Annotated in this window: 46 protein-coding genes; 12 read left to right on the top strand and 34 right to left on the bottom strand. The window is 38.6% G+C overall.

Features of this window, described 5'->3' with window-relative positions:
- Nucleotides 1-22: 22 nt before the first annotated feature.
- The 5 genes from gpsB to B3D98_RS14150 form a co-directional block, all read right to left on the bottom strand.
- A complete protein-coding gene (gpsB, locus tag B3D98_RS14170; protein WP_004269307.1) occupies nucleotides 23-319 on the bottom strand; it encodes a cell division regulator GpsB in 297 nt (98 codons plus the stop codon).
- 121 nt (nucleotides 320-440) lie between these two features.
- Complete coding sequence (locus B3D98_RS14165; RefSeq protein WP_048389987.1) at nucleotides 441-1,688, bottom strand: ribonuclease H-like domain-containing protein; 1,248 nt, start codon at nucleotides 1,686-1,688, stop codon at nucleotides 441-443.
- A 158-nt stretch (nucleotides 1,689-1,846) separates the two neighbouring features.
- Nucleotides 1,847-4,114, bottom strand: a complete 2,268-nt coding sequence (locus B3D98_RS14160; protein WP_257961385.1) for a DEAD/DEAH box helicase — start codon at nucleotides 4,112-4,114, stop codon at nucleotides 1,847-1,849.
- Nucleotides 4,089-4,472 carry a YppE family protein gene (locus B3D98_RS14155; protein ID WP_288583726.1) on the bottom strand — a complete coding sequence of 128 codons (384 nt, stop codon included), beginning with the start codon at nucleotides 4,470-4,472 and terminating at the stop codon, nucleotides 4,089-4,091. The genes B3D98_RS14160 and B3D98_RS14155 overlap by 26 nt, the downstream gene beginning before the upstream one ends.
- Nucleotides 4,473-4,679: 207 nt before the next feature.
- On the bottom strand, nucleotides 4,680-4,877 hold the full coding sequence (locus B3D98_RS14150) for a hypothetical protein (protein WP_004225568.1): 198 nt from the start codon (nucleotides 4,875-4,877) through the stop codon (nucleotides 4,680-4,682).
- Between the two features lie 380 nt (nucleotides 4,878-5,257).
- Here B3D98_RS14150 and recU point away from each other — a divergent pair, with 380 nt between their 5' ends.
- Both recU and B3D98_RS14140 read left to right on the top strand, forming a co-directional pair.
- Nucleotides 5,258-5,902, top strand: coding sequence for a Holliday junction resolvase RecU (gene recU / locus B3D98_RS14145; RefSeq protein WP_048389981.1), 645 nt, complete (start codon nucleotides 5,258-5,260; stop codon nucleotides 5,900-5,902).
- 2 nt (nucleotides 5,903-5,904) lie between these two features.
- Entirely contained in the window at nucleotides 5,905-8,583 is a 2,679-nt protein-coding gene (locus B3D98_RS14140; RefSeq protein ID WP_288583722.1) for a penicillin-binding protein 1A, read from the top strand.
- 184 nt (nucleotides 8,584-8,767) lie between these two features.
- Here the strand turns inward: B3D98_RS14140 and B3D98_RS14135 are convergent, their stop codons facing one another.
- The 7 genes from B3D98_RS14135 to B3D98_RS14105 all read right to left on the bottom strand — a co-directional run bounded on the left by B3D98_RS14135 (nucleotide 8,768) and on the right by B3D98_RS14105 (nucleotide 15,196).
- A complete protein-coding gene (locus tag B3D98_RS14135) occupies nucleotides 8,768-9,082 on the bottom strand; it encodes a YpoC family protein (protein WP_066037666.1) in 315 nt (104 codons plus the stop codon).
- Complete coding sequence (nth, locus tag B3D98_RS14130; protein WP_048389975.1) at nucleotides 9,079-9,741, bottom strand: endonuclease III; 663 nt, start codon at nucleotides 9,739-9,741, stop codon at nucleotides 9,079-9,081. The genes B3D98_RS14135 and nth overlap by 4 nt, the downstream gene beginning before the upstream one ends.
- A gap of 12 nt (nucleotides 9,742-9,753) precedes the next feature.
- The gene (locus B3D98_RS14125; protein ID WP_016994290.1) at nucleotides 9,754-10,482 is read right to left on the bottom strand and encodes a DnaD domain-containing protein; all 729 of its coding nucleotides are present in this window, start codon (nucleotides 10,480-10,482) and stop codon (nucleotides 9,754-9,756) included.
- 77 nt (nucleotides 10,483-10,559) lie between these two features.
- Nucleotides 10,560-11,855 carry an asparagine--tRNA ligase gene (gene asnS / locus B3D98_RS14120; protein WP_004232833.1) on the bottom strand — a complete coding sequence of 432 codons (1,296 nt, stop codon included), beginning with the start codon at nucleotides 11,853-11,855 and terminating at the stop codon, nucleotides 10,560-10,562.
- Nucleotides 11,856-11,883: 28 nt separating this feature from the next.
- Nucleotides 11,884-13,077 carry a pyridoxal phosphate-dependent aminotransferase gene (locus B3D98_RS14115; RefSeq protein WP_048389971.1) on the bottom strand — a complete coding sequence of 398 codons (1,194 nt, stop codon included), beginning with the start codon at nucleotides 13,075-13,077 and terminating at the stop codon, nucleotides 11,884-11,886.
- Nucleotides 13,078-13,093: 16 nt separating this feature from the next.
- The gene (locus B3D98_RS14110) at nucleotides 13,094-13,453 is read right to left on the bottom strand and encodes a hypothetical protein (protein ID WP_288583719.1); all 360 of its coding nucleotides are present in this window, start codon (nucleotides 13,451-13,453) and stop codon (nucleotides 13,094-13,096) included.
- 318 nt (nucleotides 13,454-13,771) lie between these two features.
- A complete protein-coding gene (locus B3D98_RS14105; protein WP_288583718.1) occupies nucleotides 13,772-15,196 on the bottom strand; it encodes a tetratricopeptide repeat-containing diguanylate cyclase in 1,425 nt (474 codons plus the stop codon).
- Between the two features lie 322 nt (nucleotides 15,197-15,518).
- Here B3D98_RS14105 and B3D98_RS14100 point away from each other — a divergent pair, with 322 nt between their 5' ends.
- The gene (locus tag B3D98_RS14100; RefSeq protein WP_288583731.1) at nucleotides 15,519-17,366 is read left to right on the top strand and encodes a multicopper oxidase family protein; all 1,848 of its coding nucleotides are present in this window, start codon (nucleotides 15,519-15,521) and stop codon (nucleotides 17,364-17,366) included.
- A gap of 61 nt (nucleotides 17,367-17,427) precedes the next feature.
- On the opposite strand, the gene B3D98_RS14095 is transcribed toward B3D98_RS14100, so the two are convergent.
- Together B3D98_RS14095 and B3D98_RS14090 are read right to left on the bottom strand one after the other, a co-directional pair.
- The gene (locus B3D98_RS14095) at nucleotides 17,428-18,678 is read right to left on the bottom strand and encodes an MFS transporter (protein ID WP_288583716.1); all 1,251 of its coding nucleotides are present in this window, start codon (nucleotides 18,676-18,678) and stop codon (nucleotides 17,428-17,430) included.
- A gap of 178 nt (nucleotides 18,679-18,856) precedes the next feature.
- On the bottom strand, nucleotides 18,857-19,738 hold the full coding sequence (locus B3D98_RS14090) for a LysR family transcriptional regulator (protein ID WP_048389964.1): 882 nt from the start codon (nucleotides 19,736-19,738) through the stop codon (nucleotides 18,857-18,859).
- A 129-nt stretch (nucleotides 19,739-19,867) separates the two neighbouring features.
- Here B3D98_RS14090 and B3D98_RS14085 point away from each other — a divergent pair, with 129 nt between their 5' ends.
- On the top strand, nucleotides 19,868-21,070 hold the full coding sequence (locus tag B3D98_RS14085; RefSeq protein ID WP_288583713.1) for a CynX/NimT family MFS transporter: 1,203 nt from the start codon (nucleotides 19,868-19,870) through the stop codon (nucleotides 21,068-21,070).
- Nucleotides 21,071-21,178: 108 nt separating this feature from the next.
- On the opposite strand, the gene B3D98_RS14080 is transcribed toward B3D98_RS14085, so the two are convergent.
- The 8 genes from B3D98_RS14080 to B3D98_RS14045 form a co-directional block, all read right to left on the bottom strand.
- Nucleotides 21,179-22,414 (bottom strand): Zn-dependent hydrolase, encoded by a 1,236-nt coding sequence (locus B3D98_RS14080; protein WP_288583711.1) that lies wholly within the window; start codon nucleotides 22,412-22,414, stop codon nucleotides 21,179-21,181.
- 169 nt (nucleotides 22,415-22,583) lie between these two features.
- Complete coding sequence (locus B3D98_RS14075; protein ID WP_048389958.1) at nucleotides 22,584-23,042, bottom strand: nucleoside deaminase; 459 nt, start codon at nucleotides 23,040-23,042, stop codon at nucleotides 22,584-22,586.
- Nucleotides 23,043-23,055: 13 nt separating this feature from the next.
- Nucleotides 23,056-24,006 carry a carbamate kinase gene (gene arcC / locus B3D98_RS14070; RefSeq protein ID WP_048389956.1) on the bottom strand — a complete coding sequence of 317 codons (951 nt, stop codon included), beginning with the start codon at nucleotides 24,004-24,006 and terminating at the stop codon, nucleotides 23,056-23,058.
- Between the two features lie 2 nt (nucleotides 24,007-24,008).
- A complete protein-coding gene (locus B3D98_RS14065) occupies nucleotides 24,009-25,487 on the bottom strand; it encodes a cytosine permease (RefSeq protein WP_288583708.1) in 1,479 nt (492 codons plus the stop codon).
- Between the two features lie 31 nt (nucleotides 25,488-25,518).
- A complete protein-coding gene (locus tag B3D98_RS14060; protein ID WP_048389952.1) occupies nucleotides 25,519-26,946 on the bottom strand; it encodes a DUF1116 domain-containing protein in 1,428 nt (475 codons plus the stop codon).
- Nucleotides 26,939-28,492, bottom strand: coding sequence for an acyl-CoA synthetase FdrA (fdrA, locus tag B3D98_RS14055; protein ID WP_066037660.1), 1,554 nt, complete (start codon nucleotides 28,490-28,492; stop codon nucleotides 26,939-26,941). The genes B3D98_RS14060 and fdrA overlap by 8 nt, the downstream gene beginning before the upstream one ends.
- 2 nt (nucleotides 28,493-28,494) lie before the next feature.
- A complete protein-coding gene (locus tag B3D98_RS14050; RefSeq protein WP_288583706.1) occupies nucleotides 28,495-29,370 on the bottom strand; it encodes a DUF2877 domain-containing protein in 876 nt (291 codons plus the stop codon).
- Between the two features lie 31 nt (nucleotides 29,371-29,401).
- Nucleotides 29,402-30,010: an ankyrin repeat domain-containing protein gene (locus tag B3D98_RS14045; protein WP_081011059.1), complete on the bottom strand. Its 609-nt coding sequence runs from the start codon at nucleotides 30,008-30,010 to the stop codon at nucleotides 29,402-29,404.
- A gap of 214 nt (nucleotides 30,011-30,224) precedes the next feature.
- Between B3D98_RS14045 and B3D98_RS14040 the strand changes: the two genes are divergently transcribed.
- The 4 genes from B3D98_RS14040 to B3D98_RS14025 all read left to right on the top strand — a co-directional run bounded on the left by B3D98_RS14040 (nucleotide 30,225) and on the right by B3D98_RS14025 (nucleotide 35,594).
- Nucleotides 30,225-31,943 carry a PucR family transcriptional regulator gene (locus tag B3D98_RS14040; RefSeq protein WP_054550754.1) on the top strand — a complete coding sequence of 573 codons (1,719 nt, stop codon included), beginning with the start codon at nucleotides 30,225-30,227 and terminating at the stop codon, nucleotides 31,941-31,943.
- Nucleotides 31,944-32,074: 131 nt separating this feature from the next.
- A complete protein-coding gene (locus tag B3D98_RS14035) occupies nucleotides 32,075-33,832 on the top strand; it encodes an ABC transporter ATP-binding protein (protein WP_288583702.1) in 1,758 nt (585 codons plus the stop codon).
- A gap of 14 nt (nucleotides 33,833-33,846) precedes the next feature.
- Nucleotides 33,847-34,524: a response regulator transcription factor gene (locus B3D98_RS14030; RefSeq protein WP_103117749.1), complete on the top strand. Its 678-nt coding sequence runs from the start codon at nucleotides 33,847-33,849 to the stop codon at nucleotides 34,522-34,524.
- Nucleotides 34,521-35,594, top strand: coding sequence for a sensor histidine kinase (locus tag B3D98_RS14025; RefSeq protein ID WP_281216716.1), 1,074 nt, complete (start codon nucleotides 34,521-34,523; stop codon nucleotides 35,592-35,594). Before B3D98_RS14030 ends, B3D98_RS14025 begins: the two co-directional genes overlap by 4 nt.
- Before the next feature lie 24 nt (nucleotides 35,595-35,618).
- On the opposite strand, the gene B3D98_RS14020 is transcribed toward B3D98_RS14025, so the two are convergent.
- Nucleotides 35,619-36,206, bottom strand: coding sequence for an NAD(P)H-dependent oxidoreductase (locus tag B3D98_RS14020; protein WP_004232802.1), 588 nt, complete (start codon nucleotides 36,204-36,206; stop codon nucleotides 35,619-35,621).
- Between the two features lie 121 nt (nucleotides 36,207-36,327).
- Here B3D98_RS14020 and B3D98_RS14015 point away from each other — a divergent pair, with 121 nt between their 5' ends.
- Together B3D98_RS14015 and B3D98_RS14010 are read left to right on the top strand one after the other, a co-directional pair.
- A complete protein-coding gene (locus B3D98_RS14015) occupies nucleotides 36,328-36,765 on the top strand; it encodes a MarR family winged helix-turn-helix transcriptional regulator (RefSeq protein ID WP_016994314.1) in 438 nt (145 codons plus the stop codon).
- 524 nt (nucleotides 36,766-37,289) lie between these two features.
- Nucleotides 37,290-38,093, top strand: a complete 804-nt coding sequence (locus B3D98_RS14010) for a YqcI/YcgG family protein (RefSeq protein ID WP_016994316.1) — start codon at nucleotides 37,290-37,292, stop codon at nucleotides 38,091-38,093.
- Here B3D98_RS14010 and B3D98_RS14005 read toward each other — a convergent pair.
- The gene (locus B3D98_RS14005; protein ID WP_288583697.1) at nucleotides 38,040-39,353 is read right to left on the bottom strand and encodes an amino acid permease; all 1,314 of its coding nucleotides are present in this window, start codon (nucleotides 39,351-39,353) and stop codon (nucleotides 38,040-38,042) included. The genes B3D98_RS14010 and B3D98_RS14005 overlap by 54 nt on opposite strands.
- A gap of 17 nt (nucleotides 39,354-39,370) precedes the next feature.
- Nucleotides 39,371-40,306, bottom strand: coding sequence for an arginine deiminase family protein (locus B3D98_RS14000; protein ID WP_288583695.1), 936 nt, complete (start codon nucleotides 40,304-40,306; stop codon nucleotides 39,371-39,373).
- Between the two features lie 123 nt (nucleotides 40,307-40,429).
- On the opposite strand from B3D98_RS14000, the gene B3D98_RS13995 reads away from it, so the two are divergent.
- Complete coding sequence (locus B3D98_RS13995; protein ID WP_048389932.1) at nucleotides 40,430-40,873, top strand: NUDIX hydrolase; 444 nt, start codon at nucleotides 40,430-40,432, stop codon at nucleotides 40,871-40,873.
- Nucleotides 40,874-40,903: 30 nt separating this feature from the next.
- Here the strand turns inward: B3D98_RS13995 and splB are convergent, their stop codons facing one another.
- Nucleotides 40,904-41,932, bottom strand: a complete 1,029-nt coding sequence (splB, locus tag B3D98_RS13990; RefSeq protein ID WP_048389930.1) for a spore photoproduct lyase — start codon at nucleotides 41,930-41,932, stop codon at nucleotides 40,904-40,906.
- 12 nt (nucleotides 41,933-41,944) lie between these two features.
- Nucleotides 41,945-42,169, bottom strand: coding sequence for a transcriptional regulator SplA domain-containing protein (locus tag B3D98_RS13985; RefSeq protein ID WP_004232790.1), 225 nt, complete (start codon nucleotides 42,167-42,169; stop codon nucleotides 41,945-41,947).
- Nucleotides 42,170-42,540: 371 nt separating this feature from the next.
- Between B3D98_RS13985 and B3D98_RS13980 the strand changes: the two genes are divergently transcribed.
- Entirely contained in the window at nucleotides 42,541-45,642 is a 3,102-nt protein-coding gene (locus B3D98_RS13980) for a copper amine oxidase N-terminal domain-containing protein (protein WP_288583690.1), read from the top strand.
- Nucleotides 45,643-45,818: 176 nt separating this feature from the next.
- Here the strand turns inward: B3D98_RS13980 and B3D98_RS13975 are convergent, their stop codons facing one another.
- The 7 genes from B3D98_RS13975 to ribE (B3D98_RS13945) all read right to left on the bottom strand — a co-directional run bounded on the left by B3D98_RS13975 (nucleotide 45,819) and on the right by ribE (B3D98_RS13945) (nucleotide 52,323).
- The gene (locus B3D98_RS13975; protein WP_103117741.1) at nucleotides 45,819-46,664 is read right to left on the bottom strand and encodes a GNAT family N-acetyltransferase; all 846 of its coding nucleotides are present in this window, start codon (nucleotides 46,662-46,664) and stop codon (nucleotides 45,819-45,821) included.
- A 13-nt stretch (nucleotides 46,665-46,677) separates the two neighbouring features.
- A complete protein-coding gene (locus B3D98_RS13970) occupies nucleotides 46,678-47,226 on the bottom strand; it encodes a histidine phosphatase family protein (protein ID WP_066037654.1) in 549 nt (182 codons plus the stop codon).
- A gap of 99 nt (nucleotides 47,227-47,325) precedes the next feature.
- The gene (locus B3D98_RS13965) at nucleotides 47,326-48,633 is read right to left on the bottom strand and encodes an ATP-binding protein (protein WP_103117740.1); all 1,308 of its coding nucleotides are present in this window, start codon (nucleotides 48,631-48,633) and stop codon (nucleotides 47,326-47,328) included.
- Nucleotides 48,634-48,954: 321 nt separating this feature from the next.
- A complete protein-coding gene (locus B3D98_RS13960; RefSeq protein ID WP_103117739.1) occupies nucleotides 48,955-50,394 on the bottom strand; it encodes a spore germination protein in 1,440 nt (479 codons plus the stop codon).
- A 138-nt stretch (nucleotides 50,395-50,532) separates the two neighbouring features.
- Nucleotides 50,533-51,015, bottom strand: a complete 483-nt coding sequence (ribE, locus tag B3D98_RS13955; protein ID WP_048389922.1) for a 6,7-dimethyl-8-ribityllumazine synthase — start codon at nucleotides 51,013-51,015, stop codon at nucleotides 50,533-50,535.
- Nucleotides 51,016-51,030: 15 nt separating this feature from the next.
- Nucleotides 51,031-51,660, bottom strand: a complete 630-nt coding sequence (ribB, locus tag B3D98_RS13950; protein ID WP_048390479.1) for a 3,4-dihydroxy-2-butanone-4-phosphate synthase — start codon at nucleotides 51,658-51,660, stop codon at nucleotides 51,031-51,033.
- Between the two features lie 24 nt (nucleotides 51,661-51,684).
- Nucleotides 51,685-52,323, bottom strand: a complete 639-nt coding sequence (gene ribE, locus B3D98_RS13945; protein ID WP_257961396.1) for a riboflavin synthase — start codon at nucleotides 52,321-52,323, stop codon at nucleotides 51,685-51,687.
- Between the last annotated feature and the right edge of the window lie 223 nt (nucleotides 52,324-52,546).

The following is a 52,546-nucleotide window of genomic DNA, read 5'->3' as shown; positions in this document are numbered from 1 at the left end:
AATACAATATAATTGACTAAATTTATTCGTACAGCTTGCTACCAAATACATGTTTTTCTAAATTAGAAAGACGTTTTAAAATATCAAAATTCGTTGTACCAGCTGCCGCTGAAGCAACCGGTTGTCTCTTAGGTGTGCTTTCAATTTCTTCTTTTAACTGTCTATTTTCTTCACGTAGTTGGGCCACCACTTTTTCAAACGTTTCATAGTCTTGAATAATTTCATCAAGAAAAGAATCTACTTCTTCTACATTGTAGCCTTTAAAGTTCTTTTTAAATTCCTTTTCAAGGATCATTTTTGACGTTAATTTAATGTCCATTCACATCGCCCTTCCTCACACTACATACACGAATACATTATAGCATACTTCATCACATTATATCGTCTGAAAATACTAATTGTAAGGCTAAACTTGTCGTTTCACGCGCTTACCCACGAATTTATTTCTTATTTCCTAATCTGTGTAGTCTCTTTTCCCAAGAAATTTCCCATTTTTGTTTTTGTTCTGCTCTCCATTGCCCATTATTTCGAATGAGACGTATGCCTTCTTGCGTATAATAAAGGGCCAGCTCATAATCCTTCATTTGGTGCTCATAAAGTATGGCTAGCTGCTCAAGGGCATGTAACTTTGTTCTTGCTTCAACAAAATGAAGGGAGGCCACGAATGAGTCAATAGCTTCACTATAGCGTTTATTCTTCTTGTGCTGTAAAGCTAAATAATATTGAGCATGGCCCGCTTCTAGCGCATCAAATTTTGATGTCACCTTTTCTAAAATCCTCACACTTTGTGTACTTTCTCTTAAATCACCATACCATTTCCCAATGTTGGTGAAAGTTTTTGCTGATTCTTCATGGTCCTGCTCGAACAATAAATACGTAGAATGACTATACAGTGTGATAAGTGATAGTAAATCCCACTCATTATGATGCAAAACCTTTATAAGAGCATCTGGAATGCCACTTTTTACTGCATCCAAATAAATAATAGGTGCGAGATGGCCTGGAATATCCCCTTTACGCGAAAAACCAAGCTTTTCTTCCTCGACAGATTTTAATTTTAAGCGCTCCATATCATTTTTCCATAAACGCTTCGAACTATGCAACAAATCGATCTGTCGCTGAGAGCGTAATTTTGGTAAGGTTTTTTGATGCAATGTCCATCGTGTTTCAAGCTGTGGCCAATCAAAGCTTTTCCCATTATAGGTAATCACAGTAGCTGACTTTTGCCAAAGCTTGGATTCAAATAAGAAGGCTGCTTCATGTGCAGGATCTGCCATAATATATTGTGTGAGGATAAAGGATTCTTCAGCTACCTCTAAAAATCCAAGCAAAAAAATATGGGTCCCAACACCCTTTAAACCTGTTGTTTCCGTGTCAAAAAATAAGACGGACTCTTCCATATCTAGCGCATAAGGATGATCAAACTCAGCATCTTGCCATTTTTTCAGGGCTTCAAAGAATGATTGCAGTTGATAATGTCCATGCTGATAGCTAAACGGATAGCTTACTTGACGCTTAAATACGATGCCGAAATCATTTTCAACAACGGTTAGTCCCGCCTGTTTCCATTGCTCTGTATAGCTTGGCCTAGCAGGCTTTTGGAACGCTGGTTCTTCAACTTTTTTGGCGGACATCGGTTTTTTTCCCAGCATTTTTTTCATTTGTAATATTTTATTTTCGTAAGACATGAATTTCACTCATTTTCTGCTTATTGTATAAGACATCTCTCTTGCAAGAGTAACATGATTGTTAACCTCATTCAAAATATTCTTCGATGAAAATCGATTTACCATGAATACAAACAAGAGGGTGAAAGAACATATTGGCGTTCCTCACCCTCTGTTTACTATGCCATTAATTGTTGCAGTAATTTAGCTACCTTTCCTTTTGATTGAAGCAATGATTCTTGTGCCCCAATACAGGAAGGACAGCCCGATTCACATGCACAATTTGTAACATGTTCATATGTTTTCATGATTAGCTCTTCCCATAGTTCATATACCTTTTCACTTAAGCCGATGCCACCAGGATACTTATCATAGACAAAAAACGTTGGCCGCTCATTATGTGTGGCCTTCACCTGTGGTACAACGGCTACATCGCTACTATCACATTGAATAAACAAAGGAATGAAGGCATTCATCGCGTAGGCTACCCCAGTCATAGCATCTGTTAGCTCTTCCTCTGTCCATTTATCTGGTGCTGTAAACGATAGCCACGAAGCACTTGTATGCATTTCATCTGGTGGTAAATGTATAGGTCCTGAGCCAATATTGTCATGTGTGCCGAAGCGTATTTTCTTGAAAATCGTTGCTTGTGCAACTAAGCCAACATCGCCAAAGCAGATTGTACCACCTGCATATGAACGGTTACGATCTTCCTCTAAAACTTTCATTTCAACTGCTAGATTGGCATCTGTATAGTAATCAACATCTACTTCACGTACGTAGGCTTTCTTTTCTTCCCAGTCAAGCTTCTCTACTTGGAACTGAATGCCTTGGTGCAAGTAAATGGCTTCTTCATGCAAGAGTGTCATGGCACTATGACGATCCATTTCACCAATAACCTTTGTCTGTGCAGGAATGGTAAGATCAATAATGACTACATTTTCTTGTGACGCTGAACGTAAGCTAATATCATGCGCCGGGAAACGATCACTCATCCAATGCCATTTATCACTCGTCTTAAAAACTACCCCTTCTTCTGCTAAATACTCCAGCAATTCTTGTATGTCATATTCTCCATACGTATCGCCTGTTGAAAAAGGTAGCTCGAAGGCAGCACATTTCAAATGATCCATTAAAATCAGCATATTTTCTGGATAAATACGTGCTTCCTCTGGTGTACTGCCTAGTAAAAATAGTGGATGATTGACTACATACTGGTCCAATGCGGAAGATTGCGCAACATAAATAATCAATGCCTCATCCTGACGTCTCCCTGCACGTCCTGCTTGCTGCCAAGCACTCGCAATATTTCCTGGGTAACCTGTCATAATACATGCTTGTAATTGACCGATATCGACACCTAATTCTAATGCATTGGTGCTAACAACTGTTTGGATTGTCCCATCACGTAAGCCTTTTTCGATGACACGTCGTTCAGATGGCAGATACCCACCTCGATAGCCACGTACAGATTCATCGAGCAGCTTATTACGTGTAAGTTCCTTTAAATAGGTTACAATCATTTCTACTCGTACCCTACTTTTGGCAAAAATAATGGATTGAATGCCAGCCGTGTACAACCTCTTAGCTAAATCACTTACCTCTAATACAGCACTTCTACGCACGCCAAATGTTTTATGAATAATCGGCGGATTGTAAAAAAGAAAGGTTTTCTTACCAACTGGAGCACCCGAATCAGCAATGAGCATGTGTGATTCATTCGTTAGTAGCTCAGCAAGCTCTTTAGGATTTTTTATGGTAGCCGATGTACAAATAAACACTGGTTTACTCCCATAAAATTCACAAATTCTTTTTAATCTCCGAATAACATGCGCCACATGGGAACCAAACACACCTTTGTATGTATGCAATTCATCAATCACAATATATTGTAGATTCTCAAAAAGTGAAACCCATTTTGTATGATGTGGCAAAATCCCCGAATGAAGCATATCAGGATTCGTCATCACGATATGCCCTGCCTTACGAACCTTTTGGCGAATGCCTGGAGCCGTATCTCCATCATAGGTATAGCTTAAAATCTCCTCACCGCTTTGCTCAATGAGCTCATTCAAATCATTTTTCTGGTCCTGTGCCAGTGCCTTTGTTGGAAATAAATAAATGGCACGTGCATTTTTATCCTCCATTATTTTTTGTAGCACTGGCAGATGATAGCAATAGGATTTACCTGAAGCAGTTGGCGTAACCGCTGTAAAAGATGTACCACTCTGTGCCAAATCAAATGCCTCTCGCTGATGTGTATAAAGCTGCTCAATCCCTCTTGTCTGTAAGGCTTTCACTAAAGAAGGATGTAAATTCCTAGGAAATGGTGCATAGTTAGCTGGACGCCCCTCTAATGTTTGCCAATGCAGGATACGCTCTTTAAGTTCTTCATCATATCTCCACTCATGTAAAAGCTCACTAATCGTTCGTTTCTTCGATAGCATCCTTTTCTCCCTCCTTAACTAATCGTTCAAATGTTTTCAAAGTATAGGAAGTAGAATGTATGGCATCTAAAAAACGTTTTTTACTTGTTTCTTTATAAAAAGATTGCACAACAAATTGCTCCATCGATTCAACGACTGAAGCAATTTGTTGCGTATGCATATATTTTGGTCGATTTTTTTGAATCCATTTATTGGCTTCTTGCTGCCATACCTTTAAAAGTTGATGAATTTCATCTGCATGTGGCTTTACCTCTTGAAAAAAATCAGGTGTTCGATCTTCCTCACGCATTTGCCAAAAACGTGAAACGCACTGATCACATTCATCTATTAATTTGGATGTTTGCTGGATAACTAACAATTTTGCACCTCATCTCTCAACAATTATACATAGCAAATATATTTCGTAGTGACGGCATATACATGCTGAGTATGTTTTGTTCAGCTCGTCAGCTATGGAAATATCACTGTTTATGACACCTATTTACCACACCTTTATGGAAAATAATGTATCAATCTTCATGCTATTGCGTTAGTTCAATTGCTTATAAGATAAGTGTACCAAAGTCTATGATTTTTCACTACTAATAGGCGAACAAGCATTCTTTACTTGCCAGTTCTTTTCTGCTAAGCTTACTTTCTGGCTAACCGCTTTAAGTTGCATAAAAAAATGCAAACTATGAGCATTGTTTTCCAATGACACTCTCGTGAAAAGTAATTGATTGACCAGATCTAACTGCGCAACTAATTGTTCTAACTTGTTCAAAATAACGCCTCCTTTGCTTTACTTTAGTATTCCTCGTATGTATAGAATTACCTTCAGGCGTGACAAAATAAGCGTAAGTTAGCTGAAAGAAGAAGATTTTCGATAAAATTTTAATAGTGAACCTCTGACCAAAAAAATCGTCATGAATGAAAGGTTGCTGTGTGAGTATATTTTCATCCCAATGACCTATTTAAATTTATCAGTTATTTTGACGATTCTAGTAATAATAAAGCTGGCGATTTTTCGACGCAAATTATTCATACGTACCATTTGTTTTCTACTATTCTAGTAACAATTTCATGAATGATGGAGGTAGAGAACAACTATTAAAACATGGTAAACTAGTGGATAGAAAAGCAGTAAGGTAAAGGGTGAGTTTAATGACAATTCGTTATCCAAACGGGAAATTGTATACCCCAAATGCTTCTGTACAGAAAACAGAAAAAAAGAGCAAAAGCAAAGATTTATCTTTTAGTAATCGCGGGAAGACGCTAGAAGATGAAATTAATGAAGCAAACGACTATTATATAAAAAGGCGACTTGCTATCATTCATAAGAAACCTGTTCCTGTGCAAATCGTCAAAGTAGAGTACCCTTCACGAAGTGCTGCTGTCATTCGTGAAGCTTATTTTCGAACACCCTCTACAACCGACTACAATGGTGTTTGGAATGGGCATTATATAGATTTTGATGCAAAGGAAACGGCTTCCAAAACAAGTTTCCCCTTAAAAAATATTCATGAGCATCAAATGACACATATGCAGCAAGTGACGGAACAAAATGGTGTGGCTTTTATTATCGTTCGTTTTTCTGCTTTTGAGCGATATTTTATTGTGCCATACAAAGTTTTACAAAAGGCCTGGCAAGCAATGGAAAATGGCAATCGTAAATCGATACCCTTTTCGATCATCGAAGAAGAGGCATATGAAATTCCCACGAGCTATTATCCGCGTATCGATTATTTACCTATCATCCAACAATTGATTGATGCAAAATGCTACGGGTCTGAAAGTGAGGAGAAATAAGAATGACTGAACGTCGTCGAACACGTGGAGAGCATCAAAAGGCTCTCGCTGAAAAAAATAAAAAGAAAAAAACGAAACCAGCCTCATCCGCTAAGACATGGTTTAAACGCATTTTCTTAACTGTCTTAGCCATCGGTGTAGCAGGCTTAATTGGAGGAGGTGCATTATTTGCCTTCTATGCAAGCACGGCTCCTGAGCTCGATGAAGAATTATTGAAAGATCCTGTTTCTTCAGAGTTCTACGATAAAAACGGTGAATTATTTGCAACAATCGGTGCTGAAAACCGTAAATATATAAAATATGAAGATATACCTGAAGATATGATCAATGCTATTCTGGCTACAGAAGATGTACGCTTTTTTGAGCATCATGGTATGGATTTTTATCGTCTAGGCGGTGCAATCCTTGCAAACTTCCGTGATGGCTTTGGTGCGCAAGGTGCATCAACTTTAACACAGCAAGTAGTCAAAAACTCATTTTTACAAAACGAGAAGAAATTAAAGCGTAAAGCACAGGAAGCATGGCTTGCCTTCCAATTAGAGCGTAAGTATACGAAAGAAGAAATTTTTGAAATGTACTTCAACAAAATGCTTATGTCAGGTCGTATCTATGGCTTCGGCACAGCCTCACAATACTTCTATGGTAAAGAATTAAAAGATTTAACTTTAGATGAAGAAGCACTATTAGCAGGGCTAGTGCAACGACCAAATGCGTATAATCCATTAAAAAACCCTGAGCTTGCAAAAAAACGACGTAATACCGTTTTAGGATTAATGTATCAACACGGAAAAATTTCTAAAGCCGAAATGGAAGAAGCCAAAAAAGCAGAAGTTCAATCAGGTTTAGCGGATGATGCAACACGCCAATCATTTGCAGGTTCCAAATATGATGCCTTCCTGGATATTGTTATTAATGAATTAGAAAATAATGGTGACGGTTCGGCAATGGCAGAAGGAATCAAAGTCTATACGACGCTTGATCCAAATGCTCAACAAGTTGTAGAAAATGTGATGAATGATGATAGTAATTTCCCAACTGAAGATATTCAGTCAGGTGTGGCGGTCGTTGATACAAAAACAGGTGCCATTCAAGCCGTTGGTGGCGGTCGTAAATATGGTGCAGAACGTGGCTGGAATTATGCCGAGGACTTAACAAATAATCAACCAGGTTCCACAATGAAACCGTTAGTCGACTATGGGCCAGCAATTGAATATTTAAAATGGTCTACAGGTCAAACACTTGTCGACGAACCAATGAACTATACAGGTACAAAGCAAACAATCACAAACTGGGATGGCAGATATATGGGTGCCATGACTGCACGTAAAGCATTATATGCTTCACGGAACGTTCCAGCTGTCAAAGCATTACAGGAGGTTGGCACAGAAAAAGCCAAGGAATTTGTTGGACGTTTAGGAATTGAAACAGAAAACCTCTATGAGTCCGATGCAATTGGCGGTGGTGCTATTACTATCTCTCCTATTCAAATGGCAGCTTCCTATGCTGCTTTCGGTAATAACGGGGTCTATACAGATCCACATTCGATTACAAAAATTGTCTATCGAGATGGTAAAACGTCTAAAAACTATACACCTGAGTCTAAAGTGGCTATGAATGATTATACGGCTTACATGGTAACAGACATGCTACGTGATGTAGTCGGCAATAAGCCTGATGCCTCAGGAACTGCAGCCAATGTGCCTGGCTTGGATATCGCAGGTAAAACAGGTACAACTAACTATTCAGCAGAAGACTTTAACAAATATAATTTACCGAATACAAGTGTGCCAGATTCATGGTTTGCTGGTTACACAACTAACTATTCCATCGCTATATGGAGTGGCTATGAAAAACACTTTGATCCAATTACAACGTGGGAAGAACGTCGATTACCACAAAACTTATTTAAGACGATTATGCAAGAAATTTCAGCGAATGTTGAGACAGCTAGCTTCAAAAAGCCAAGTACTGTTGTAGAAGCAACGGTGGAAGTAGGCTCTAAACCTTTAAGATTGGCAAGTGACTATACACCTAGCGAACTACGTCAAACAGAGTTATTCGTTCGCGGGACTGAACCAACAGAGGTTTCTGAGGTCTATGAGGCGCCAGAGCTATCTACACCTTATAATGTTTCAGCAAACTTAGATTTAGGAGCACAGTCGATCAATATTTCTTGGGAACATGATGCCATCCTAAATCCAGAAACCGATGAACCATTACCAACTTCATTTGAAGTTTCTGCCACACGTGAAGGTGGAGAAACGGTTGTCCTTGGCACAGCAGACACGAAAGGCCTAACTGTTGCTAACACACTTGAAGATGGTAACTATACAATCTCTGTCGTAGCCATTGTAGATGGCACACGCAGTGAGCCTGGGACAACTACCTTCCAGATCACAACTACCCCTGAGGAAGATTTGGAAACGGAAGATCCAGATGAACCAGATATTGATTTACCGATTGATCCTGGTCAAGAGGATAATGATCAAGGTAATAACAATAATGGTAATGGCAACAACGGTAATAACAACAATAATAATGGTAATAACGGGCATGGAAATGGTAATGGGCATGGAAATAACGGCAATGGTGGAAACAATGGCAATAATGATGGAAATCAGCAGCCAACACCTCCTACCGAGCCTACCAACCCAAATGAAGAAGACCAAAGCTCAGAATAAAGAAAAAAACCGAGAAGCAGTTCATTCACTGCTTCTCGGTTTTTTTATTGATGAAGGGCTCTGAGGAGGCTATCCGTCAGTTTTGACGGTCTATCCTTCACTCTACAAGGTCTATCCGCCACTTTTCGCGGTCTATCCTTCACTTTACATGTCCTATCCACTTTTTATACTCTATTCATCCACTCTAACTTTTACTAGCTTGAATCCGCAGTCGTGCTGTGCGCTTTTTCGTTTCTTTAAATAGCTCATCTAGTTGACGATAGCATGCATATTGACCTGGCTTAGCTTTAATAAAGGCTAATCGCTCAACCCCATTAATCGGTAGCACTTCATCGCCTGCAGCTTGCACAAGTTGTTCAAATAGCTCGATGGCATCTTCCATTAGCCCTTTTGCCAGTCCATTTCTTGCATCATGTGCTGTATGGATAGCGGCTTGTAGTGAAGTCCATTGGGCAAACCATGCATCTACTTTTTCTTTTGCAATGGCTTCACTATTCATGCTTCCTTCACCATGCCTTTCTTTAAACGCTTTTGCCCTTCACGACAATCGTCGAGTAAAGGGCAAGTACCACATCCAGGATTTTGTGCCTTACAATGATAACGTCCAAAGAAAATTAATTGGTGATGCGTTTTTGACCATTTGTCCATTGGCGTTTTCTTCATAATCGTTTCTTCCACTTCAAGCACCGAATCTTTCCATCGACAGAGCCCTAGGCGTTTGGATACTCGCTCCACATGGGTATCCACTGCAAGTGCTGGAATATCGAAGGCTACTGAAAGCACAACATTGGCCGTTTTTCGTCCTACGCCTGGTAATGTCACCAATGCTTCACGTGTTGCAGGGATTTCGCCACCGTACTCATCTAGTAAACGTTGACATAGAGCCTGAATGTTCTTCGCCTTATTGCGATAAAGGCCAATAGAGCGAATATCCTGTTGCAATTCCTCTATGGAAACAGCTAAATAATCTTCTGGTGTTTTATATTTTTGAAATAAGGTTTTCGTTACTTTATTGACTAGTACATCTGTACATTGTGCAGATAATAATGTGGCAATCGTTAGCTCAAAAGCATTGTCATGGACGAGCTCACAATGTGCGTCGGGAAACATTCGATCCATTTCTTCTAGACAATGCTCCCACTGTTTTTTCGTTAACAAACTGGATGCCCCCTATTCTCTTTCTTCCAACCAATTATAAAAAGGAACTCTACCCGTTGATTGCGTTTCTTGTTGAACTGTTCGAGCTGGTGCTCTGTTAAATGTCTGTTTCTCACGGAACTGTTCACTTTGCTTTTGTGCTGCTTGTGGTGTCGTAATATTTTTCTTTTTCCATTCTAATAAAATGCGATCAATATAGCGAATACTCAATTTCCCAGCAAAGACAGCCTCCTTTAGCGCCTCTTTGATGAGTGCGGGACTATGCTTGTCCTCATCAAGCCAGCATCCAATTTTTTCAAGTTCTAAAGGAGATAAAAGACGCCCCATTTCCTCTTCAAAAAGACGGAATATCTCCCCTTCTTCTTGCTGAAGTGTCACTGCCGTTTGTTGCTGCTCTTTCATATCAATCATCTGTAAAATGCGCTCCCATAGCGGGTATACGGAATACTTTTCATATAGCTTACCACCCGCGTCGACATCTCGTGTAATTTCAAGAAAACCCTTCTGCATTAATCGCTGTAAACGGGATGTGATGTCATTATCAGACATTGTGAGACGATTTTTTAGATCATTAGGTGTTGGGAAGTCATTCTCCTCCATATGAAAGGCCAATAAGTGCATGACAATCAGTGCCTCTTCATCCTCCATGTTTAACTCCTTATAAAACTGAAAAAAAAGCTGTGGAATGGGAATCATTCTCTGCTCAGTCCATGTACGGAGTCGATGATTATTTACGTTCATTATTCTCCAGACTCCTTCTTTAAGTAAGTAGAAAAGCCGCGTAGATATTTCACTACGCGACTTTTAAATTGATTAGCTTATGGATATAAGCGGTTTAGTAAACGTGGGAATGGAATTGTTTCACGGATATGCTCTGTGCCTGAAATCCATGCTACAGTTCGCTCTAACCCTAGACCAAAACCTGAATGTGGGACAGAGCCATGTTTGCGAAGCTCTAAATACCAAGCATAGGCATCTAATGATAGGTTATGCTCTTCCAGACGTGATTTTAATAAATCGTAGTCATGGATTCGCTCTGAACCACCAATAATTTCTCCGTAACCCTCTGGTGCAATTAAATCAGCACATAATACAACATCATCGCGATCTGGGTGTGGTTGCATATAGAACGGTTTAATGCCTACTGGGTAACAAGTAATAAATACTGGTTTGTCAAATGAATTCGCAATCGCTGTTTCATGAGGCGCACCAAAATCATCGCCCCACTCAATATCGTCGAAGCCTTGTTCGTGTAAAAGCTTAATCGCATCATCATAAGAAATTCGAGGGAATGGCGCTTTAATGTTTTCAAGTGTTGATGTATCACGGCCAAGTCGCTCTAGATCTAATTTGCAGTTTGCAAGTACAGATTGTACGATGTGCGCTACATATTGCTCTTGTACTTCTAAATTTTCTTCAAATTCTACGAATGCCATTTCAGGCTCAATCATCCAAAACTCGATTAAATGACGACGAGTCTTAGATTTTTCAGCACGGAAAGTTGGACCGAATGAGAAGACTTTTCCTAAAGCCATCGCAGCAGCTTCCATGTAAAGCTGACCAGATTGAGATAGATAAGCATCTTCATCAAAATATTTTGTATGGAACAGCTCTGAAGTACCTTCAGGCGCAGAACCTGTTAAAATTGGTGGGTCCATTTTTGTAAAACCGTTGTTATTGAAAAATTCGTATGTAGCGCGAATAATTTCATTACGAATTTTCATAATGGCATGTTGTTTACGAGAGCGCAGCCATAAATGACGGTTATCCATTAAAAATTCTGGACCATGTTCTTTTGGTGTGATTGGGAAATCTGTTGCTGCATGTAGTACCTCGATACCAGTTATAGCAAGCTCACAGCCAAAGCTTGAACGTTCGTCAGCTTTCACCTCACCAATCACATACATAGAAGTTTCTTGCGTCATCCCTTTTGCCGTAGCAAAAATTTCTTCGCCTACTTCTTCTTTCACTACAACGCCCTGTACAAAGCCAGAGCCATCACGTAGCTGTAGGAACGCGATTTTTCCACTTGAACGTTTATTGGCTAACCAAGCGCCAATTTTGACTGTTTCACCGATATGCTGTGGCATATCTTTAATCATAATTTTTTTCATAGAAATCCTCCAAAGTTGACTAGAAGGATTAGTCTTGCCATTTTGATTTTACGAATGTATCAATACGACGGACTGCCTCTTCTAATAAGTCTAAAGATGTAGCATAAGATAATCGCATAGTAGTTGGTGTACCGAAGCCAGAGCCTGGAATCACTGCTACGTTTGCTTCTGTTAAAATATCCGCAGCAAATGCATCTACTGAATCATAGCCAGTGTGAGCCATAGCTTCTGCTACGTCTGGTAATAGGTAGAATGCACCCTGTGGCTTTAATACATGGAAGCCAGGAATAGCACTTAACTGTGGGTAAATTTTTTCAAGACGAGATTCAAATGCCTGACGCATTTCCTCTACCGCATCCTGAGAGCCATTATACGCCTCCACAGTTGCATATTGTGCTGTTGTTGTCGCATTAGATGTTGAGTGTGATGCAAGGTCAGTCATTGCTTTAATAATGTCTGTGTCACCTGCAGCATATCCAATACGCCAGCCTGTCATAGAGTGAGATTTTGCCACACCATTAACAACGATTGTACGTGCTTTCACTGCATCAGAAAGTTGTGCAATTGAAAAATGCTCAATACCATTGTATACAAGCTTCTCATAAATTTCATCTGACACGATTAAAATATCTTTTTCTTCTGCAACAGCAGCAAGTTCTGCAAGCTCTTCACGAGAATAAATCATGCCTGATGGGTTACTAGGAGAATTAATAATCACTGCTTTTGTCTTGTCTGTCACAGCTGCTCTCAGTTGATCCGCTGTAATTTTATAGCTTTGTTCACGTGTACCTTCAACATAAACTGGTACGCCGCCAGCTAATTTCACTTGTTCTGGATAAGACACCCAATAAGGGATTGGAATAATAACCTCGTCGCCTTCATTTAAAATCACTTGGAATAGCGTGTATAAAATATGCTTTGCCCCTACACCAACAATGATTTCATTTGGCTGATAGGTAAGGTTATTGTCGCGTTGAAGCTTATCAATAATGGCTTTTTTCAGAACTGGAAGTCCGCCAGCAGGTGTATATTTTGTATACCCTTTCTCCATTGAATCAATGGCAGCATTTAAAATATTTTGAGGTGTATTAAAGTCTGGTTCACCAGCTCCAAGACCAATCACATCAATACCTTGCTCTTTCAATGCTTTTGCTTTTGCAGTAATCGCTAATGTTGAAGATGGTGTTAAAGTTTTTACACGTGTTGCTAATAAATTTTTCATTCGGGATCTACTCCTCTTATAAATTCGTAATGCGCTTCCACCAGTCGCCATCCTTAAACAGAATATAGACATAGTTGAGCTGGTCGTGGTCGTTCAGATATGTAATTTCCCAAACTGCGCCAGGCTCCTCATAGCCTAATTTCATGTGGAGGACTTTTTGTACATTTCCTTCATTTTTAAAAACCGATAATGCTTGCTTTTCCGTAATACCATCTTCTAATATCACTTCCTGAATGGAATCCTCGTCTAGATTCGTCGGAACAAAGACAGCTTTTTTATCACCGTATTCGTCTNNGGCTTTCCAGAGTACTAAAATACTAATGACAAGTGACAACGAAACAATAAAGACAGAAATGAAAATTAACCAGTTTTTCATCTATTCACCTTATGTTTCACATCGAGCTGTTTTGGCATAACACATAGCTGATGCATGTGTGTGTCTATAACTGTGTAACCATTCATTTTGCTTTCCATTTTGTCAACCTGCTTTCTTTCCTCATACCACAACATTATACAACAATTTTGTGCTGTCGTGTTTCTTAATTTCATATATTGTACGTTGCTAGAACAACGTTTTCAAACAATGACTACAGTAAATTTCATTTCACCTCATAGAAGCCTCGTTTTGGGCATAAAAAACATGGTCCTATCACAAGAAAAATTCCTATTTAACTATGTAAATAGGAACCTGTCATTATGATAATTCGTATAGCACACAGCTAGCACGGCCATTCGCCTTTGCTTGGTATAAACCGCTATCTGCTTGCTCAAATAGCTCCTTGTATTGATAGTTTTTCTGATTATTCACGCAAGCACCCATACTGACCCTTAAGGGATAACTTTGCTGTTCCTGTTCGAGCTTTAGTGAGAGCAAATAGGCATGTGTGTTATGGACCAATGTTTTGATATAGTCCTTCTGAGAATGCCTAAAACAAAGGATGAATTCATCTCCGCCATAACGAATAATTTCCACATCTTCATCCTGTAAAAAATCCTTCAAGCTGTTAGCTAAAAGCTGTAAAATCATATCTCCAAATAAATGACCATGCGTGTCGTTAAATAGTTTAAAATAATCGACATCCAAAACCGTAATACATACATAGGATTGCGTTATTTCGGCTGCATTGAGCCATTCCTGTAGCTCATAGTCTAAAAAATGTCGATTTAAAACGCCTGTTAATGGATCATAATGTGCTTTTTTCTCAAGCTTTTCCTTTTGACGCTTAAATTCTAAGTTCATTACTTGTTGTAATAAATTTGCAACACTCATTTTTTCCGAGAGATCAATATATTCACGCTGTACATCAAAAATTTCATCTCGCCAATCCAATTGATACAATACATTTAACAGTAAGCGCATCACTTTTTTTGTAATTGGCTTATCTCCATAAGATCGGGCAAGATCTATGGCTTGTTTATAATAAAATACAGCTTCTTCAAGCTTTTGCTGTTTTTCAAATAAAAAACCGTAGCCAAACAATGCCGCTACTTTTTCTCGTTTATGATGATGAATAATAGTAGAGGATAACGTACTGTCCAGCAATGCCTTCCCCTTTTTAAAATCCCCTTCTAAAATATACACATCTGCTAAATTATTATTAATACGAATATCATGTAATTTTGCTAGATCAGGCATTGTTCTAGCAAGAGATTTATTATATTCTCTAGCTAATAGCCCTGCTTGAAGTGCTTCCTTTGTACAGCCCTTCTCTACCTCTAAATAGCACAGATTATTATGACAGCGAACAAGCATGACAGGATCTTGAAGCTCCTGTGCATAGGCGATAGATTTTTTCGTCATCTCCACCGTTTTTTCACGGATGCCAACTAAATCATAGATTAATGACATTACTAAATGATAATGCATTAAATCTTTTGTCGTACCATAATTTTGACAAATGGCCTCATAATCATGAATAAGATTAACCATGCTTAATGTGTCACCTAAAGAATGATGAACTAATATTTTTTGATAGTACAAATCCATGACATATGGATAGTTATTGCTCTCTAATGCGACTAAAAGACCTTGATCAGCAAGCTTTAGTGCTTTCGTTAAATACCCCTTTGTGCGCATCTCCATTATCGTTTTATTTAATTCTTCTAATGTTAATTCCACCGTCTCACCACTTCTCCATACCCCATATCATCCAGTTTACTTTGTGCTTTCTCAATTATAAGACATATGTATTCACTTAGTCCGCCTTTTTCGTATGATACCAACTATTACCTACAACGCAAAAATCTTTTGTGATGATTGTTTTAAAATCTTACATCTGTTTGCTTGAAAGTGAATCATCTTATCCCATCATAATATGTAGGTAATTTTTTTATGTCTTTACACATTTTTCTCCATTTTTGTCCTCGTTACCTGTTGTTTTTACCCATATGATGAGTTAATTAGCTTTTTTAGTATCGAAAAGGGACGTGATGTTGTGAGTATGCAAATTAACCCTTCTGATCCAGCAACGATTCCAAAATTTGTAGATGAACTTCCAAAACCAATGATTGCTAAACCAAAATACAGCAGAGGGCAACAGAAGAATGATTATTACGAATTGGTCATGATGGAGGGCCAGCATCGTTTTCATAAGCATTTTCCAAACTCATTAATTTGGGGCTACAATGGGCTTTACCCAGGGCCAACCATAGAAGCTTCTAAAGATAAAACTATCTATGTGAAATACAAAAACCAGCTGCCCTTACAGCACTTTTTACCAGTAGATTTTACGCTTCATGCTGCAAACGATTCACAAGAAGTAAGAACAGTTACTCACTTACATGGTGCCAATGTGGATTGGCAGAGTGATGGCCATCCTGAAGCATGGTACACAAGAGACTATCGGCATACTGGTCCAAAGTTTAATAAGGAAATACATGAATATACGAATCATCAACCTGGCACTACCATGTGGTATCATGACCATGCCATGGCTTTAACACGTTTAAATGTATATGCAGGATTAGCAGGCTTTTATTTACTGAGGGATGCCCTTGAGGAACGCTCTAATTTACCATGTGGAGACTATGAATATCCGATTTTAATTCAAGATAAAACGTTTAATGAGGATGGCTCATTGTTTTATCCTGACGAACCACCCTTTCCCGTGCCTGTTCATCCCTCTATCACACCAGGCTTTGTTGGCAATACGATAGTGGTTAACGGAAAACTATGGCCTTTTTTAGATGTTGAGCCACGTAAATATAGATTTCGTTTACTAAATGGCTCTAATCGACGAGGCTATGTCATCAGTCTTTCCAATGATCAACCAATGTTTCAAATTGGTACAGATGGCGGTTTCTTATCAGCACCACAACTTATCCAATCTGTCGAGTTGCTGCCAGCTGAACGCACGGATGTCATTATCGATTTTTCAAGCTGTGCTGGACAGGAGATTACCTTACTTAATACTGATACCGATTTCAGTGATGAACACACAAACGTGATTATGCAGTTTCGAGTAACTTTACCTTTGAAATGTGAAGATACAAGTGAGATTCCAGAAAGACTTGCCGTTTCTATGGATCTACATCCACACCATGCACATATTGAAAGACAACTACCATTGACGGCGACTACCGATGAGTTTGGTCGACCTATGTTGCTGTTAAATGATCGAATGTACCATGATCCAGCAACGGAAAAACCTTCTTTAGATAGTGTGGAAATCTGGAACTTTATTAATGCTACACCCTTTATCCATCCTATTCACCTGCACCTCATTCAATTTAAAATTCTGGAACGAAGGCCGTTTGATTTAGAAATCTATCAAAATGAAGGCATCGTACAATTTACAGGGCCGCCTGAAGAACCAAGAGACTATGAGCGAGGTTGGAAGGACACGGTGAAGGCTGACGCTGGAAAGGTGACAAAAATTATTATGCATTGGAAAGATCATGTCGGGAATTATATGTGGCATTGTCATTTCCTTGAGCATGAGGATCATGATATGATGCGACCCATTCTCGTTATGAAAGACGTCCATGCTGTTCAGCAGCCTCATGCAGCAGTAGAACATCCTGTAACACATCAAGAATCAACAGCTCCCACAAATCCTACAAATCCTACAAGTACTACCCATCATAGTGAATCTTCAGCTCCACTATTAAATGAGGTAGAACACTCAGAACTTGAGGAAGAAAAGGTAGTCTCACCTCAAGAAGAAGAATCCATTACTATTCATATAGGAGATAATACACAACATATGCCAACGCTACTGTTTCCAACCCTTCCTTCCAATACTCCTACGAGCAGGCATAGGCCTCGTCAAAGAACCCGAAGATTTTAGCTAAGTATCGCTTTACAAAGAAAACTACCAATGAAAAGGTGGTTTTCTTTGTTCTAGCAATTTATTTGACCTCCAATCGCCATATTCTTTTCGTTACGAAAGCTAATAATAATACACACACAGAGATTATAAAGACTGGTATATAGATGTTGGCTTGAAAGAACTCAAATAGCAACCCATACCCCATCTGCCCAAGTGGTGCCATACACTGTGATACTGCCATCATAATTGCCATGACTTTCCCTAATTGTTCATTTGGTGTTTCTTTTTGGACAAGGGTCATTACGTAAATGGAGATAATCGTCATCATCATCGCAATGATAAGAGCACAACCAATAAATAAGCTATACGATGGATAATAGCCAATTTGAAGGGCGCGAGGGAGCACAGACATAGCCATGGGAATTACCAAAAAGGCTGACATCAATACCCAAATATAGAGGGTGTGAATACGCAGCTTTTTTGCAAAGTACCCCATCGTTAACGCGCCTAAAATCGTCGCAAAATCAATAATCCCCATTCCTATTCCATACAATGTATCACTACTTTTCATCGTGACACGAAGAATAATAGGCACACCAACGATAAAAAGTGGGGTCAATAGTAAATTCAATAAAGCAGCAAGTAGCGTACATTTTAAAATAAAAGTTTGCTTCACCACATAAGTAAAACCTTCTTTCATGTCTTTGATTAAGGTCGGCATTAAATGACCATCATAGCTACGTTTCACAAATGGGATTGTCATAAACATTTCTACAATAGCCGTAAAGAAAAATAATAAACCACTAACTATGACGAGAAGTTTGAGGCCAAGCATTCCATATACTATCCCCCCTAGCACAGGTGCTGTCACTCCTGCTAATGCCTGGACCCCATTGACGATCCCATTAGCCTGCTCAAGCTTTTGTTCGCTAACTAATAGCGGAATACTAGCCATTACAGCTGGCGTGTACATGGCACTAATGAATGAAAGAAGCACCATAACCAACCCAATCCATAGCACAGAATGATTGTCTGTTAGTAATACAATAAAAAAAATCAATACAATGCCACTACTGATAAAATCAAATAGGACCATTAAATTTCGCCGATTAAAACGATCTGCTATAGCGCCACCAAATGGTGTAAGTAAAACAGGAAGGCTTGAAATAGCGAAAAGCACAGCAAAAAGATCTGCCCGTCCTGTTATATCTAAAACAAAAAGTGAAAGAGCAAATCTTAAAAGCGCAGAGCCTAAAATAGAAATAATCTGCCCAGCTACCATAATGATAAAATCTTTCGAAAAGCCTTTTTCTTTGACTAGCATTTCCATATAAAAAACACCCCTTATTATTTTTAGACCGACAGTCGGTCATTTGATATGTTAAAAAATTGTAGGCACAAGCTTCTAGGACTTGCCCTACAAATTAGACTGACTGTCGGTTTATAAATAGTATATGTGAACTCTCCAAAAAAAGGAACATATTTTTATATCTTCCTTTTTGTTAACCCTATTTGCTTTTAAAGTAATGTTTAATTTGCTCAATCATAGCAGTAGTTGCCTGACTAACATAGCGATCTACGCGGAAAATAATGGATAGGCTTCGGCTTGGAGCACCATTTGAAATTCGTATACTACACAAACTAGGATCATTCATTTGTTGGAGCAAAGGATAGGGTTGCACCGTTACACCAATATTGGCTCGAACGAGATTCATAATGGACGTGACAGAGCTTGTTTCAAGAATAGAATGAATGTGAAAACCATGCTTTTTTACAGCCTCTTCTACTATCTCTCTACCAAGAAAACCTTCTGGATACATCACCATAGGAAGTCCTTCTAATTCAGCAATTGGGATCACTGTTTGCTGTGCCAATGGATGCTCCTTTGAAACGGTCAGTACATATTCCTCTCTACATAAAGGAATAATGACCAATCGATCATCTGATTCTACATTCGTCCCAATACCGATATCCACTTCATTTTCGAGAACCTGCCGCATAATATCGATGGAAGCAAGTATCTTTAATTTTACCTTTGGAAATTTTTGGTGGAAATCAATAACAAGCTGTGTAATCCGATAATCAAGATCAGATGGCATGATGCCAATACTTATTTGTCCCCCTTGTAGCCCCTGTAAATCTTTAATCGAATCTTTGACATTTTGTAATGTATTAAATACCTCTGTTGTATAGCTAAACAAAAGAGAGCCTGCCTCAGTCACAACAATTTTTTTGCCAATACGATCGAACAATGGCATTCCTAGCTCATCCTCCAGCACACGTATTTGCTGGCTTAACGTTGGCTGAGAGATGCCAAGTTTCTCAGCAGCTTTTGTAAAATGTAGCTCCTCATAGACTGCCATAAAATAATGCAGATGCCGTATTTCCACATAGACCACGCCCTATCATAGTTTCTAACTATCATTGTAATAGTAATAATAGTATTGTTCAATCATTCTAATTCAGATAGACTTCAATTTAGGCTTACTATTTATTTGATAGGACGGAGAGGAAAGACAATGAATATAAAACACAAAATCGCACCAATTATTGCCATTATTTTAGCTTCTTTTAATTTACGGCCTGTCATTACTTCGGTGTCCCCCTTGTTAGGAACTATTCGCCAGACTTTACATATGAGCGCAGCTACTGCTAGTTTGCTAACTTCTTTAGCTGTGCTATGTATGGGCTTATTTGCACCTTTCGCAATCAAACTAGCTAATCGTTGGAGCATCGAGCGAACTATCGCTTACGCTCTTATTCTTATTGGACTAGCAACAGCTACCAGATATTTTGCTAATACTGCCTGGGTCATGCTAGTAACAGCTTTGTTATCAGGCATTGGCATTGCCATCGTAGGACCACTGTTATCGGGCTATATTAAGGAGAAATTTGCGAACCCTTCCCGTGTAGTGGGGATTTACTCGCTAGCACTTGTAGTAGGAGCTGCACTTGGCTCTGGGCTTTCTATTCCACTAAGCAATTTTTTTCATTCATGGCAAGCTTCTTCTGCCTCCTGGGCTATTCTTGCTTTAATCGCTTTATTCTTTTGGTGGAAGCCAATTGAACAAAAAGCAGTTACTGCATCAGTCACAAATTCACCTAGTAAGAGCAACAGTGTGAAGCAAATGTTAATGAATCAAAAGGCTTGGCTTTTAACAGGCTTTTTTGGTTTAATGGCCTTCATGTTTTATACCATCATGGCTTGGTTACCTCCCATCGCAGAAAATTTAGGCTATAGCAAACACGACGCTGGAATGATGCTGACACTATTAACAATTGCCCAAATGCCAGCTACATTTTTAGTGCCTATATTAAATAACCGTTTTCAGCATCGAGCCGTATGGCTAGTAGGTAGTTCATCATTAGAATTAATTGGATTATTGATGCTACTGTTTTCTTATAATCCTTGGCTGAGCAGTATTCTGATTGGCCTTGGTGCAGGTGGTCTTTTCTCATTAGGGCTAACATTACCAATTGATGAGGCCAAAGATATTCACGAGGCTAGCTTCTTAGCTGCTATGACACAATCAGTTGGCTTTGTATTTGCTGCATTGGGCCCCTTCTTTGTCGGTCTTGTTCGAGATTTCACAGGCAATTTTACAACTGCTATTATTGGCATGATCATCATCGTCCTTGTGATGATTCTGATTCAACTAAAAATTGGAAACCAAAAGCAACCGCAAATGCATCATATTCACATGAAAAAGACGACTTTCTAACAAGGAAGGTCGTCTTTTAATGATGGAATCGATTTTGTGCCTTTGTTGTATTGCCTTCACGGGATGACACTGGCCATACATGTAGCGTCTTCAACTGATGATTGCTAATTAGCTGACTGAAGCATATCTTAGCACAACTGCCTCTAAAACATCGATTCCTATTAATATATCTTCAAGCTCCGTATGTTCATCTGGATGGTGACTTAAACCATCCACTGAAGGAATAAAAATAAGGCCAACTGGTCCGAGCCTTGTCATATTCATAGAATCGTGACCTGCTCCACTTTGCATATATTGATAGGATAGTTTCTTCTCTACACAAATTGTTTCTAAATCTTGCATTAGCTTTGGAGAAAGCAGGACAGGATCCTCTGAGCTAATGACATTGTATTCAATCGCAAGCTGCCTCTTTTTTTGAACGTTTGCAATAACCGTATAAAAATGCTGAAGCACACGTTCTCTCGATTCCACAGAGGATGATCGGATATCTACAGTTAACTCCACTTCACCTGGAACTACGTTCATCGAGCCTGCCACAACCTCTAGTATTCCAACAGTTGCCACAGTGCCAAACTCCTGCTCTGCTATCGCCGCTTTTTCTAATTCTAATGCCAATTCGGATGCTCCTAAAAGAGCGTCCTTTCTCATATTCATTGGAGTCGTGCCTGAATGGGACGCTTTTCCATTTAACTTCATTAATAAGCGAACTGGCGCTGCTACCCCTGTGACAATACCAATTTTCTTTTCATAGTTAATTAGCAGTGGTCCCTGTTCAATATGCAATTCGAAAAAGGCATGGAATCCTTCCTCTACTCTTGTCGCTTGATCAACACTACTAAAATCAAGTCCACAATGAGCAAAAGCCTGCTCCATCGTAATACCATCTCGATCGACTAAATGGCGATACTTTTCTTTATCAATTAATCCTGCCATTGCTTTACTGCCTACTGTTGACACACCAAATCTTGAAGACTCCTCACAGGCAAAGGCGATAATTTCAATTGGATGCTCTGTCACAATAGATCGCTCGTTTAATCGCTTGATGACCTCAAGGGCAGCGGTTACCCCTACAACGCCATCATATTTACCGCCTTGATAGACAGTATCTAAATGAGATCCCATGACAACAGGCTGCAATCCTGGCACACTGCCTTCTCTTCGAGCAATAAGATTTCCACAATGGTCAATATGAATTTGAAGATTTTCATCTTTACATAAACGAATAAAGGCATGTAAACAAGCCTGTTCTTCATTCGTATAGGCAACTCTCGTAATCCCTTTTTCGCCTGAATTATATTGATTCATTTTATCTAGTAATTGTTGATAACGTTCTTTATAGATCATGTAAACAGCTCCTTTTGAAGAATTACGAAGATGAAAATCAGACCAAATGTACGCTTGTATAGTATCTATTTTACACCTTTTTGGTTGAAAATTAGAAAAGGGATTCTCCATAACGAGATCCCTACTCTAATTCACTGGAAAGACTTAAGCAGTATATGACTGCTCTAATCTATTTACTATTAGCCATTTTGTCATTGAAATGATGGAACAAAGCATCACATTCTTCAGTCGTTTCAATTTTTTGCATGCTCAGGACACTTTTATCTTTACCCGTTAAGTAATCACGTAGATGCATATCAGAGAAGCCATGTACATGAGCATCTTCTGCTGTATTACAATAATGAACTTCTTTAATACCCGACCAAATAATAGCGCCCACACACATTGGACATGGTTCGCAAGTAGCGTAGATGACACAATCGGATAAATCCATTGTGCCAAGCTTTTTAGAGGCTTCACGAATGGCTACTATTTCTGCATGTGCAGTGATGTCTGTATCACGCATCATTGTATTGCCAACAACAGCGATGATTTCATCACCTCTTACAATGGTTGCACCAAATGGTCCACCAATATTTTGATCGATGCCTTCTTTTGTTTTGTCAACAGCTAGTTGAATATAATCCATACCGTGATTCCTCCTAGTTAATAATATGAGTACCAGCCTGATTATTGATCGCTTCTTTCAGACTTTCAGGGTTTGTAATAATTACTCGATGACCACCATTTTCTAAGAAGCTTAAGCTTGCTTCGATTTTTGGTAGCATACTTCCTGGCGGGAACTGATTATCTTGAACATGCTGCTTTGTTTCCTCAACAGTAATTTCTTCAAGTGCTTGTTGTTCAGGTTTTCCAAAGTTAATAAACACACGCGGAACACCCGTTGTAATAATTAATGAATCCGCATTTACTTGTGCCGCTAATAGACTTGTTGCAAAGTCTTTGTCAATGACTGCATCTACACCCTCATAGACATTGTTTTCTTTTTTCACAACTGGAATTCCACCACCGCCTACAGCGATCACGACATAATCATTATCAATTAATGATTTAATCGCCTCTTTTTCCACGATATCGATTGGTTTTGGTGAAGGCACAACGCGACGGTAGCCACGGCCAGAATCCTCTACCATTTTCCAATCTGGATGCTCTACTAGCATCGCCTCCGCTTGCTCCTTTGTAAAGAATGAACCAACTGGCTTTGTAGGGTTAATAAAGTTGGGATCATGTTCATTGATTTCAACTTGTGTAATCACACTGACTACCTTTTTATTAATTTGACGTTTAGTCAGTTCGTTAATTAATGCTTGTTGAATTAAATAGCCAATTCCACCTTGTGTGTCAGCCACACAGTTTACTAACGGAATTGCTGGCATGCCTGATACTTCATTAGCAATTTCACTTCGTTGTAAAGTGAAACCAACTTGTGGACCATTGCCGTGTGTGACAACCACTTTATAACCTTCCTGAATCATATCCGCGATATGCTCGACAGTTTGAGCAACTGCCTCTTGCTGACTTTGAATAGATTCACTTCCACTATCCTTTACCAACGAGTTACCGCCGATTGCTACAATTACTAATTTATTCACAACTACACCCCTACTTCTTTTTCTACACTATTTTGAACATTTTGCTGATTAAATTTATATAACAGCGTATATAAAATGAATGACACGATCAGTCCGCTAAAGAAAGCAAAGTTATTTAGCTGTACTAAAAACGGCACACTTTTCAGGAAAGCACCTGACATTGGTAAGAGGAAGCTTATTAATAGAACGATACATGCTACGATGTTATAGCCAGATTTATAAGCTCCATTATGACCTTCTTCCACATAAATCATAGATAAATCTAAACGTCTTTTACGCTCGATAAAGAAGCTAGACAACATAATACCTGCAATCGGTCCAAACATAGAGCCTATAAAACTATAAAAGAAAAATAACGTTTCTGTACTCGATACTAGTTTCCAAGGCAAAATGACTGTGCCAATAATCGCTGTTAAAATACCTGCTGTTTTGACCGTAAATACTTTAGGGAATAAAGTTGTCATTTGTAATCCAGATGGTAATAAATTACCAAAAACTACAAAAGCTGTTGCGCCTACATTTAACGCTAAAATTAATACAATCACTGAAAAGGGATTTTGAATTTTATCAATAGCATCTACAATATTAAAAATTGGTTGCCCAAAAGCAATTTCTGTCCCTGCTATTAAACTAATACAAGTAATCGCAAATAATAGATACGAGCCGATCATACCGATGGATAAGCCATAGATCATTGCTTTTGGCGATTTAGCTCTATGCGTAAAATCTGCAATATTTACAATTGGACCAGCCCAGTTAGACACCAATGCGCTAACACATGCAATAAAAACCAATGGACTTTCCATCGTTGTAGAAGGCTTATATTCTAAAATTGGTCCAATTCCTCCAGCAATATTAATTGCCCAAATCGCTGCGCCAATAATGAAAATATAAACAATTGGTGATGAGTATTTACCGAAGACTGTTAGCATATCCATGCCACCTAAAAAAAGTAAAACTGTAATTACCCATAAAATAATATAAGAAATCATAGTCGGAACATCTAAGCCAAAAATAGTGAAGTCTCCACCAATAGACATATAGTTCGGAATGAATCTTGCAAATAATACATTAAGGGATTGAGCGCCCACAACGGTCGTCGTACCAAAGAATACAACCCCAGCAATCAACCCTCGACATAACGCCGGAATAATAGAGCCTTTTACTCCAAATGAATCTCTTAGTAATATGGCAAACGGAATGCCATATTTAGAGGCGGAATATCCATTTAAGCAATAGCCTGCTGAGACGATTGCTGCTGAAAGCATAATGGCTAAGAAAACTTGATTAACTGATAATCCTAAGACAAAAAACCCTGCAACCGTCATATAAGACATAATATTGTGAACTGCGCCCATCCACACGGTAATGTAGTTAAAGATTCCCCAGTCTCTTTCCTGAGGCCCTTTTGGTAAAAGTTCTTCCGAATAGCCAAGTGCTCTATAATCTTGATTGGACTGGTCAATTTTTGCGTGTTCCATAGAAAGCTCCTCCTACTTATAGGAAGTGGGTTTAAGCCCACTTCTCACTAATTGTAATTAATGCTTTTTCAAAAGCTTCCATTGGAGGATTTGTAATACCAGCACCAATCATACCGATTCCAGCCTCTTTATGTGCGATAGCTGTATTAATAATTGGAAGAATACCTGATTGGATGACTTTGCGAATATCAATACCAGTAGGAATTCCCATGAAGTTTAATAATGGAATGGTAATATTTTGGTTTTCTGTCGTCGTAATTTCTTTCATTTTACGAGAATAACCAATTGCTTCATCCACTGTTCCACCTACTAAAGCAACGATTGCTGGTGCAGTAGCCATTGCGAAACCACCAATACCGTAAGTTTCTGTAATAGCACTATCCCCTATATCAAGACCTGAATCCTCTGGTTTGTAGCCAGCAAACATCGGTCCGATTACTTTTTGTGCTGGGCCAGTAAACCATGTATTACCTGGCATGCCACTAATACGAACACCAAATTCTACACCGTTACGTGCCATTGTTGTCACGACAGTACTATATTCGATTCCATGTGCAGCATCTAATGCACATTTACAGCATGCCATCCATGTAGGACCTGAGAAATAATCACTACTTGCCACGAAATCAAATACTGCTCGCTTCTGTTCAACAGGATAATCTGTTTCTAAGATATATGGTGTCAATGCTTGAATTAATAAGCTTGTACCTGCATTATTACGGTTATGACATTCGTCACCCATGTGGAGCGCTTGTGCAAGCATTAATCGTAGATCGATGCCGTCTTTATTTAATTTCATTGCATCACGTAAAATTGGTCCTAACACATCACGCATCCATATTAATCGCTCGACAACGCTGTCATCGTTGGCACCCATACGCAAGATTTTTGCCATTTGCTCACTTAAATTTGTATAGGCGATATTGCCATACGTTTTATTTTCAACGATGTGCATAAACATCGAAGCAGATGTTACCCCAGCCATTGAACCAACTGCATTATGCTCATGGCAAGGTGAGAATGTAATATCTCCAGACGCCGCTACCTCTGCTGCTTCTTCTAAATCTTTCGCTAATCCTTCGAATACAAGAGCACCCATCACAGCGCCCTTCATTGGGCCATTCATATCTTCCCAAGTAATGGGTGGTCCTGCGTGTAAAATTGTTTTTTTCGTCATGCCGGGTACAACATTGATGGCTTGATCGAAACCAATCAGCACTGGTTGAGAGTTCACAATTTTTTCCACTGCAAGACGATTTGCTGCTTCGATTTTTTCAGCAAGTTCTGCTTTATCGATTTTGTTTAGTGCTGCAATAATTTCTGGCTTACCTCCACCCGGTGGTGACCACTCTAGGTGTGTAGCACTTGCATTTTGTGCTAATATATCATCCTTAAAAAGTTCAATACCTACGTTAATTACGTTAATTTTACTTGTGAAAAGTTCATTAATCTTACTCATGATTTTCTCCTTTCAACACCATTTCTCTAGCAAGTAATCCTGCATTTGTACTACTGCTTGCATGTGTAACACCTGCATCGACTAATTTTTCCACTTGCTCATCTATGTTTGGCGTATCTAAGTCTGTTCCAAGGACATACCCAATGATCTCTAAATGTCTACCTTCTTTTTCAGCAAATTGTTTAGCTTCAATGATGGCTGGAAGCATAACACCCACTGGGTCTTCGTGAGAGCCAAAGCCTAATACGAAGTCCATCACAATGACACCAACTGTCGGATCTTTTGCTTCTTGTAAGAAGCGCTCAATGCGAGAAGACGGATCGATCATTGGATGTGGTTTACCATTTGTAAAATCATCATCACCGAAGTCAATGAATGTATGTTCCTGACTCACATTGATATCTTTCAATAAGAAATCAGGATTCTTTTGGATGTTACTGTAAATATTATCTAATTTTTCCATAGCTAGATACATAGATTCATCACAAAGCGTACCGCCACAGAATAACCCACGAATGTATTTTTGCTCTGGCGCTAATTTTGCACGAACCTCTTCAACTAATGGAATGTTAAGCGCACGTTTGTTAATACCAGCTTCATCAATACCTGCTAGTAAGACTGCCTTTAAGGCTGCTTCTTTCGATGTTTTAGCAAATTGTCCACCAGCTGCCACTACAGCCTCTTCATTACCACCTATAAAATAAACCACTACCGGTTTGCTGCATTCTTTAATTTGTGCGAGTACTTTTTTCTCAACACTTGCTTCAGGTGGCTTCGATACAAGTACAATCACTTTAGTCGCTTCATCGGCATCTAGTGCTTTGATACCATCAAGCATCATCATACCGCCCACTTCTTTACTTAAATCTCTTCCGCCAGTACCGATCAGTTGTGTGATACCACCACCGAAGTCATGAATGCGAACACTTACTTCTTGGCTACCTGTACCAGATGCCGCTACGATACCGATATTGCCTTTTCTTACAGCGTTTGCAAAGCAAAGTCCTGTATTACCAATAATAGCGGTACCACAGTCTGGTCCCATCATTAATAAGCCTTTTTCATGTGCTAAAGTTTTTAATTCTACTTCGTCTTCAACGCTCACATTATCACTGAACAGCATCACGTGTAGATCATTTTCAAGTGCTTTGCGTGCTTCGCGAACGGCAAATGCCCCATTGACAGAAATGACCGCAAAGTTTGCATCAGGAATTCCTTGTGCAGCCGAATCAATCGTTGCATATTTAATATCACTTTTTGCTTGTGCTTTATCTTTATTTGTTAGTAATTCTTCCACTGCTAGGTAAGCGCTTTCTGTTTGATCCGCATTAGCAGTTTTAACAATAATCATTAAGTCCCCTGCTGTTGCTTCCTCCACTTCTGGCGTCATCAAACCAACGTTACGAATGACTCCTTTGTTCATCTCCGTACCCATACCAATAATTGCTTGCTCGACGCCTTCAATTTGATTCGCTTTTGTAGATAGTGACATCAATGACACTGAATCAAAATATGTGTTGCGCTTAATTACGACTTTAATACTCATCATTATCCTCCTAATTTTATATTGGCTTCTAAGCCACTTATCAGCCCTAAGGCAATATCTGTTCCTGAGGAGGAGCCAATAGCAAGCACCTTTCTCAGAGCCTCAATGGATTCCACTTCTGTGCCATATAAAATGGCATGTATGAATGAACAGATGGACTCCCTTACTTGTCCATATGCTGCCTTCTTCAATGTTGTAAAGCTAATCTCATTGGTCAAAGGCTGAATCACTTTGATGACGCTTTCACACAAAGGTTTATACATAGAACACGGGCTATTTTGTAAGTGAATGATAGCAAATAAGCCTACTAAAAAATCATCCCCTGATGGTGTTAGCCCTGGCCCCAAGCCTACTAAATCAGCAGCATATGCCTGAAAACGATCCAAACGTTGATTCAATATTTCCTCATAAAGTAAAGTTGTACGCTGCTGTAATAATCTCGATGTCTCAGCTTCAAATTCACTGACGGGAGAATCATTACGTTTTATGCCGCCGCCTTTCCCATGTAAATCAATGAATTGTTTTACACGGATCATATTCATTTTTAAGCGTGTACAATTTGCTGGATAAATAGGTAGCTGACATTGCCAACGAGAGGCGGTTGGGATCGCTATTATTAATTTTTCTTCTATTAATAGTTGATTATGGCGAACCGATACCCTGTCATGTTGCTGAATGCCCAGGTGATCCAATGTATCAAGATCAATGACAAGTGTATTGGGTGCCCGATCCATTGCCTTCGTAGCAAGTGTAAAAATTTCATCATTACCATCACTCCGTATATTTAAGGCATGTTTAAACACGCTATGAACCGTTCCCGTAAACGTCGCCACTATTCGCTGCAGGAAATAATCATCACCTAATTTGGCATGTATCATATGTACACCTCTTTATGTCGTAGGAGTACTACTATTTCGCTCCTGCTTCTAGTAGAATTTTTTCAATTTCAGTAAATCCTTTTTCTTTAGCCATTGTTAATGGTGTCACACCATATTGATCCACTAATTGTGTATCTGCTCCATGTTCTACTAATAGACGAACTATTTCTTGTTGCTTTTCTCCCCCATCATTGAGGAGAATGGCTTCAATCAATGGTGTCCATCCACAAATATTTGTATGGTTGACATTGATGTCTGTAGTCGTTACAAGTTCACGAACTACCTCAACAAAGCCCTTCTCACTTGCTGGATGAATCCCTACACCGCCAAAGCGTGTTAAACGCTCTAAATCTGTGTTTGCTTGTAGCATTATTTTCACAAGCTCTAACTTTCCATTTATACATCCATACAAAAATGGGTTTAAACAAATTTGATCTTGAAGGTCAATATCTGCCCCTTCCTGAATTAAAAATTTTACTGTTTCTAATTGATCATTCATCGCAGCAAGTAAAATTGCTGTACGTTTGCGCTTATTTTGAGAATTAATATCCACACCTTGTTGTAAATAACCTTTCAGAGCGTTATTATCACCTGCTTCAGCTGCAGTTAAAAATTCTGAGACCACATTCATATCTACCAATTTCATTCCTCCATTTCTCTGACCTATTGTTCATTTCAACTAAAAAGAAATAAACCGCGAGAATGTTACTACTTTCACATTTCCGTCTTACAAGCTTTATTTTATTCTCTTATGCCGTAGATATCATTGTTTAGCAAAACCAAAAAGAATGAAGATCATTTAGGCAATATGTACAATGTTTTGTGATAAGATTATGGCGAAGGAGTGAAATCATTTGCTAACAATTAAAGATATATTAGAGATAAAGGCACTTGAAGGAATTAAAATTGTTGCTGGAGAGCAAGGAATTCACAATGAAATTGCACTTGTGAATATTATCGAAAATCCCGATGCATTTGATTGGCTGACACCGAATGAATTACTGTTAACGACTGGTTACATCTTCCAAGATGACGAAGCCTTACAAAATAAAATTATCCAAGAAATCTCTAAAATCAATTGTGCAGGCCTTGTTATTAAAATGAGACGCTATTTACAAAAGACGCCTCAAAACATGATCGATATTGCCAATCAGCATGGATTGCCGTTATTAGAGTTACCTTATAATTACACCCTTTCCAAGGTCATCTCGATTATCAATGAAAAGGCATCTGGCCGTTATGATCTATTAAATAGAAAATCTTTGGACATGCACAATACGCTATTTAAGGTGGCGCTTGAAGGAGGAGGCATCGAATCTATTTCCTCTAAGTTAGCTGAAACAATTAATAACCCGATTATTTTTTTAGATAATGACTGGAATTTACTGCATTATACAGATCTTGATACGAATCCTGTGCCCCTTGCCTATGGCATTAATTTAAAGAAGAATCGTCCAACATTTTCAAAGGATTTTATAAATACCATTCCGAATGATCTCAATGAAATGCAAAAATCCATTACACGAATCTATCAATTAGAAGATCTAGCCGTAAAATGTAGAATTCTTCCTGTTGCAGTAGCCAACTATATTTATGGCTATATTGTCATTTGGCAAACTGTACGGGATCTGAATGAGTTTGATTTCATCGTTTTAGAGCAAGCCTCCACGATTGTGGCACTAGAAAGGATAAAACAGAAGGAAATTGAGGGTGTACGTCTAAAGATTAAACAAGAGTTTTTTGATGATTTATTGACTGGAAAAATCACTTCGCTTGAAACGCTACAAACACTATGCGATCTCCACGGCTTAAAGATCAACCATAAATATTATTGCATCGTCATCTCTATTAGCCATGAAAATTTGCAAAACCAGCATGATTTAATTTCTAGAAAATACGAAACCGATAATATTGCAAAAAAATGTATGAATTTAATTTATGAGCACTCTAGCACAATTAATGGGGAAATTACATGCCTTTATCGCAACAATCAAATCATTATATTAGTTGGACAGCAAGACAGCAAACAAGATTTCACGATCAATGAAACAAAGCAATACGCAGAAAACATTCTCCAATTATTAGTACAGCAACATACGCAAAGCTCTTTCTTAATGGGAATTGGCAAAGAATATAAACATATACGTTTTGTCCATAAAAGCTTTGCAGAGGCACATGAAGCTCTCCGTCTTATGCACCGCTTCGAAGAGCGTGGAGCAGTGGCTCATTATGCGGATCACTCCATTTATCATTTTTTAGATTCGAATATTAATGAAGTGCAGCTAAAGGACTTTTTCTTAGAAAGCTTGGGTTCTGTCTTTGAGCATGATCTATTACATGGGACAAGCTATCTACTTACATTAGAAAATTACTTTATCAATCATATGAATATAAGTGAAACAGCCAAGGAAATGTTTATCCATCGCAATACGTTAATTTATCGGATTGAAAAGATTAAAGAAATTTTAAAAACCGATTTAAAAAGCTATGAGGAGCTGTTACAAATCCAGCTAGCCTTAAGAATCTATCGCTTGCTTGGTAAGTCTTTATACCACGATGAATTTGCAGACTAGTATCAAAAGGTGGTGATCGCATCACCTTTTTTGATGACCATTCATTTCATATTCAGTTCATAAACGCATGCTATAGTAAAGCCATAGAAACGAAATACATTGTTTTCAGACAATGAAGGAGGCTTATTTCTTTGCAAGAAACATCAAATGATATGTCTAAACAAAAAGATTGGCGCCGTTTTATACAGTTAGTAAAACGTGCCGAACCACCGATATGGCTACTTGTCATCGCTTTAGTGATGAGTTTAGCAACGACAGGTGTAGGGTTTATTGTTCCATTATTTACAAAACAATTAGTGGATGGCTTTTCGTTAGAATCGCTTAATTATTGGCAAATTATTGTACTAGGTATTGCCTTTATCGCACAGGCTATTGCCAGTGGCTTATCCATCTATTATTTAAATCGAGTTGGACATCATGTTGTGGCAAAATTACGTGACCAGCTATGGCGAAAGCTGTTGCATTTACCAATCCCCTATTATGATGAACATGATACAGGCGAAACATTGAGCCGTGTTACGAATGACACAGGGGTTGTGAAAGAGCTTATAACAGAGCATTTAGCAAACTGTTTATCTGGCGTTATTTCCATTATAGGTTCTATCATCATTCTTCTATTTTTAGATTGGAAAATGACATTAGTCATGCTGATTGCCGTACCACTGGCTATGGTGATCTTAATGTTGTTAGGGCGACGCATGTTTGTGATTTCAAAAGGGATGCAAGATGAAACAGCAAAATTTACGTCTGTATTAAATCAAGTTTTACCTGAAACGCGCCTAGTCAAGGCTTCAAATGCTGAGCAAATTGAATATGAGCGTGGAAAAAAGGGCATTACGAATCTCTTTACATTTGGCTTAAAAGAAGCAAAAATTCATGCACTGATTTCCCCGCTGATTTCATTCGTTCTGATGTCTGTGCTTGTAGCTATTATTGGCTATGGTGGTGTCCGTGTTTCCTCTGGAGAGCTGACGGCTGGCGATATGGTGGCATTTATTTTATATTTAATCCAAATCATTATGCCAATGACGCAATTAACGATGTTCTTTACCCAGCTCCAAAAAGCCATGGGTGCTACAGAACGAATTAGTGCATTGCTTGAATACGAGGAAGAACATATTGAAGAAGGCTTAACAGTAGAAAAAATAGATCAACCCATTTATCTTAAAAATGTTGATTTTTCTTATGGTGAGGAGCCCATTTTATCCGATATTAACTTCACAATTGAGCCAGGCAAAGTAACAGCCATCGTTGGACCAAGTGGTGGCGGTAAAACAACTACATTTTCACTGCTAGAACGATATTATCAGCCAACGAACGGCAGTATCACACTAGGAGATACACCAATCGAAACTTTTTCACTCCACTCTTGGCGCAGTCAAATCGGCTATGTAGCGCAGGAAAGTGCCCTGCTCTCAGGTACGATTCGAGAAAACATTTGCTATGGTATAGACCGTGAAGTGCAAGATGATGAGCTAGAAAAAGTGGCTAAAATGGCCTATGCAGATCAATTTATTAACGAGCTTCCAGATAAGTTCGATACTGAAGTTGGAGAACGAGGCATCAAGCTTTCAGGAGGACAACGTCAGCGTATCTCTATCGCAAGAGCGCTCTTACGTAATCCGCAAATATTAATGCTGGATGAGGCAACATCAAGCTTAGATAGTAATTCAGAAATTTATGTACAAAAAGCATTAGACAACTTAATGCAAGGACGCACAACACTAGTCATTGCGCACCGTTTATCGACAGTGGTAGATGCCGATCAAATATTGTTTATTGAGAAAGGGCATATTACAGGCTGTGGTACACACGAAACACTCTTTGAAACACATGCTATGTATCGTGAGTTTGCCATACAGCAATTACGCATTAAAGACGTAGAATAAAGGGGTTTGTTGAGATGACAAAACTATTAGTCGTGGATGATGATGCACATATTCGCGAATTGGTAAAAGTGTTTCTGCAAAACGAGGGCTTAGAAGTAATAGAGGCTATCGATGGTGTCGATGCACTGTCTAAATTAGACACTGAGAAAGTCGATATGGTCGTGATGGATATTATGATGCCCAACATGGATGGCTGGGCATTATGTGAGGAAATACGTTCATTCAATACAGATCTACCAATCCTTATGCTAACAGCTAAAGGAGAAACCTCTCAAAAAATCAAGGGCTTTCATTTAGGGACAGATGATTATCTTGTGAAGCCATTCGAGCCTGCCGAGCTAATCGTACGTGTTAAGTCTATTTTAAAAAGATATCGTATCTCCCTTTCTCAAGTTGTAGAGGCTGGTCATGTCAAATTAAATCGCCATACACATGAAGTGGAAATGAACGGCGAGACGATTCTCCTTCGTTTGAAGGAGTTCGAGCTATTATTTACACTTGCAAGCTATGTTGGCAAAACCTTTTCCCGTGAACAGTTGATCGAAGAAATCTGGGGCTACGACTATGAGGGAGATGAACGAACAGTTGATGTCCATATCAAAAGAATACGAGAACGCTTTCCACAGGAGACGAGTGGCTTTGTCATTCGCACCATTCGTGGTCTTGGTTACCGCTTGGAACTAGGCACATGAGAAAACGAAGATTCTTGTTAAGATTAGCGATGGTCTTTTGCCTGTTTCTGATTGCAAACACCGTTTTCGCTTTTATTTCCTATCATGTAACTTCATGGCTTTATGGACGGTTAGGAACTGAGCCTCATGGATTTTGGCTACAACTAGCAACAGTGATTGGGGTGTTTGCACTCTTTGCCTGTTCAGCTGCCATTATCTTTTTAATCGGACTAAATCGACAACGTAACTATTGGGATACGATTGTAGATGCATTAAGCCGCATGGCAAAAGGTGATTTTGATGTTCAGCTGGATTTGAGAGCAGATGAGGAGGATCAATTTGGGCAATTGATTCATGGTATTAATCATATGGCTGTTGAGTTAGGTGAACTGGAAAGAATGCGTCAGGAGTTCATTTCCAATGTCTCCCATGAAATTCAATCACCTTTAACATCTATTAATGGCTTTGCCAAGGCTTTGAAAAATATTAACCTACCTGAAGAAAAACGTCAGCATTATTTAGCTATAATTGAATTAGAAAGTAATCGTTTATCAAAAATTAGCGACAATTTGCTCAAGCTAACTTCCTTAGAATCGCAGCACCATCCATTTGAGCCTATAACTTATCGACTCGATAAACAATTACGCAATGTTGTGCTGGCACTAGAACCGAATTGGTTAGCCAAACAGATTGACTTTGATCTCGATCTTGATAACCTGAGCATCACTGCAGATGAGGATTTGATGAATCAAGTCTGGATGAATTTGCTGACAAACAGTATTAAGTTTACACCTACCAATGGAACCATCTCTTTATCTATGAAAAAGCAGTTCGACACGATAACCGTTCTGGTTCAAGATACTGGCATAGGCTTAACCGAAGAACAACAAAAGCATATTTTCGAAAGGTTTTATAAGGCCGATCAATCGCGAACTGCTGGAAATGGCGGTAGCGGATTAGGGCTAGCCATTGTCAAAAAAATAATTGAGATGCATCATGGAACCATTGCTGTAGAAAGCAAAATAGCAGAATATACAAGATTTTTGATTACTGTCCCCATCGACAGTACGCCAACTCATGCAAACGACTAACCCCGTCTGCATGAGTTATTTTTTCTAGTATGCTACTTTACTAAAGTATCGATATACTTTATTTAGTTTCTGCTGTTGCTTCCCCTTTTTACTTTCCATATTACCAAACTCAAAAAACTTCACTTTTTTCATTCCAACAAATTTAAACAACGCCCTTTTCATTAAAATTTTATGTGCATTGTTCAACCATAAAAATGGATAATTGGTTGGCCCCTTCATCGTGGATACACAGACTACAGACTTCCCTTTTAAAAGACCCTCTGGAAATAAACCCTTTGTATCTCGATAAGCAAAATTTGCTGCAAATAATTGGTCGATATATCCTAACAGCATGGCTGGCGGTCTCCCCCACCAGATCGGATAAACAAATACAATTTGATCTGCCCAAGAGAGCTGTTGGCGGTATTTTTCCATTTTCGGATCCCGATACATATCACGACGTCGTTTATGTTCATGGAAAATTAAGCGTGGATCGAACTCTTCTTCATATAAATCTAGTATCTGAATCTCCTCGATGGCAGGATTCTCTCGACACCCCTTTATCACTTCTTGTAAAAAAGCATAATTTAAACTTTTATGGTTGGGATATGTATAAACAATTAACGTTTTCATTGTGCGCCTCCTCATTACTTATCATTTGATAATAAAATAATAATTCATTTCATTTTAGTTGTCAAATGATAATTGTTTTAGGACAAGTTATTTGTTATCTTGACAGTAAGAGGTGATCCCATTGAATAAAAGCGCTTTATTTCATCAGTTTGTAGCATTTACAGCCACAATCCATCAAGTGACACATGATCTCACACAAAATGTTAACACTGCGAATATCACACCGCTACAATATAAAATTCTTGAATATATTAAAGTAAGCCAACCTGTCACACCAACGGAAATCAGTGAATGTCAGCATATGTCCCTACCCAACACAAGCCGTGAACTTCGGAAATTGCAGGAACGGCAGCTAATCGAAAAATTTAACGACACAGCCGACCGCAGAAAGCAGTATGTCCGTTTATCCAAAGAGGGTGAAAAAATGATGGAGGAGGCATTTGCCTGTATCGAAGAACGCTTTTTACAGCTTATTCAACACGCAACACAGGATGATCTAAAGGACATCCAACATGCTCTAACCATTTTAGAGGAAAAGGTTTTACAGCAAAACGGCTAAGACCATGCTGCTTTTCGGGTGTGGTGATCGCTACTATTGGAGAAGCAGGAGGCGAGATCTTTTTTGACTGAAATTGCTCTTGCTTTGGTTTGAAGTGATCATTTTTTTCACAACCGATCTTTTCTTTGCTCGAAGTGATTATTTTTTGTTCAAAACCGCTCTTTCCTTTGCTCGAAGTGATCACTTTTCAATCGCTACCGCTCTTTCTTTGGTTTAAAGTGCTCGCTTCTGATTCAAAGCCGCTCTTTTATTGGCTTGAAGCACTCTCTTTTCATGCAAAGCCGCTCTTTTCTTGGTTCGAAGCGCTCTCTTTTACTTCAAATTGCTCATCTCCTTGCTCAGAGTGATCACTTCTAAACCGAAACTGCTTATTCTTCTTTATGGAATTATTCATCTTACACGCAAAAAGGTTAGCCATAATTTGACTTGAATCATTAAAAATCTTTAGTGTCACGCACCACAGATTCGTAACCACTTTGTCTTTTCTTTAATAGTATAAAGGTGAGTAGAAGGAGGAGTCTCAAGTGGAAGTAGTGTTTGATCGGGAGTGGATTGAAGAACAGTTTGATACACTTCCATTATGGCAACGGTCAGCCTATACAGATTTTGCTGCCACGATTGCGGATGAAGCAAATACGTTTCCGTGTATACCAGCAAGAATGGGCTTTTTATCAAACCATTTGCGCTATAGTTTTGTCGGGGATCCACGGGAAGAGCAATCGATTAAAATGTTAGCACAATGCTTAAAGGACTATACGAAAGCATCACGAACTTTCGGGAAGTATACAACTCTTACTGTGTTCTTTCATACCCCTCACGATATGCAAGATAGCTTTGAGGTAGCAGATTATCAGCAGTTATTTTGGTCCATATTAAATAATTTAACCAATTTGGATGAGATGAATTGGCCTGAAGGAATACCAATGGAGCCTACTCACCATGAATGGGAGTTTTGCTTTCATGGTGAACCCTATTTTATCTCTTGTGCAACACCAGCCCATAAATTGCGAAAGAGTCGTCATTTTTCCACTTTATTAATGGCCATTCAACCCCGTTGGATATTCGATGATATAAACGACACCACAGCCTTTGGGCGAAAAATCAAAAAGCTCATTCGTCAGCGGATTGCAGACTACGACACAGTTCCAGGACATCCAGATTTAAAATGGTATGGGCAAGAAGATAGTTATGAATGGAAGCAGTACTTCTTAAGTGATGATAACCATAGTCCATCCAAATGTCCTTTTTTAAGGATGTCTCAGGAAAACGGTTCATTACGTAATGTTTTTTTGCCTTTTCACAACAATCCAGGTCGCCACACTGATTAAGACTATAAAGAGCAGGCTCACATAAAAACCGAGTCTGCTTGTTTTTTCACCTAAAGTTCCAGATACCGTCACAGCAATGAGCAACATCCCCATAGCATTCTTTACATGCCCCCACTTAGTTAACTCCATGAGCTTCCAGTAGGTTACTAAAATAAAAAGCCAATTATAGATCAACATTAAACCCGCCGCTGTAATCAAATATTCGAAGATTTTTTCTGGCATCAAAAAACCAATTACAATCGTAATTACTAGCCCACTCGTTAAAAATAAAAAGGCTGGAAAAGGAACTTTCATTTTTCCTTTCTTTGCAAGGACTGCCGGTGCATCATGATCCTCTGCAAGTGTAGTGAGAATGGTGATCACCGCGTAAAGCGAGGCCACCATCGTTGAAAAACCAGCAATGATTAGCACACCATTAAAGATATCTGCCACAAAAGGGATATGGTGTCCTTGAAGCGCTGTAATAAAAGGACTTTCATCAATCGAAAAGTCTTTCCACGAAACGAGTACTAATGCAAGGGCGATGGCCATGATAAAAATAACGGTAATCACGATCAGCATAATTCTCCCCGCTTTTGGCGCCTCTTTTGGATTTTTCAAATCGATGACCATTAAACCCATCACTTCAATTCCTCCGTAGGCATAAAAGGCATAAAGTAATCCGAGCCAAATACCTTTTAGTCCTTGTGAAAAAAATGCTTCATAATTAGCTTGAAGTGAAGCCATTGTAGTAGATGGTGTACCTTTCATGATGATGACCACTGCTACAATAATGAACATAATGATGGCAGCTGCCTTTAAGGCACCGAAGATATTTTGGAAATTTTCAAAGCCCTTCATGCCTGTGAGAATAACGACTAAACCAATAGCAGCATAAATCGATGCAGCAATCCACAGGGGCAGTGCCGGAAACCAAAATTTCGTAAAAATGCCGAGCGCCATCAACTGGCTTCCCATGATTAATAGCTCAGAAATCAAGTACACCCAGCCATTGCTAAATCCTGCCCAGCGTCCAAAGGCTTGCTTGGCATAGGTACGAAAAGAGCCTTTATCTGGATTTTCCACAGACATTTTAACAAGTGCATCATACACGATATACGTACAAATGGCCGCTAATAAAAAAGGAATTAATACCGCAGGCCCACTTTTATGAATGGCCATACTTGTCCCAAGAAAAAAGCCAGTGCCCAAAGTACAACCGATACCAAGAAGCGAAAGCTGCCACCAGGCCATACTTCCTTTAGCTGATTTTGAAGTCATTTGTTCTCAACCCTTCGTTACGTTCTTACCAATGGCAATGTCATACATCGAATGCCACCACCGCCTTTTTCAAGCTCAGTGACATCAACTTCAAGCAAGTTTTTATTCTTCAGCAGTGGATGCGCCAATAATTGTTGTTGTGTTGACTGCTTGCTTATCAACAGTGTTTCTGGATTCAGGTTAATAAAGTTGATGTCTGGAATGGTCTTATACGAGTTCAGCCAGTAAACATCCAAACCATGACGCTTTAAAAATGACTCTACCATATCAAAACGACTGCTTTGAGCTGTTAACACCTGAATAGGAAAATGGCGTACAAAGCTTTTAGCAACAACCAGATTCGCATTTACAACATTACAATTCATATCTAAATGCAGCGTATCATTGCTTTTCGGTAAATCAATTATGGCAATTTCAGAAAACCCCTCTTGAAAAATGCCTTCCTTTAAGCTTTCGATAGCTTCTATCGAAGTTCTCATTCCAAGATTAATAAGTACAGCATCTTTATTTAAAATTAACAAATCTCCACATTCGAAGGAATGAAGCGGCTGCAAATTAGCTTTCCATTGTTGTGGAAACCATTTTTCTAATAGTGAATGTGCAAGAGGGTACTCTGGTTTTCTAAGTGAGGTTCCAGCATTTCCAAGTAAAAGCCGATTCCCAATGACACAGGCTAGGTCACGCACAAAATAACGATTGAGGAGCTGCTCACTTAATAGCTGCTGATCGTGGGCTAGTTCTCTTGCATAATCAAGTACATGTACCCCTGCGTTTTCGAATGTTGTCTTTAATGCCATGAAATTATCCATCGCCTTCTGATGGTTGACTGTATCACTCCAACCAACCTGCTCTGCTATTGTTAAATCCGTTACATCTACGAGTGAAGGTGCACAAAGCATCACTACTTTCAGTTCTCCATGTTCTGACCAACAATTTAGTTGAAATGAATCCATTCAAGTATTCTCTCCTTCTTCACAACAATCTCTGTTAGCGTTACCATTGACTTTCAGATTATACAAAGACCATAATTAAGAAGAATTTACCAATTAAAACTATTTAGAGAAAGGGGTGTCATTATGGAATACTATAAATTTTTAAGACAGTATGTAGGACACCAACCAATTATTTTACCTGGTTCGGTGGTTCTCATTCTTAATACTGAAAACGAAATATTATTACAAAAAAGATATGATGGCGGTTGGGGGCTCCCTGGAGGCTTAATGGAATTAGGCGAGAGCTTAGAGGATACTGCCAAAAGAGAGGTACAAGAAGAGACAGGACTAGCCATCACAGATTTACAGTTACTAGGTGTTTTTTCTGGTCCGGATTGTTACCTTAAAGTTTCGAATGGGGACGAATTATACGCCGTTACAGCAGTCTTCTATACAAGAAATGTGCTTGGTAATTTAGTGATTGATTACAATGAATCAGAGACAATGCAATATTTCTCTCTTTACCATTTACCAAACGATTTAAAAGATCGTCGATATATTGAACCTTATATCGCACAATTAATTTAGAGAGAAAACAAGCCGTTCTCTCTCTAATTATCATGTAAAATATTCTAATTTTGCTTGAGGGAAAAATTTCTGCATATAGCGATACAAATGTTCCTTAATGTCTTCCTCTTCCTCTTTTTGATAAATATATTTACCAATGCCATATTTGCCCCATTTATATCGTCTTACCGTCTCGTCGAGCTCTAGCTTTGTCATTGGATAATTTTTTTCAATCACTCGTTTTGCAGGCTTTGTAAAGCGATGTTGAATAAATTCAAAGGTGATGTCATCGCGCACATCCTTTGGCAATTCAGCGTCCAATCGCTCAAACATATGATAATAGCCCTCCTGCCAGCCATCATGAAGATAGATTGGCGCAACAATAAATCCGAGTGGGTATCCAGCTCTTGCCACTTTCCCCGCTGCCTCAATGCGCTTTTCCAATGGTGATGTACCTGGCTCAAAGTGCTTAATCACATAATCAGCATTGACACTAAAACGAAACCTTGTACGACCATTATGCTTGGCATCTAATAAATGATCCACATGATGGAATTTCGTTACAAATCGTAACTGACCTAGCTCACTTTGTCCAAAATGCTCAATGGCTCGCTTTAAGGTATGCGTAAGATGATCAATTCCTACAATATCAGAAGTACAGGATGCCTCAAAGCGAGTGATGTCAGGTGCTCGTTCAGCCATATAGTGATCGGCCTGTTCTAGGATTTCATCGACATTGACATACGTCCGAATATAAGGTTTGCTGCCCATAGTTGTTTGTAAATAGCAATAATGACAATGTCCCATACAGCCAGTCGCAAATGGGATGGCATATTCCGCTGAGGGCTTAGATGTATCAAACTTTAATGTTTTTCGAATACCCACTACTAAGGTCGATTTTGCTACCCGATACTTTTGAAAATCATTGTCTCCAGGAAGGTTTCTCACTTGATTATGGGAAGTTGTATAGCGAATTTCAATTCCCATCTGCTCAAACTTCTCTTTTAGCTCCTGACCTAATGGATACTGGAGGGCATCTGGCTCAAAATAAACAAGCTGAGGGGTAAATGGCTTTATCATATGAGTCCTCCCTTAATGAAAATACTGGTGATAGGCCTGTTCAGCCGCCATCTCGCTTGCAAAAATCACCATGTCATTCGTGATTGGATAATAGGTTTCAAATAAAAATAGAGCTAGCTCCTCTGGTTTTTCTGGATGATAAACGACTGCCGCTTCCTGTATATTCGTTACATCTTGAATATGTGGATTGCGGTAAAAAATATAAACAATATCACCCACATCAAATGGTTGTTGCATCTCTTCACCTTCCTCTGCCTTTCCCTTAGTTTGGTGAAAGTGTACAAAAAATATGTCATAAAAAATTTAGTTGGTAATATACATACAGTCGTGCAGTTATTTTAAGAAAATTGCACTTCCCGTAAATTGTAACACTTCAATTTAACCTGCTTTATTCAATTCTCCTACGTCGAATAGTGTGAGGTTATCCACTCAAAATTCCCTTACTCTTTTCAATCATCTTGTAAGGAAAGTAAGCCAGAATAAGTATCAAAACTGCATGATGGTTAAATTTTCTTCAAAAGGTAAAAGGGTGAAACTTTTAGGATGCTCATACGTTAAATTAGATGTCATGCTAAGTCATTCAAATGGCATGAAGAAGGGTGGAATTTATGAAAAAAATATGGACTTTACTTTTTGCTGTGATACTTATTGTACCGTTAGTATTGCAGCCGGCAACCGCACAAGCGGCAAAAGCCATCACAATTAATGTGGATGGGGTGCAATTAAAAACCGATCAGCCACCAGCGATGATTCAAGGACGTGTTATGCTACCACTTAGAGCGATCTTTGAAGCATTGAATGCAAGCGTAAACTGGGACCAAAAGACTCAAACAGTCACAGGGATAAAAGGTGATACAACGGTAGTTCTCAAGATTAAATCGAAGACAGCTACTATTAATAACCAGACAGTAACGCTTGATGTACCAGCACAGGTATTAAAAGGTAGAACAATGGTACCAGTACGCTTCGTCAGTGAAGCACTTGGGCAGGATGTTGATTGGAACTCAGAAAAACAGCAAGTATCTATTAAATCTGACACGCCAAGTAATATCAGTATTGCTCCAGCGAGCAATGTGTCAGTTCGAGATGTGAATGATCAGGGAGATGGGCGTGATCTTGAGGTTAGCTTCTCTAAATCGTCTACAGAATCATATGTAGATCATTATCGGGTTATGGTTGTGAAGGCTTCTAAAAGTTTTAATTTGTCATCAGCTCTTAAAGTCTCCTCTTCTAATTATTCGGTGGTATCGACTTCAAATGCGAATCGTGCCATAACTTTATTGCAAAGCTCACGAGATGTGGACGGAGACTACATAAAAAATGATCAGTCTTATGTGGTTTATATACTTGCCATTGGCAAAGGTTCTTATTCTAGCGTACTATCAACTTCTTCTCCGAAGATTACTCTAACAAACATGTCTACTGTTACAGCGGTAACAAATGTGAAGATTAGCGATATTAACGATTTTGGCGATGGACGTGATGTCTCAGTTAGCTTTACTCGTCCACAGAATGATAGCAATACGTCCAATTACCGTGTGTTTATAGTAAAGACCAAGGATGCTAACAATTTTAGTCTTACCACTGCGAATAATTTATCCAGCAATTATTATACAACAGTGGACAAATCGGGAAGCAACGGCAGTACGTTGATAGCAACTCTGTCCTCCTCAACACGAGATACTTCAGGTGACTTTATAAAGAATAACGAATCCTACACAGCGTTCGTTATGTCTGTAAGTAATACAAATTCTAGCATGAATAAACTCTCACCTGCTTCATTAGCAGTAACGCTTACTGTATCTACTCCGATTATTACACAAGTAGATGATGTTAATGATTTTGGCGATGGACGCGATTTGAGAGTTAGCTTCAACAAAATGTCTGATGAATCGAATGTTCTCTCTTACCGAATTTTTGTTGTAAGAGCTAACAACTATACGAACTTTACATTGACAAAAGCCAACAGTTTACCTAACACTTATTACACACAAGTGAACAAAACAGGCAACAATATTACGCAGATGCTCTCTGCAGGAGCAAAAGATACTGACGGTTATGCTATTCAAAATGGCGTTAGCTACCGTGTATTTATTATGGCAGTAACTAATAACTCTGCAAATAATGTGCTTTCTCCAGCCTCCAATATGATTTCGCTGCTAAGCAACAATGTGGGTGCAGTGTCGAATATCATTGCCAGCGATGTGAGTGATAATGGTAACGGTCGTGACCTCTTTGTGTCATTCAATAAAGCTGCTGATGAGGCACCTATTAATCACTATCGGGTTATGGTGGTACCAACAGCAAATTACAATAATTTTAGTCTGACGGATGCTAATAGCGTATCCAGCAGCAATTACACGACTATTAACAAATCTGGGAAAACCACATATGAGCAAGCGTTAACTGAAAATACTCGGGATGTACGCGGAAATACTATTAAAGAAGGTACGAACTACCGTATCTATGTATTGACGGTTGCCAATGGAAATACCTTAGGAAACAATGCGCTAACTGCCGCAACATCTACGATTACACTAACTAAAAACTTCACAGTGCAAGCTGTAACTAATCTGAATGTTGCAGATATCGATGATAAAGGGGATGGCCGTGATGTGCAAGTAACATTCACGAAGCCTACAGATGAATCGAATGTTAATCATTATCGGATTCTAATGGTACCAACTGCCTATTACAGTAGCTTTAATCTTTCACAAGCCAATAGTAGCTCTTATTACATCACAGAAGGCAAAGGTGGAAATTTAGTAGCGAATAGAACGTTAGATGGGATTAGGGATGTACGAGGTAATTTTATTACAGAAGGAACTAGCTATCGCGTCTATGTACTGACTGTTGCAAATGGTAACTCTTCAAATGCCTATGCTCTATCCTCTCCTTCAGCTGTGATTACAATTAGTAAAAGCAAAGCTGTTCAGGCAGTAAGCAATATTAATGTAAGCGATGTTGGTGATTATGGAGATGGTCGAGACCTACAGATATCGTTTACAAAACCTTCTGATGAATCAAATATAGATAGTTACCGTATTCTAGTTGTACCCGCATCAAAGGCAAATGACTTTGATCTGAACACAGCTATTAGAGCAACTAATTATACAAGTTGGGGTAAAGGCCAATATAGTATGGAATTGGGAGCTACTAGTAGAGATACAGACGGAAGACTTATAACGAATGGCGAAGAATATCGCGTATATATCTTGTCTGTAGGTGGTGGAAATTCTAAGGAAATGTATAGCTTATCCTACCCATCTTCCTACATTGTTTTGGAAGACCTTTCAGCCGCTGGATCAGTGGAGAAAGTGACACTTAGTCTCTTGAATAAGGGATATAAATATAACGATATTAACATTAGTTTCGATGTCAAAAATGGTCAAAGCGTAACGGAGTATAGAGTGTTTATGTTGCCGAAGGATAAAGCAGAAAGTTTCAAATTGGGGGATGCTATTAGCAATCCAAATAGCACCAGAATTCAACCGAATCCTCTCTCCAACGTTAGCCAAGCGCTAAGCAAACCAGTAGATGCATTTGGTAATCAACTTGATTCATCTACAGAATATGTTGCTAAGGTTCTGATTTTGGCGAAAGGAACTTATTCGCTATCGAACACATCAATTAATTCGGTGCAACTCCAGAAATATCCTGAAAATAACAATAATAATGGGGCGTCCCAAGACCCTCAAACTAATCAATAGGTCCATTACTTTTATAGCAGGTACTCCTATGGTGTATACATCACCATAAGGAGTACCTTCTTGTTTTATAATAATAGATTACTTTTCTCTGTTTAAAACATGGTCCGATTGCATTATATACTTCATTGCTCTATTTCCACTTTTTTATCACTTCGTATACTGAACGACAACCAAGCTTATAGTTGCTTTGTCATCTGTACCTGCTCTGTTGTCACCTTTAATCCATGCTTTAACAAATAGCTTGTTGCTGGATTGCTCGCTAAGAAGTTCACTGTCGTCAAATGGACTTTATGTGTTGTAATACTTGCTAAAAACTGTGTTATTAACTCTACATTACTTTCCTCTAGTATTACCATTTGATAAAGTAGAATACGCTCCACCTCACCATATTCATTCCACAATGTTTTGTATAGCATATAGCCAAGTGGTTCATTGTTATCATTATAAAACACCTTTGCTTCCCCATGCTTCACGCTCTGCCAGTTACACTGCCAAGGAACATCTTCCCGATAGAAAGATAGATGTGCTAGCTGCTCTGGGCGAATGGTCGCTATATGAAGGGCTACTGTAGATGTTACCTTGGCTTCATACTCGCCGCTTAAAAATAGTAATTGATTGGCAACCACATAACCATATTTTTCATACAAGGCAATGGCTACCTGATTTTCCTTAATGGCTTCTAACGTACCCAACTCTACATTTTCTCGCTTATAGATAGTTAGGGTTTCCTCCATTAATAGGCGCGAGACACCCTTACCACGATATGCTGGAGAAATACCAGTCCCACCATTCCAAGCTGTTTTTTGGCCATCGATGGTACGAAAGCCATTCATCACAATGGCAATCGGTTCCTCTTGATCAAAAACGACAATAGAATGCTCAGGAGATAAGCCCTCCCCCACTAGTCGCTGTAAAAACATTTCTGCTGTCATATTAATTTCAATAAAATAACCTTCAAAGCCTTTGTTCCATGCTTTCAATACTTCATCTAATGTACATTGTGCAACTGTTTTAATCTTCATACAATCCCTCTTTTCAAATGGAATCTAATGCTGCTAGATTTTCTAAGGTTAGTTTTCTCACAATCTCATAACCATGTCCTTGACCTTTAGGTTTTATGACAACCGTCCCCATATTCGAAATGATGCCCAGCCCTACATTTCTTGGAAAGCTATGCCCAATGATTATGTTGTTTATGCCCTCAGGTGGAATGATTTCCAGCATCGATGTAGAAATCGTTAATATACTGCTTTGCACTACTGTAGGAAGATTGCCACCTAACATAAAGATTTCAAACAAGAAGGGGTCAATTTGGAGATTGCTGTTGGGAAATGCCAAACGTGCTGTTTCAATGGTCCGACAAAAAGGACTGGTAGTGATGGTGGAAAGGATGGGAATTTGCCAATAGCGTAGCATTTGACCATAATAAATTGCCTCCCTACGACCTTGATCGGATAAATTCCGTTGATTTTGACAACTTTGAAATGTACCATATGCTTGATCTACACCAATAGTTGCTGTTCCGTGTCTTGCATATAAGGTTAGCCCACCTTTTCTCAATAACGCTAGGAGACCCTTTTCCATTTTCTTCATCTCCTTCATCATATCACTTTCTACTTTGTAATGTATGTGCTGTACATAGAAAAAAGCTCCCCACAACTTTTTGTAGGAAGCCTTTTTCTGTTATTTTATTGGAATTCTGACAATAGCAGTCGTTTCTAAATGTTTTGATGAATCAATTGAAATATGACCATTATATTTAGTGACAATTTCTTTGACAATAAATAAACCTTGTCCTCTTAGTCTACCATTCTCATGTTTTTTCGTTGAAAATCCTTGTTTGAATATGTGATCAGGATTCGCAATATTTGGCCCTGTATTGGTAATTTTAAATTCATACTGTGATTCATCTGCTGTACAGCAAATCTTAATCTTACGTTGTTCCTCAGGTAATTCAACAGCAGCATCAATCGCATTATCAATTAAATTGGATAGAATCTTGATTAAATCTGTCGTTTTAATCTTATTAAAATCATTTTGAGAAAGCGTAAAATCCATATCAATATGGTGATTTTGAGCCGTTAATTTCTTCGTTTGCAATAAGATGGACAAACCTGGATGATCAATATTTAATTTTAATGACTTGATCGCCTGAACTTCTTTTGATAGTGAGGATAAATATTGTCTCGCCTGATCTGTTTTTTCTAATTGTAATAAACCATGTAACACTTGGATATGGTTCGTAAAATCATGACGTAGGGACGACACCGAAGTAATCAATGTTTTGATTTCTGCTAGATATGTGTCCTCTGTAGCGCCAACTTCCTTCGCTACCTCTTTTTGATACCATCTTTGTAAAAATAAAAAAGAACCGATGACAATTAAAATAAGTACACCATTAAAAATAAAATTAAATAGGTTGTCTTCAATGACTTTACCCTTAATACCATTTAGCGTATCTGCACTAATGTCAATGCCTAAATACCCGATAATTGTTCCATTATCATCTTTGATGGGTGCACCAACAGATAAATAAGACCCATGTTCAGAATCATGAATTACCTCTGTAACATAGGTTTCACCATTATAGGCCTTTTCAACATGCTTTGCAGGGACAGTACAAACCACGCCAATACCGAAGCCCTCTTTCATTTCTTTTGGCATCCCTGTAATCATGGCTATAGATACTTCAGGATTATCCACCTTTAAGGTGTAAACAAATAGTGCACCTAATTTTATCCTTGCATCGTTTAAATAATTTCTTACTTTCCAATAATAATCATTTTCCTGTGGATTATTTAAAAATTGCTGATAGGCATCCGTATCTATGGATGCAGCAATAGAATGGGCTGCCTCTAAGCTTTGATTGGCAATCGACTCTTCAACGGTCTTTTTTATTTTTACATAGGATGTAAAGATGTTTAAACTTGTAAACAAACATAATAAAATCGTTGATAGAATTAATATTAGTTTTATTTTTCTATTTTTCATAAAAAACGGTACTTCCTCATCTATAAATATTCTAGAATATTATTATATTATAATTAACTCTATTTTTTGTTTGTAAAGCAAACATTGCTTGTATATCCTACATAAATTAAAACACAAAATCAATTTTTATTTTATTCATACCCAAAATTACACACTGTAACAAATAGTTTAATAATCCTTGACAAGAAAGTAAACTAAAAAGATAAGTAATAACTTTTTATGTCTCATTTCCTATTTAAATGGAAAATTGAAAAAACCACTAAAGCAAAGGTATCAAAAAAAGATCAGGTATCAACAATACCTGATCTCATCACAATATGCTTATTTTTTACTTGAAGTCCGTGTTTGATCTTGCGGCTTAAGAAAGGTAGGTCGTTTACTATAGCCCTTTGGAGATAGTCGCAATAGGGACTTACGTATATTGCCCTTTTCAAAATCGGCACTAAAGTTTACGTATGGCACTCCCAAGACTCTCATATTCGCAGTGTATAAAAGGATGAAAAACACGGATATAAAAAAACCAAATAAACCAAAAAACGCCGAAGCCATAATAATGATTAATCGAAAAATACTCATAGCCGTCACAAAGGATTGATTGACCAATGTAAATGCAGCGATACTGGAAATGGCAATCACAACAATCATTGAGGGGCTTGTAACACCTGCTTTAATCGCTGCATCCCCAATAATTAGTCCTCCTACCACACTAACTGAGCCACTGACGGCACTCGGAAGACGTAAGTTGGCTTCACGAAACAATTCAAACATAAATAGCATCATTAAAATTTCTAGAATGGTTGGGAAAGGCAATCCCGTTCTCGATTCGACAACCGTTGCCAGTAGTAGAAATGGAAGCTGTTCTTGATGATATGTCGTCAATGCAAGCCAAAAACCTGGCAGTAGCATACTTATTAATATCCCGACAATTCTGAGTAATCGTTCCATCGAGCTAACAATGAGTGGGTACTCATTATCCTCTGCTGATTTAAAGAGCAACATAATATTTGCAGGTGTAATTATGGCATAGGACACACCATCAATCATTAAGAGTATTCTTCCTCTAATTAAGGCCTGCATAGCAAAATCAGGTCTCCCTGTATAATCATGTCTTGGAAGAATTGTCGCTGTCTTTTCAATTTTTTCCATTAATAAGTCGCCATTGATAACAATATCCGTGTCAATTTTTTGTAATTGAAGTCGAATTTGTTCCAGCATATTTAAATTCACAATGTCTTCCATATATAGTATGGCTACGGTTGTTTTAGAACGCTTACCAATTTCTAATGTCTCTACACTAAAAGAATTAGTCGGTAATCGTTTTCTTAATAAAGCAATATTAATAAAAACATCTTCAATAAAGTCATCTCTAGGTCCCTTTACTACTAGTTCTAATGTTGTTTCCCCAGGCTCTCGATTGGGTCTTTTTGAAATATCACTAGAATAAAGTAATTGATTTTCTTCAAAATACAGTAAAACATGGCCTTTATAGACCCTAGTTACCGCATCCTCTTTCGATAAAATCTTTTGTAAATAGGGAATGTGTAAATGCTGTTCAATTTCTTCCTCTAGCATGTCCTCCGTGACATTGCTTAACAAAGATTGAACACGTTGAACAACCACAGTTTGAAGAATTTGCTCATTGACCATTGCATCACAAGTTATAAAATGTACTGTATATTGCTGAAAATTATATTGTTGGAAAATCACATCAGCAGAGCGTTGAAATAGTGATTTCAACATTTTCAAATTAATTTGTTCCATTGATGAAATACTTCTCATCTCCTACTGAGCCAGCTCAAGATTAGTACATTTATGAAAACAATCACCTTCAATAAATACACTTAAGCATATTTTTCCCATGGTTGTTCAAAATATTCAAAGAAACAAATGTTGTGACGACTATTCAAATTGTCCTGATCCAATCATTTTCTTTAGATTTGCCATCTCAATTGCAGACATTGCCGCATCATAGCCTTTATTACCAGATTTCGTTCCTGCACGTTCAATTGCCTGTTCAATATTTTCGGTAGTAACAATTCCAAAAATAACAGGTACATTCGTTGACAATGACACATTGGCAATGCCTTTTGCCGATTCATTACAAACATAGTCATAGTGTGTTGTAGAGCCACGAATAACAGTACCTAAACCAATAATAGCATCATATTTCTTTGTTTCTGCCAGTTGTTTTGCTATAAAAGGAACTTCAAAAGCCCCTGGCACCCATGCAACATCAATAGATGCAGAATCAACCCCATGACGAGTTAAACCATCCATTGCCCCATCCAATAATTTGCTAGTAATAAACTCATTAAAACGACCCACTACTACTGCAATTTTCAAATCCGTTCCAATTAATTGTGCTTCAAATGTTTGACCCATTGTTCCTTCTCCTTTTTACATAGAAATTTTAGTTTTATTAGTGGATAATTGTTTACGATAAGCAACCAATGCTTCTATCGAGATCATTTTTAAGCCATGATGTGCAGCGTAATTTGTTAGTTCTTCAAACCGAAGCATATGCCCATCATCACCCATAATTTCGCAAATAACACCTGCAGGTACGCTATGACAAAGCTTCGCTAGGTCAATAGTGGCCTCCGTGTGCCCTCTCCGTTCCAGCACGCCTTGCTCTTTCGCAATCAACGGAAAAATATGGCCTGGTCGACGAAAATCAGTTGGCTTAGCTTGCTTTTCTATCATTCTTTGTATCGTTAGCGCACGCTCAAAGGCGCTAATCCCTGTCGTTGTTTCTACATGATCGATACTTACCGTAAATGCGGTTTGATGGTTATCTGTATTGTGCTGAACCATTGGATATAAATCTAGCTTTTGTGCAAGCTGCTGCGAAATCGGCGTGCAAATTAAACCTCTACCATTGGTTGCCATAAAGTTGATTGTTGCTGGTGTGATGAATTCAGCGAGTGCCAGAAGATCTCCTTCATTTTCTCGATCCTCATCATCAACCACCACAATCATATTGCCCTGCCTTAAATCCTCTATGGCTTCTTCAATTGAATGTAGCACGATGATCAACTCCTATTCTGTGATTTAAAAACCATGTTGTGCTAAATAATCTCTTGTAATAGCTGGCGTTGTTTGCCCCTTTTTTAATTGCCCTATAATGTATTTTCCAACTAAATCGGTTTCGATATTAACGATTGCTCCAACCCTCTTCATACCTAAAACGGTTTCTTTGTAAGTATGAGGAATAAGTGAAATTGTGACACTCTTGGCTTCAACATGAAAAAGGGTTAAGCTTGTGCCATCAATTGTTATGGAACCCTTTGGAATACAAAAGTTGGTTAGTTCCTCTGACATTTCGATATCAATATAAACGGCGTTTGCTACTGGACGTTTTCGCAAAATTTTGCCGACTCCATCAACATGACCAGCAACAAAATGGCCACCAAATCGCCCATTAGCAGGCATGGCACGCTCCAAATTAACAGAATCACCTATTGCCAGCTGCTGTAGATTTGTTGCTTTGACTGTTTCAGGCATAACATCCATCGTAAGCTGCTGTTGTGTGAAATTTGTCACCGTTAAACAAACTCCATTGACCGCTATACTGTCACCAAGCTTGACATCCTCCGTTATCTTGGCTGATTGAACCGTAATTTTCATACTGTCCCGATCGCTTTGCACGGCTTTTATGATACCAATATCCTCTACAAGTCCTGTAAACATTCCATCACCTACTCTACTTTATTAGCACTTCTATCCTTAACTTTTAAAGTTGATCCACCTGTTTTTGTGCCTTATCCTTCTCCCTTCTCTCGTTAGCAATAAAAAATAAAAACCCCTTTACATCAAAGGGGTTTTGGGAGTATAAGACATCAACAAATAAGCCTATTTGAAAACAATTTTTTCATAGACTGTCATCTCACTCGTTCTTCTCCCATCCAGACTA

The organism is Lysinibacillus sp. UBA5994, assembly GCF_002429725.1.
GTDB lineage: Bacteria > Bacillota > Bacilli > Bacillales_A > Planococcaceae > Lysinibacillus > Lysinibacillus capsici.
Note: the sequence above shows the minus strand (reverse complement) of the source record. Positions and strands in the feature narration are given on the sequence as shown.

Coding starts and splice junctions, on each gene's coding strand:
- gpsB (WP_004269307.1), bottom strand. CDS start 319: ATGGACATTAAATTAACGTCAAAAATGATCCTTGAAAAGGAATTTAAA.
- B3D98_RS14165 (WP_048389987.1), bottom strand. CDS start 1,688: ATGTCTTACGAAAATAAAATATTACAAATGAAAAAAATGCTGGGAAAA.
- B3D98_RS14160 (WP_257961385.1), bottom strand. CDS start 4,114: ATGCTATCGAAGAAACGAACGATTAGTGAGCTTTTACATGAGTGGAGA.
- recU (WP_048389981.1), top strand. CDS start 5,258: ATGACAATTCGTTATCCAAACGGGAAATTGTATACCCCAAATGCTTCT.
- B3D98_RS14140 (WP_288583722.1), top strand. CDS start 5,905: ATGACTGAACGTCGTCGAACACGTGGAGAGCATCAAAAGGCTCTCGCT.
- B3D98_RS14135 (WP_066037666.1), bottom strand. CDS start 9,082: ATGAATAGTGAAGCCATTGCAAAAGAAAAAGTAGATGCATGGTTTGCC.
- B3D98_RS14125 (WP_016994290.1), bottom strand. CDS start 10,482: ATGAACGTAAATAATCATCGACTCCGTACATGGACTGAGCAGAGAATG.
- asnS (WP_004232833.1), bottom strand. CDS start 11,855: ATGAAAAAAATTATGATTAAAGATATGCCACAGCATATCGGTGAAACA.
- B3D98_RS14115 (WP_048389971.1), bottom strand. CDS start 13,077: ATGAAAAATTTATTAGCAACACGTGTAAAAACTTTAACACCATCTTCA.
- B3D98_RS14100 (WP_288583731.1), top strand. CDS start 15,519: ATGCAAATTAACCCTTCTGATCCAGCAACGATTCCAAAATTTGTAGAT.
- B3D98_RS14095 (WP_288583716.1), bottom strand. CDS start 18,678: ATGGAAATGCTAGTCAAAGAAAAAGGCTTTTCGAAAGATTTTATCATT.
- B3D98_RS14085 (WP_288583713.1), top strand. CDS start 19,868: ATGAATATAAAACACAAAATCGCACCAATTATTGCCATTATTTTAGCT.
- B3D98_RS14080 (WP_288583711.1), bottom strand. CDS start 22,414: ATGATCTATAAAGAACGTTATCAACAATTACTAGATAAAATGAATCAA.
- B3D98_RS14075 (WP_048389958.1), bottom strand. CDS start 23,042: ATGGATTATATTCAACTAGCTGTTGACAAAACAAAAGAAGGCATCGAT.
- B3D98_RS14065 (WP_288583708.1), bottom strand. CDS start 25,487: ATGGAACACGCAAAAATTGACCAGTCCAATCAAGATTATAGAGCACTT.
- B3D98_RS14060 (WP_048389952.1), bottom strand. CDS start 26,946: ATGAGTAAGATTAATGAACTTTTCACAAGTAAAATTAACGTAATTAAC.
- fdrA (WP_066037660.1), bottom strand. CDS start 28,492: ATGAGTATTAAAGTCGTAATTAAGCGCAACACATATTTTGATTCAGTG.
- B3D98_RS14050 (WP_288583706.1), bottom strand. CDS start 29,370: ATGATACATGCCAAATTAGGTGATGATTATTTCCTGCAGCGAATAGTG.
- B3D98_RS14030 (WP_103117749.1), top strand. CDS start 33,847: ATGACAAAACTATTAGTCGTGGATGATGATGCACATATTCGCGAATTG.
- B3D98_RS14025 (WP_281216716.1), top strand. CDS start 34,521: ATGAGAAAACGAAGATTCTTGTTAAGATTAGCGATGGTCTTTTGCCTG.
- B3D98_RS14020 (WP_004232802.1), bottom strand. CDS start 36,206: ATGAAAACGTTAATTGTTTATACATATCCCAACCATAAAAGTTTAAAT.
- B3D98_RS14005 (WP_288583697.1), bottom strand. CDS start 39,353: ATGACTTCAAAATCAGCTAAAGGAAGTATGGCCTGGTGGCAGCTTTCG.
- B3D98_RS14000 (WP_288583695.1), bottom strand. CDS start 40,306: ATGGATTCATTTCAACTAAATTGTTGGTCAGAACATGGAGAACTGAAA.
- B3D98_RS13995 (WP_048389932.1), top strand. CDS start 40,430: ATGGAATACTATAAATTTTTAAGACAGTATGTAGGACACCAACCAATT.
- splB (WP_048389930.1), bottom strand. CDS start 41,932: ATGATAAAGCCATTTACCCCTCAGCTTGTTTATTTTGAGCCAGATGCC.
- B3D98_RS13985 (WP_004232790.1), bottom strand. CDS start 42,169: ATGCAACAACCATTTGATGTGGGTGATATTGTTTATATTTTTTACCGC.
- B3D98_RS13980 (WP_288583690.1), top strand. CDS start 42,541: ATGAAAAAAATATGGACTTTACTTTTTGCTGTGATACTTATTGTACCG.
- B3D98_RS13975 (WP_103117741.1), bottom strand. CDS start 46,664: ATGAAGATTAAAACAGTTGCACAATGTACATTAGATGAAGTATTGAAA.
- B3D98_RS13970 (WP_066037654.1), bottom strand. CDS start 47,226: ATGGAAAAGGGTCTCCTAGCGTTATTGAGAAAAGGTGGGCTAACCTTA.
- B3D98_RS13965 (WP_103117740.1), bottom strand. CDS start 48,633: ATGAAAAATAGAAAAATAAAACTAATATTAATTCTATCAACGATTTTA.
- B3D98_RS13960 (WP_103117739.1), bottom strand. CDS start 50,394: ATGGAACAAATTAATTTGAAAATGTTGAAATCACTATTTCAACGCTCT.
- ribE (WP_048389922.1), bottom strand. CDS start 51,015: ATGGGTCAAACATTTGAAGCACAATTAATTGGAACGGATTTGAAAATT.
- ribE (WP_257961396.1), bottom strand. CDS start 52,323: ATGTTTACAGGACTTGTAGAGGATATTGGTATCATAAAAGCCGTGCAA.